This is a genomic window from Shewanella sp. 125m-1 (genome assembly GCF_052977065.1).
Window position 1 is genome coordinate 1 of sequence record NZ_JBRILT010000014.1, and the last position, 57,671, is coordinate 57,671.

General features: G+C 42.4%; 46 protein-coding genes, 1 tRNA gene and 1 pseudogene (1 of these 48 running past the window's edge). 7 read left to right on the plus strand and 41 right to left on the minus strand.

From position 1 onward, the window contains the following. The first annotated feature begins 369 nt into the window (after positions 1-369). Positions 370-708 carry a hypothetical protein gene (locus ACVBIK_RS08415; RefSeq protein ID WP_447169467.1) on the plus strand — a complete coding sequence of 113 codons (339 nt, stop codon included), beginning with the start codon at positions 370-372 and terminating at the stop codon, positions 706-708. 254 nt (positions 709-962) lie between these two features. Here ACVBIK_RS08415 and ACVBIK_RS08420 read toward each other — a convergent pair whose 3' ends face one another. The 6 genes from ACVBIK_RS08420 to ACVBIK_RS08445 all read right to left on the minus strand — a co-directional run bounded on the left by ACVBIK_RS08420 (position 963) and on the right by ACVBIK_RS08445 (position 12,475). Next, positions 963-3,059, minus strand: a complete 2,097-nt coding sequence (locus ACVBIK_RS08420) for a dynamin family protein (RefSeq protein WP_447169468.1) — start codon at positions 3,057-3,059, stop codon at positions 963-965. Positions 3,060-3,144: 85 nt separating this feature from the next. Then, positions 3,145-6,966, minus strand: coding sequence for a dynamin family protein (locus tag ACVBIK_RS08425; RefSeq protein ID WP_447169469.1), 3,822 nt, complete (start codon positions 6,964-6,966; stop codon positions 3,145-3,147). Then, positions 6,953-8,638, minus strand: coding sequence for a dynamin family protein (locus tag ACVBIK_RS08430; RefSeq protein ID WP_447169470.1), 1,686 nt, complete (start codon positions 8,636-8,638; stop codon positions 6,953-6,955). Before ACVBIK_RS08430 ends, ACVBIK_RS08425 begins: the two co-directional genes overlap by 14 nt. Then, positions 8,635-9,597 carry a helix-turn-helix transcriptional regulator gene (locus ACVBIK_RS08435; RefSeq protein ID WP_447169471.1) on the minus strand — a complete coding sequence of 321 codons (963 nt, stop codon included), beginning with the start codon at positions 9,595-9,597 and terminating at the stop codon, positions 8,635-8,637. Before ACVBIK_RS08435 ends, ACVBIK_RS08430 begins: the two co-directional genes overlap by 4 nt. A 438-nt stretch (positions 9,598-10,035) precedes the next feature. Beyond that, positions 10,036-12,105 carry a hypothetical protein gene (locus tag ACVBIK_RS08440; RefSeq protein ID WP_447169472.1) on the minus strand — a complete coding sequence of 690 codons (2,070 nt, stop codon included), beginning with the start codon at positions 12,103-12,105 and terminating at the stop codon, positions 10,036-10,038. Next, entirely contained in the window at positions 12,095-12,475 is a 381-nt protein-coding gene (locus tag ACVBIK_RS08445; protein ID WP_447169473.1) for a hypothetical protein, read from the minus strand. The genes ACVBIK_RS08440 and ACVBIK_RS08445 overlap by 11 nt, the downstream gene beginning before the upstream one ends. 278 nt (positions 12,476-12,753) lie before the next feature. Between ACVBIK_RS08445 and ACVBIK_RS08450 the strand changes: the two genes are divergently transcribed. Continuing rightward, a complete protein-coding gene (locus ACVBIK_RS08450) occupies positions 12,754-14,361 on the plus strand; it encodes a DUF3987 domain-containing protein (protein ID WP_447169474.1) in 1,608 nt (535 codons plus the stop codon). 223 nt (positions 14,362-14,584) lie between these two features. Here the strand turns inward: ACVBIK_RS08450 and ACVBIK_RS08455 are convergent, their stop codons facing one another. From ACVBIK_RS08455 to tyrP, 6 genes are all read right to left on the minus strand, one after another. Next, positions 14,585-15,400, minus strand: coding sequence for a hypothetical protein (locus ACVBIK_RS08455; RefSeq protein WP_447169475.1), 816 nt, complete (start codon positions 15,398-15,400; stop codon positions 14,585-14,587). Further along, positions 15,393-15,644, minus strand: a complete 252-nt coding sequence (locus ACVBIK_RS08460) for a hypothetical protein (protein ID WP_447169476.1) — start codon at positions 15,642-15,644, stop codon at positions 15,393-15,395. Before ACVBIK_RS08460 ends, ACVBIK_RS08455 begins: the two co-directional genes overlap by 8 nt. Position 15,645: 1 nt before the next feature. Continuing rightward, positions 15,646-16,074 carry a hypothetical protein gene (locus ACVBIK_RS08465; protein WP_447169477.1) on the minus strand — a complete coding sequence of 143 codons (429 nt, stop codon included), beginning with the start codon at positions 16,072-16,074 and terminating at the stop codon, positions 15,646-15,648. Positions 16,075-16,461: 387 nt separating this feature from the next. Then, complete coding sequence (locus ACVBIK_RS08470) at positions 16,462-17,787, minus strand: site-specific integrase (protein WP_447169478.1); 1,326 nt, start codon at positions 17,785-17,787, stop codon at positions 16,462-16,464. Positions 17,788-17,877: 90 nt separating this feature from the next. Beyond that, positions 17,878-17,968 (minus strand) — tRNA-Ser (locus ACVBIK_RS08475). 217 nt (positions 17,969-18,185) lie between these two features. Continuing rightward, on the minus strand, positions 18,186-19,388 hold the full coding sequence (gene tyrP / locus ACVBIK_RS08480; RefSeq protein WP_447169479.1) for a tyrosine transporter TyrP: 1,203 nt from the start codon (positions 19,386-19,388) through the stop codon (positions 18,186-18,188). A gap of 473 nt (positions 19,389-19,861) precedes the next feature. Here tyrP and ACVBIK_RS08485 point away from each other — a divergent pair, with 473 nt between their 5' ends. Both ACVBIK_RS08485 and ACVBIK_RS08490 read left to right on the plus strand, forming a co-directional pair. Then, complete coding sequence (locus tag ACVBIK_RS08485) at positions 19,862-20,353, plus strand: TlpA family protein disulfide reductase (protein ID WP_447160881.1); 492 nt, start codon at positions 19,862-19,864, stop codon at positions 20,351-20,353. A gap of 36 nt (positions 20,354-20,389) precedes the next feature. After that, positions 20,390-20,914 (plus strand): GNAT family N-acetyltransferase, encoded by a 525-nt coding sequence (locus ACVBIK_RS08490; protein WP_447163895.1) that lies wholly within the window; start codon positions 20,390-20,392, stop codon positions 20,912-20,914. Positions 20,915-21,069: 155 nt separating this feature from the next. Here the strand turns inward: ACVBIK_RS08490 and ACVBIK_RS08495 are convergent, their stop codons facing one another. Together ACVBIK_RS08495 and ACVBIK_RS08500 are read right to left on the minus strand one after the other, a co-directional pair. Then, positions 21,070-21,660, minus strand: a complete 591-nt coding sequence (locus ACVBIK_RS08495; RefSeq protein WP_447160879.1) for a hypothetical protein — start codon at positions 21,658-21,660, stop codon at positions 21,070-21,072. Positions 21,661-21,738: 78 nt separating this feature from the next. Next, entirely contained in the window at positions 21,739-22,293 is a 555-nt protein-coding gene (locus ACVBIK_RS08500; protein ID WP_447169480.1) for a hypothetical protein, read from the minus strand. A 231-nt stretch (positions 22,294-22,524) separates the two neighbouring features. Here ACVBIK_RS08500 and ubiD point away from each other — a divergent pair, with 231 nt between their 5' ends. Beyond that, positions 22,525-24,006, plus strand: coding sequence for a 4-hydroxy-3-polyprenylbenzoate decarboxylase (gene ubiD, locus ACVBIK_RS08505; RefSeq protein ID WP_447160877.1), 1,482 nt, complete (start codon positions 22,525-22,527; stop codon positions 24,004-24,006). Between the two features lie 108 nt (positions 24,007-24,114). Beyond that, positions 24,115-24,825: an NAD(P)H-flavin reductase gene (fre, locus tag ACVBIK_RS08510; protein ID WP_447160876.1), complete on the plus strand. Its 711-nt coding sequence runs from the start codon at positions 24,115-24,117 to the stop codon at positions 24,823-24,825. Positions 24,826-24,964: 139 nt separating this feature from the next. On the opposite strand, the gene ACVBIK_RS08515 is transcribed toward fre, so the two are convergent. The 22 genes and pseudogenes from ACVBIK_RS08515 to ACVBIK_RS08620 form a co-directional block, all read right to left on the minus strand. Beyond that, the gene (locus ACVBIK_RS08515; RefSeq protein ID WP_447160875.1) at positions 24,965-25,969 is read right to left on the minus strand and encodes a substrate-binding domain-containing protein; all 1,005 of its coding nucleotides are present in this window, start codon (positions 25,967-25,969) and stop codon (positions 24,965-24,967) included. Positions 25,970-26,022: 53 nt separating this feature from the next. Beyond that, a complete protein-coding gene (gene rbsK, locus ACVBIK_RS08520) occupies positions 26,023-26,940 on the minus strand; it encodes a ribokinase (protein ID WP_447160874.1) in 918 nt (305 codons plus the stop codon). Between the two features lie 121 nt (positions 26,941-27,061). Next, positions 27,062-27,961, minus strand: a complete 900-nt coding sequence (gene rbsB, locus ACVBIK_RS08525) for a ribose ABC transporter substrate-binding protein RbsB (RefSeq protein ID WP_447160873.1) — start codon at positions 27,959-27,961, stop codon at positions 27,062-27,064. A 92-nt stretch (positions 27,962-28,053) separates the two neighbouring features. After that, a complete protein-coding gene (rbsC, locus tag ACVBIK_RS08530) occupies positions 28,054-29,031 on the minus strand; it encodes a ribose ABC transporter permease (RefSeq protein WP_447163890.1) in 978 nt (325 codons plus the stop codon). Then, positions 29,028-30,533 (minus strand): ribose ABC transporter ATP-binding protein RbsA, encoded by a 1,506-nt coding sequence (gene rbsA, locus ACVBIK_RS08535; protein WP_447169481.1) that lies wholly within the window; start codon positions 30,531-30,533, stop codon positions 29,028-29,030. The genes rbsC and rbsA overlap by 4 nt, the downstream gene beginning before the upstream one ends. A gap of 18 nt (positions 30,534-30,551) precedes the next feature. Further along, a complete protein-coding gene (rbsD, locus tag ACVBIK_RS08540; protein WP_447160870.1) occupies positions 30,552-30,971 on the minus strand; it encodes a D-ribose pyranase in 420 nt (139 codons plus the stop codon). Positions 30,972-31,505: 534 nt separating this feature from the next. Further along, positions 31,506-32,789 carry a winged helix-turn-helix domain-containing protein gene (locus ACVBIK_RS08545; RefSeq protein ID WP_447160869.1) on the minus strand — a complete coding sequence of 428 codons (1,284 nt, stop codon included), beginning with the start codon at positions 32,787-32,789 and terminating at the stop codon, positions 31,506-31,508. 357 nt (positions 32,790-33,146) lie between these two features. Beyond that, a complete protein-coding gene (locus ACVBIK_RS08550; protein ID WP_447169482.1) occupies positions 33,147-33,971 on the minus strand; it encodes an ABC transporter permease in 825 nt (274 codons plus the stop codon). Between the two features lie 4 nt (positions 33,972-33,975). Beyond that, entirely contained in the window at positions 33,976-34,884 is a 909-nt protein-coding gene (locus ACVBIK_RS08555; RefSeq protein ID WP_447163888.1) for an ABC transporter ATP-binding protein, read from the minus strand. A gap of 51 nt (positions 34,885-34,935) precedes the next feature. After that, the gene (gene nosD / locus ACVBIK_RS08560) at positions 34,936-36,252 is read right to left on the minus strand and encodes a nitrous oxide reductase family maturation protein NosD (RefSeq protein ID WP_447160866.1); all 1,317 of its coding nucleotides are present in this window, start codon (positions 36,250-36,252) and stop codon (positions 34,936-34,938) included. 89 nt (positions 36,253-36,341) lie between these two features. Then, positions 36,342-36,806 carry a nitrous oxide reductase accessory protein NosL gene (locus ACVBIK_RS08565; RefSeq protein ID WP_447160885.1) on the minus strand — a complete coding sequence of 155 codons (465 nt, stop codon included), beginning with the start codon at positions 36,804-36,806 and terminating at the stop codon, positions 36,342-36,344. A 189-nt stretch (positions 36,807-36,995) separates the two neighbouring features. Further along, the gene (gene nrfD, locus ACVBIK_RS08570; RefSeq protein ID WP_447169483.1) at positions 36,996-37,943 is read right to left on the minus strand and encodes an NrfD/PsrC family molybdoenzyme membrane anchor subunit; all 948 of its coding nucleotides are present in this window, start codon (positions 37,941-37,943) and stop codon (positions 36,996-36,998) included. A 2-nt stretch (positions 37,944-37,945) separates the two neighbouring features. After that, positions 37,946-38,656 carry a 4Fe-4S dicluster domain-containing protein gene (locus tag ACVBIK_RS08575; protein ID WP_447169484.1) on the minus strand — a complete coding sequence of 237 codons (711 nt, stop codon included), beginning with the start codon at positions 38,654-38,656 and terminating at the stop codon, positions 37,946-37,948. A 62-nt stretch (positions 38,657-38,718) separates the two neighbouring features. Then, positions 38,719-39,432, minus strand: coding sequence for a tetratricopeptide repeat protein (locus ACVBIK_RS08580; RefSeq protein ID WP_447160863.1), 714 nt, complete (start codon positions 39,430-39,432; stop codon positions 38,719-38,721). Between the two features lie 72 nt (positions 39,433-39,504). Next, positions 39,505-40,290: an FKBP-type peptidyl-prolyl cis-trans isomerase gene (locus ACVBIK_RS08585; RefSeq protein WP_447169485.1), complete on the minus strand. Its 786-nt coding sequence runs from the start codon at positions 40,288-40,290 to the stop codon at positions 39,505-39,507. 60 nt (positions 40,291-40,350) lie between these two features. Continuing rightward, positions 40,351-40,779 carry a rhodanese-like domain-containing protein gene (locus ACVBIK_RS08590; protein ID WP_447160861.1) on the minus strand — a complete coding sequence of 143 codons (429 nt, stop codon included), beginning with the start codon at positions 40,777-40,779 and terminating at the stop codon, positions 40,351-40,353. A gap of 72 nt (positions 40,780-40,851) precedes the next feature. Further along, on the minus strand, positions 40,852-42,882 hold the full coding sequence (locus ACVBIK_RS08595) for a multiheme c-type cytochrome (RefSeq protein WP_447160860.1): 2,031 nt from the start codon (positions 42,880-42,882) through the stop codon (positions 40,852-40,854). A gap of 697 nt (positions 42,883-43,579) precedes the next feature. Next, positions 43,580-46,402, minus strand: a complete 2,823-nt coding sequence (locus ACVBIK_RS08600; RefSeq protein ID WP_447169486.1) for a hypothetical protein — start codon at positions 46,400-46,402, stop codon at positions 43,580-43,582. A 264-nt stretch (positions 46,403-46,666) separates the two neighbouring features. Next, positions 46,667-46,837, minus strand: coding sequence for a DUF6435 family protein (locus tag ACVBIK_RS08605; RefSeq protein WP_439267683.1), 171 nt, complete (start codon positions 46,835-46,837; stop codon positions 46,667-46,669). A 580-nt stretch (positions 46,838-47,417) separates the two neighbouring features. Then, the gene (locus tag ACVBIK_RS08610; RefSeq protein ID WP_447163884.1) at positions 47,418-48,395 is read right to left on the minus strand and encodes a transposase; all 978 of its coding nucleotides are present in this window, start codon (positions 48,393-48,395) and stop codon (positions 47,418-47,420) included. An 84-nt stretch (positions 48,396-48,479) separates the two neighbouring features. Beyond that, positions 48,480-49,007, minus strand: a pseudogene (locus tag ACVBIK_RS08615) (transposase); the annotation flags it as partial. A gap of 640 nt (positions 49,008-49,647) precedes the next feature. Continuing rightward, complete coding sequence (locus ACVBIK_RS08620; protein WP_447169487.1) at positions 49,648-50,457, minus strand: hypothetical protein; 810 nt, start codon at positions 50,455-50,457, stop codon at positions 49,648-49,650. 1,044 nt (positions 50,458-51,501) lie between these two features. Here ACVBIK_RS08620 and ACVBIK_RS08625 point away from each other — a divergent pair. Further along, a complete protein-coding gene (locus ACVBIK_RS08625) occupies positions 51,502-52,047 on the plus strand; it encodes a DUF4189 domain-containing protein (RefSeq protein ID WP_447169488.1) in 546 nt (181 codons plus the stop codon). A gap of 395 nt (positions 52,048-52,442) precedes the next feature. Here the strand turns inward: ACVBIK_RS08625 and ACVBIK_RS08630 are convergent, their stop codons facing one another. The 5 genes from ACVBIK_RS08630 to ACVBIK_RS08650 form a co-directional block, all read right to left on the minus strand. Next, entirely contained in the window at positions 52,443-53,726 is a 1,284-nt protein-coding gene (locus tag ACVBIK_RS08630; protein ID WP_447169489.1) for a winged helix-turn-helix domain-containing protein, read from the minus strand. 278 nt (positions 53,727-54,004) lie between these two features. Next, a complete protein-coding gene (locus ACVBIK_RS08635) occupies positions 54,005-54,850 on the minus strand; it encodes an ABC transporter permease (protein ID WP_447169490.1) in 846 nt (281 codons plus the stop codon). A gap of 1 nt (position 54,851) precedes the next feature. After that, positions 54,852-55,760 (minus strand): ABC transporter ATP-binding protein, encoded by a 909-nt coding sequence (locus ACVBIK_RS08640; protein WP_447160884.1) that lies wholly within the window; start codon positions 55,758-55,760, stop codon positions 54,852-54,854. A 59-nt stretch (positions 55,761-55,819) separates the two neighbouring features. Further along, the gene (gene nosD, locus ACVBIK_RS08645; RefSeq protein WP_447169491.1) at positions 55,820-57,136 is read right to left on the minus strand and encodes a nitrous oxide reductase family maturation protein NosD; all 1,317 of its coding nucleotides are present in this window, start codon (positions 57,134-57,136) and stop codon (positions 55,820-55,822) included. A 57-nt stretch (positions 57,137-57,193) separates the two neighbouring features. Continuing rightward, positions 57,194-57,671, minus strand: partial view of a nitrous oxide reductase accessory protein NosL gene (locus ACVBIK_RS08650; RefSeq protein WP_447160850.1) — the 3' portion only. Its footprint extends 11 nt past the window's final position; 478 of the gene's 489 nt are visible here — the last part of the coding sequence; its start codon lies off the right edge, out of view — the gene reads right to left on this strand; the stop codon is at positions 57,194-57,196.

Here is a 57,671-nt window from a genome sequence, read left to right on the forward strand (position 1 = left end):
TTTTCCGCGCATGTAACACCTCATATTTTTGGTTAAGTATAACTCTATGAAGTGTCTACTGTTCTAGGGGCTTACCAAGCACTTAAGTGAAATCGAACGCATAACAAACAACTAGTTCATTAATTAAGCACGCATAACTTCATCGGCTAAGAAATACACCTACTTAATTAATTTAAGTTTTTTTGAAAATAATTTTGATGAATGCTCACGAGATGATGCTAAAGCGGAAATTTCTTCCTGATTTGCGATGTAAAAAACCTAATTCAACTAAAGCCCTGCCTAACCAGAAGCACTCTTGAATTATATTTATTAAAAATAGCTGGGATTTTGTAATTCTAAATTAAATGAGTACAATTAATAAAAAACATTATGAACATTTCATCTGTTTCACAAGCTATTGCTCTTGAAGAAAAGTTACACGCATACGAAAACATCAGCATCAAAGATGAAGTGATCCGACACTGTATGGATATAGAATTTTTAACGATTGATGATATAAACAAAAAAACAGAACGTTTTCTCTGGATTAACAATGTAATCACTTTGAAATATGAGTCTATAAATATGCTCCGCCTAAATGCTCACGAGGCAATCACCCTTGAGAATATGGATGAACATATAAGGCTCAAAAAACAACAAATAACCATTATTATAAAAAAAATTTCAGACCAATTAGCTGCGAGTATTCCGCTCTATTTCGGCAATTAACCATTACAGCCTTGTAACAGGTTAATGATTTAGATAATCGTCTATCCAAATAAAAAATGCAAGGTCTCAAACCTTGCATTTACATTATAGCGAAAGTCCACTAGTTCGTTCATCAGTCATAAGGTTATGTCGCACACTGTCTCAGGGCGGGAGCATGCTTTGAGTGTTTTTTAACCAGAGAACGACCAGCACAATATTCATTGTGCCAACTGAGTTTTAGAATAATAACTGTGGCTCATTAAACCGCTCTGAGATTAATGCAATGCAGCGAGTTTAGTTATGATCTCTTTTTTCTCTAACTCAACACTTTCAAGATAATTTAGATAACCAATCACTTCATTTTCTTTATCTGCAATCTGTTGCTTCACTTTCTCAAGCTCTTGAGTCAGCTCTGCCAATAACTCAGAAGAAAGCCCATCACCAGCAATATCGAGTTTAGTGATTACACCATCAAACTGCTTTTCAAACTCAGTTTGTAGTTTATCAAGTACGATTGACAACGCTTGGTTCAATTTAGAACGCAGCTGATCCATCTCACTAGAATTGGTGATTTCACCGCTAAAGCTATTCGCTATTAACGTTGTGGTATCCCCCAAATCAATCTTAAATACAGGTAAATCCAATTTAGAGATAAAATTCTCTAGCATTGCCTTGAATACCATAGGATCAAATTCATCACTACGTGTATCTAACTCATTTAATAATACTTGTTTTAGCCTTAACTTTAATGATTGAGGTGAAATAAGCTGACTAAACATGGATACAACTTGCTTTGCACTTTCTGCCCCATATTGGTTAACTTGTTCAATCGCATCATGAGCACAAAGATAGTCATAAGATACCGTTCGTGTGCGATACCTTGTCTCACTGCTAAAGTAAGTCCACGGTTTATACCAACGTGAAGTGCTAACTGTATAGCTCACAGCCTCTTCACGTGTGCCTTTACGCGTCGCTAGCTGTGAGAAACTAACTTGGTCTTGTTTTAGCTGATTAACCAATTCGGTTGCATTTTGCTTGGCTTCATTTTTGGCTTGCGTCAAAGTGTACGATAACGAAGATGCAATTGAGGCTGCTTTTTTCTCGCAGCCTTTTTGTGCTTTTTCAATATCAGTAACGTCTTTAGTTTGAATGAATTCAACACGCTGTTTAATGCTGTCTATTAGGCTCTCATACTGAGTTAGCATCGCTTGATAAGCATTAGGTAAGTAACTACGCTTTTGTTCATCTAACAACGATTGTCTATCACTTTTAGCCTGATGAAATGCTTGTTGCAAAGCATTAAAACTTGCAAGGTTTAACCAGTCTTGTTGAGAAAACTCATAGTCCCACTCATCTTCAGCCAGCTCTGTTAACTCACCATAGGTATGAAGCATAGATTTAGACCACGTTTCTTTTGGCCAATTAGCGTAACCATGAGCAAAGGTACTAGCAAAAACAGGCTCTGATAAGCTGTTAACTACCATTGCCAATTGTTGCTCATTAAGAGCTGCTTTGCTGTCTGCAATTTCTTGAGCTTTTTTCACTGCGTGGCGAATCAGTCTCTTTTTAAGGTTCTGAATGGTTTCTTCTAAAGAGCCTCTATCATAGCCATCATCAATAATCGTCGAATCAAACTGCCCTGCTACCACAACTAAACGTTTAACACCTTTGTTTGGCAACTGGTTACGCAGTAGTTCATCGTCCGCTTTATCCAAAAATTGGCTACAGCGAGATAAAAAGAACACGACATCACAACTTGCCATGTACTCTCGTGTTTTTTGAGTACGACTAGCAACAGGGTCATTCATTCCTGGTGTGTCTACCACTTCAAAGCCTTTTAGTTCATCGACTGGTAATGATATCTCTGTACTCTTTACCAGTGGTGTATGACTTCCATCATTGCCCGTGTATTGGTTCAGGATACCTTGTAAGCCATCTAAACTTTCTGCAACAATGCTTTCAGTGTTGATTGTAAGGCAGCGTTCAAGCTCACCTGCACCAATACCATTCGCCATATCAACGAGTTCTTTCGCTACTTTACCTTCAACACTTTGACTTTGCAGTGCTGCAAGTTCTTGTATCTCATTCCATTCTTGTTTGGTGTAATAATCCACTTTAAGAGTAAACTGCTCACCGTAGCTAATTTTAGTTAAGTTCGCCGTTTTTGGTGTTGCTGCTTCAGGAAGAATTGGTTTCCCATCAAAAAGTAGTGCGTTAACGAAGCTACTTTTACCTGCTTTAACTTGCCCCATAATACCGATACTGAGTTTTTGCTCACTCTCAGACCAACGAGCTTGTTGTTTTTTTAAATCTGAATTTAACGTTTTTAAAATGTCTATTTCATTAAATTGCTGTGAGCATATATTCACCATTAGTAAAGCCTTTTTTAAAGTCCACATTCATTGAATTCACTTATAAGTGATTGATATTATTTAACCTACTTTTAGGCTTCAAAGACTAAACATTGAGCGCTTCTTGCGTAGATTCAAGAACACCCAAATGAGGTGCCATAATTTCTACAAAATCCAAATTTACAGATGGATTTTTAGCCAAAACTTTACGGACTTCATAAGAACATGTAGCTATCAATTGCTCTTGAATTCCAAGTGCAATTGATGAATTCTTAGCTAAAGCTATTTTGATTTTTTCGCTCTCATCGTCCCACTCTTCAGTCTCAAGAAGCATTTGTTGGATTTCAGATGTAATCGATGGATTCAATGCTAAATGTTCGCGAACATCATTCGTCCACGACTTTTTAGCAAGTTCCTGTTGAATCTCTAGTGCAATTGACGGATTTTTTGCAAGATATTCATGAGTAGAATCAAACAAGCTCGCTTCTTTCAATAGAATCCTTTGAGTCTCTAGTGCGATAGATGGGTTTCTCGCAAGATGTTCACGCACAGGATTAAGCATTTTTCCATAACTAAAAAGTTGTGTTTGAACATCAATAATGATCGATGGGTTTTCTGCTAAAGCTGCGTGCATATCATTTGCACTCACTCCCATCCAACCTTCATCATTTAAGCTTGCTAAAAATCGTTGAATCTCTGGTGCAAGACTAGGATTTTTCGCTACTTGCTCTAAAGTACTCCAATCCCATTCTTCAGACCATTCTTCACGTTTTTTAGCTAGTAAACTCTGATAGTCAATTGTTAAAGATGGGTTCATCGCAAGTAACTTCACACTTTGCCAACTATTATTATCTAGAATGATTTTCTGGATATTAGATGGAATTGGATGTTGGCATTGCAAGTGAATTTGTGAGTACAATAAAGCTTCTTCTTGTGTATGTTGTTTATCAAATGCAATTTTTTTGAGTTGCTTTTTGATATTACTGTTTAAAGATTTATTGTTATACAATTCCGCTAAAACCAATGAATCTTTATCATTCGCTAAAATATGCTGAACACTCTCAATAATCGAAGTGTTTTCAGCTAAACATTCTCGAACTCGACTTTCTGAATCATTTGCTAAACATAATTGAATATCAGCGCTAATCAATGGGTTTTTAGCAAGCGCAGCACGAACATCGAGATCTTCATCTGCTGATAAAACCTGGTAAACATTAGCATTAACCACTAAGTTATTAGCTAAATATTTCTTCACGCGCCATGATTCATCTTGCAATAAAATATACTGAATTTGACAATTTAAAGATTCATTTTCAGCTAAAGAACTTCGTACCGAATCACTATTATCTTGGCTCAGTAATGTTTGTGCATCAAAAGTAAGCAACTTGTTTTCGGCTAAAGCACAGCGAACATAGTCTTCACTGTCTTTTGCTACAGTCTGCTGTACTGACGGCTGAATCGATAAATTCGCAGCTAAATATCTACGAACAGATTTTTCTGGATCATCTGCCAATATATTTTGCACTGAAATTTCTAATGCTATATTTTCAGCTAGCTCTTGACGAACATACTCTTCATGGTCTTGTGCAAGTTTGCTTTGAATCGATAGATGAATTGATGGATTCTTTGCTAGGCATCTACGAATACACTCTTCTGAATCATCTACCAGTATTTGTTGAGCATTCAATGTTAATGATAAGTTTTCAGCTAAATTTCTGCGAGTCCACTTATCTTCATCATTAGCAAGTAATTCTTGCAATTCTGGTATTAAAGATAGGTTCGTTGCTAAAGTACTACGATAACGCCCATCATTATATTCATAAATAATCTTCTGATTTGTATCTGTTAAAGACGAATTTTCAACCAATGCATAAACAGGAGGGTTTTCACAATTCATCAATTGATGTTGAATTTCCATGCTCAGTACAGGATTTTTTGCTAATGTTGATAACACAGCATCATCCTTAGCTAAAATATCTTGAATTTCAATACTTACAGATTTACTTCCTGCAAGTAGCTGTTTAATTTTTAGATCTTCATCTTTCGCTAAAATTGACTGCACTTTTAATGTAGTCGCTGGGTTTATCGCTAATAGCTGTCGAATTGTCCAGCTATGGCTTTTAACAAGTTTCATTTGAGATTCTTCGGCAAAAGCAGGTGATGAAATTATAAACTGCCAAGCCAACTCAAAATCTTTTTCTGTGAATTCTTTAATTCCATGAATCACTGCAAGCGTTAAGTATTGGCAACTTTCAAATATTTTTGATTCAAACCAAGCCCCTTTAAACCAACTTGCCGCTAGAGACAAACCGATAAAGCTCTCGAGTAACCCTTGATTTATCTTTAGTTGAGAAATAAATCCCTCAAGTTTACTTTCATTAATATCAATATTTAGTTCATTTAATGAACTCGCTGTATTTGTTAACCCAAATAAATGTTTAACAAATACTTGTTGAGGTGGAGTTAATTGAATACCACTAGAAATAACAGTAACAAGTATTTCCAAGAATAACTCTTTATCTTGTTCATTTAAGTGATTGATACATTCAAGATGCTTATTTAAGGATAATTCATCCCCACTCTCAGTAAATAACAAAAAGTCAAGTGATTTTGTTGGATAAGTTTGCTCTAAATCTGTCACACCAAAACGAACTGCAATTTGTTTTTTTAGCATCTCAATCAATTGATTACTATATTGTTCGGCAAACTCTTGTTGTTCTGTGGTCGTTAGTTCTATTCCTGCAATATCGCCCGATAACTTGAGTTGTGAAAAAAACTGGTCAGTTAATTGATTAAGAGAATCTAAGAGTTCAGTTTGCAAAGCTAATTCTTGCTTTTCCTTAACTAAAAATGAATTTGCTGATTCAGTGATTTGAGCATCTTCTGACAAAGCTAAAATTTTATTCGCGTAATTTAAACAAACTAAAGTATTTTTCTTACTCTCAGCAATAAAATTTTTAAAAGACGTAAATTGCTTTCTAAAATTTTTAGCAAATTGTAGTGGTTTAGGTTCCTTGTTCCATATCTCAAATTGATTAATTATTTTATCTAGGCTAAATTCACTTTTACTACGACGTGAAAAAGGTACGACATCACTGATTGTGATGCCTCGATTATCTAATGTAGTTTTGATTAGCGCGGTGATATTTTCAATATCTTCTATTGGTTTTTTATCTGCTTTTGTCAATACGACCAACTTTGGAATATCTCTATTTAATGAGCTTAAAAACGTAATATCTTGCTCTGAGATCGTTCCATTATCTGCTGGTACTGCCCATAAAATGTAATCTGCCGTATTGAGTTGATAACGGGCTAGGTTTTCATCGGTTCTCTCATTCCAATTAGAGTCTTCTGGTTTTGAATACCCAGGAGTATCTAATATGGCTAGATTGTTCCAACGAAATTCTGGCGTTGATATAAATGCAACTTTTAGCAACAACCCTACCTGAGAGCCATACAACTCTTTTTCTTCGTGAGTTAACGTCGATAGCTGTTCTTGTGTTAGGTCAATGGCACAATCGTGCATATTGATTGCTTTTATTGACTCCTCAACGCCATGTAACACATAAGCAGGCATAGATGTGGTTGGATCAACTTCAACAGCCAGGCATTTTTTTCCAATCAGTTTGTTAATAAAGCTTGACTTACCCGCACTAAAGCCACCACCAATACCAATGACAGATTTTGTAGCAAGTTGAGGAAATTCACAGAACTGTCTAAAGTGAATCAATTCATGCTCAAAACTTCTTAGGATATCAGTAATATTATCAGGACAGCCCTGTCGAGTAAGTGCGATTAGATCACGCTTAATAAGCGATTCAAGCTTCTGTAATTCTTGCTGAAGCTGAACATCCATAGAACTATTTGGTTGACTTGCTTTACACAATAAATCATAACGACTTATTAACTCTGGATTAGTTAGATTCATCGTTATGCTTACCTCTTTGTAACTGTACTTCAAAATCAATAAGTTGATTTAAGGCATCTTTATATTGCTGTTTTTGCTTCGCGTCTTCTTCTTTTGCTTGTGAAAGCGTTCGTTGTAATTCTAATAGCGCTTGTTTTTTATCTGCCGCCTTACGTTCACTTTCTTCCGTGACCTCTTTTTTTACTTTTAAAACCATCTCATTGAAATTTGACAAGAGCGCAGGTTCAACTTGCGCAATAACTTGAGGAATTAAAGTGTTTAATACATATTGTTTTGCTTCTTCTTTTTGTTCTTCTCGTTGTTTTTCTTTATCTAATTTATTAGTGAAGATACTCGCTAAAGCATAAACAATAGGCGCAAACGGTTTTAGTACAGGGACTAACATTATGACTTTTGTCAGTACTGCTGAGATAACCTGCGTAAACACAAACTGTCCGCCTTCACTTTCAGATACAGAAAACGAATTGACAATATTGACATTTGATGGGGCAATGTCGCTTATGTTTTGTAGGGACTTCAATTGACGAGATACTTTTGGTTTAAAATCTTGCTCTACCGTTGTTAGGTAAGCATTTCGTAATGCATTAGTCACTTGGCTTTGAAAATTACCACCATTTATCGCACTGCTTGCAATACTATCAAGCTGACTTTTAAGGTTATTACGCAAATTAGCCTTTGCAGATTCAACGCAAGAGGGGATGATTTCATCAATTTGATGTTCAAGCTCAGTTAATTGCTGTTTAAGCTCTGCTAACGCTTCTGGAATTGCATCGCATGCGGATTGGGCTTGCTCTACGGTCAAATTATCTTCATTTAACACAATGGTGAGCTTTGCTTTCATTCGGTTGAACAATGCGTAAAAATCAGTCAACACCATATTTCTGTATATGTTGTCTGATTGCTCAACTATTTTAGTTAACGCTTCTTCAAACCCATTAATACGCTTCTTTCTGGCTGCAGTCGTAACAACAGCAAGTGGTGATACATCTAGGTATTGAGTTACTGTTTTTGTAATATGCTCAACGACATTAGGTAACTCATCTGAACTTATTTTATCTGCTTTCGTTATAATTAGCACAACAGGTTTATTAAACAACTTTAACTCAATTAAAGCTTGTTGAATGCTTTCTCTAATCGTGCCATCAGTTGCCTCAACGACGATACAATATGCACCGCTACTTTGAATATAATTATCAATGGCTAGCGAATGTTCAGAAATACCAGAACCCCAACCAGGCATATCAACTAATACTAAATCTTTATTCTGTTCTAATCTTGGGTGAGAAAATCCCATTTCTATCCAAAAACATGCAGCTTCTTCATTTGTATTTCCCTGCAAAGATAAAAGATATTCTTGGTCTTTTAATTGTGCCCTTGTGAGATCTAAAACTTTTTCATTCTTATTCATTAAGTGAATGTATTCTTGCTTTGAATAAATTAACTCTGTGGGTAAGCAGGTTTCAGGAGTCACTTCTACACTTAAAAGTTTTTCACCAAGCAAGGTGTTAATTAAGGTTGATTTTCCAGCACTAAACGCACCAACTAACGGTGCTCTAAGTTTGAATTGGTTGTGCTTCTGAATTGCATCGTCAAATTCATTATCGAAACCATGCACACTGGATAACACTCTGATTTTAGGCAGTAAATCTTCAATTTTTTGTTTTAGTTTCATGACTTAATCTCATTAAATTCGATATCGAAAATCTGTTCTTCAAAGCCGCTCAACCACCTTTCAAGCTGTTTAGATTGAGTGACAGTTGCACTTACTTGATACATATCGCCTTCTAAAATTATTTGTTGATCGTGCGATAACGGAGTCTCTGTAAGATGAAAACCCGCTTGTTTTGTTATTTTAAACGTTAAATGGTGTTGAACACCTTCTCCAAATCCAAATCTTCCGTCAGCATCATATTGGCTCAAATTAAACTCTTTAGGACGCTCAAAGCTAAACGTTGAAACTATCGCTTTAGTGACCCTATGTATAGCAACACTTCGTTCATTATTGTACCCCTCGAAGCGGCAAACCAAATATAATCGTTGGGCTTGTTGCACAATGCCTAAAGGCATAACAAAGGCGGATTTGCTTTCTTGTTTGACGTTATAATAATCGATGCTTAGTAAACGATTCTGATATAAAGCTTCACTGATTGAGCTGAATATTTCTGAGCAAATTCGTGGTGGTAAAAGTGGTTGATTTTCACTCGCAACCTTTACTTTTTTCAGCCATTCTTTGTCTTTCGAGTTGCTATTTGTCGAACGGAGGCTATTTTTTGCCTCTTGGAAAAAATCATTTAAAGACGCTGTAATGTTGGCAGGCAAAAGCTTGATTAGGTATTGTTCAGCTAAGCTTAATAGCAAGGCTTCTTGTGTTGATAGTTTGAGTAATGTCATACCTGTACTTTTTTTGTTCCATTTATAGCCATAGGGTTTACTACGCTCATCACGGATAACCTCGAAATGCTCACAGAGCATTCCTAAAGAACGCTGAATAGTGCGAAGATCACGTTCTATACCTACTTGATGCAGTTGTAAATGGAGTTCTTTTGCTGTTATTTTGTGCGACGTAGGGATCCGCTTTAAGATCTCAAACGCTAATGCCAGAGATTCTTGTGTACTCGATTTTTTTGGCATATGAACTTAACTCTTAAAAGTTATTTATCACTTGGGGCTTGAACCCCAGTTCATGATTATTACTACTACACCTATATAACCTTACGCATTGAAAAGAAAGAAATATATCAACCAAAGTGTGAGCTGTATAAATAAAAACCATATATTCATGGAGCATTAAAGGTACAGAGCTATTGGCTGACACTCGCACATATCATCATATAGAGCACTTAATGCCCCTAGGCTTGAAGCAATAACAATATAACTTGATGTATGACAAGTTGTGTCGCATGCGCGTTAGAGTAATGATTATTTTGATATACCCGCTAACAATAACGCCCCGAACGCTATTGATGTTGATGCAAAAGATGCTCTTGTTTCTTCTGTAAGATTCTCTGATTGTCCTTACCGTCTATCTCATTCAGAGCCAACACAGTTCGTCAAAGAGCATATTTACGATTATTGATGAAACTGTAACTTATCACCGTAGTGCAAATAAGGTTTGCTAGCCACTTTGCTTTGACAATCTAAGCGCTTAACTCTTCTAACGTGCTCAGCAGCTCGCTCACAGCACTCTGTAAGTTGCTTCCATTGATCGCTAAGTTGTTCATATCCACGAGCAAGCTCTGCCGAGTGTTCTTCTCGCTCTCTAATGCTTGATAGAGGCTGTTGATGGTTTCTGCTTGCGCTGCTGATTGCTTTGAGAGCATTGCTATGCTGTGACTCAATTGCATCTGCTTTTGCTGCCATAGCTCTTGCTTGATCGCAAAATCGTCCAAGAACTGCATCATCAACTGTGTATTTTGCTGATTGTTCTGTGCCAATTGCATTTGATTGAGGTTGCTCTGCTGGAGTTTCTTCTCGTATTCGGCAAGTCGAAGCAGATACTGGCTTGGTCGTGTTATTGCTTTGTCTCCCATAATGGTGTTTTTGGATTATATCTTTTGATGGCGTTAAGCCTTTATTTTTATAGTATTGTAATATCGCAGCATCAAACGTTGCTTGTTCAGTAGCTGATGACTCTTCTATATTGGTCGTTAACCTTAGCGAGGTAACATTCCAACCTTTAGCTACAGCTGCTTCGATAGTAAGAAGATAGCCAAGTTTTTTGGCTTCAGGTGAGCTACAGATTGATACCGTAAATAACTCATCATACTCACGAATAACAGTATTGAGTCGCTGAGACACTATTGTTCGATTGGCACCAAAGCCTCCCTTGTCCAAAATAATGGCATCACACACCACATCTTGTGCTATTCCTTTTTTATACACGGCATACCACTGCCGCTGGGAACGAGTAAATTTTTTACCAAACATTAACTTTGTTTCGAGGCTTGCTGAGAAATCTAACCCACGGAAAGGTAGGTTACGGCGATTCCCAATAGAAAACCCACTACTGTCGAAATGCCTATGGCCACTAGAGTTTTGTCGAGCCTGATACTCCCCCATAACGCCAATTGATGAGCCTGCTTCACTTGATTTTTGATTTTCTCTTCTGCTTGTTGGTTGCAGGCTATCAGTCTGATGCTTGCTGATAGCATATTTTTGCTGAGTGAAATCAATGCTTGATTGTTTTTTTGAATCTGAAGCAGCTGTGCTCGATGTAGGCTTTCGACCTCGTTTGCGTTTTGCTTGCATAAGCTGCGCACGTTGTTGTGTGATTTGATAATTGAGCGCTCGCAGTTTTTCGATGTTTTGTTTAATTCGTTTATCGCGTTGCAGGTGATAGCCTCTAGCGTCGCTTGCTTGTCGCTCAATAAGGTCTGTAACGGACGTGAATTGATGTTTTTCATAGAGTGTGCCTTTTAGGCGTAAATTTTGTTTCGCTCCTTTTAGTTTTACTACAAGATAAGTATCTGGTTGGTTACCTCTCACTGACTCAATACCTGAGTGCAATTTCAAAGCTTCAATAATATCTCCGCGGTTACTGATACGTTCAGTTGCTATACCTTCTAAGATGAACTCTGTAAGCTGTTTTGCCACTCCTTTATATTCACTACCATAGTCAGCCAAATTGATTTGCCTATAGTGTGCTGGATCATCTGGTGATGATAGGTTGAACTTGTCGTTAATGATTTGCTTAGCGAGATTAATACGCAGCATGTCTCTTTTATGTAGGTATGGCGTTATCACCTTGTCTGTCACTAGATCTCGATTGATGATGTGATAGTTGAGTTCAAGCCTGCCACAGTCTCTTTCAGCATCAAAATCCTTATCTGTGTGGCGGATCCAGACGATGTCATAGTGATTTACTGGAAATCCTGCCATCAGCGTTTCTTCAAACAGATTCATCGCAAAATCTTGCGCCGATTGTGGGACATCCAACGCATTTTCCTCAAAGCTCAAAACCCCATGGGTATAAGCGTTCGAATTTTTTTCTTGAGCTAAAATTTGGCGTGTTATATCAATATTTCCACGCAGCAATTCAGGCTTTACCATGCGCCATTTATAGCCCATCAGGTAATTGATCCCACCATAAACGCCTTTAGCCTTGACCTTGAGATTTTTGGCTATCGCTTTATGCAGCATGACGCTCAAGATTTATTTTGATTAATTTAGACAGTTTGCTATTGAATAGCTCAACCTTGAAGATAATCACCTCAGAAGAAAGCGGCTCGCCATAAAGCGAACAAGTATGAGCGAGTTTTAAAAACTGATTAATTAGGTTACCTAATGCCGATAATTGACGAATGAATTCTGGATCTTGCTTAATGACTTTGACCTGTTCCAGAACAGCGCCATCTATAAGATGACGGATTAGCCCTACGCGTGTATTTATTGTGGGATGTGCGGCAATAAGTGCGTCTAGCTTTATTTGATGCTGTTCTGACAGCAACAGCTCACAGCGAATGTGTTTTGTTAAATCGCTGGGTCTATTGGTTAGTGCCTCCTTCTTCATGCTTAGTGTTTTGCTTTTTGGGTCTTAGGGTGGAACCATAACCAGTGAGAAATTTTAGGGTAGGTGAAACCGTCAATCCGTATTTCTCTATGCTGGCTAGAAATCTACCTTCACTTAATTATTAATCTTTTTTTTGGAGGATTACAAATACCAGAAAGAAGTATTTTTGATGAGATAAAATGGTTTCACATTTTATTGTTCTTGAGAGATTAAAAAGTTTTTTAATCGGTGTTGACAAACACGAATTGAGTTACTAATTTTTTGAAAAAATAAAACTCATGAACAAAAACATTAGTCGCGAGACTTTAAATCCACCGTTGTTAAATGTTGAACTAAAAAAAGATGCAGCCGATGCAGGTAATGCAGGTACACCTCCCGACTCTAATGATGTACTTAATTTTGGGGTAAATTGGGATACACCCATGCCGATAAAAGCTAATAAGCTCAAGCCTGTCATGCCATTACATTCCATGATGCTACCAACAGCGTTTCGTGAGTGTGTATTTCAGTATGCAAAGAGTCTTAACAATACCAGTCCAGACTTCACTGCGGTATCATTGGTCATGGCTGTAGCCGCCTTAGCGGGTGGTAATGTTGAGATTAAACCTAAACAGAATGACACATGGAGTGTCACCCCCGTCATGTGGGGAATGCTCATTGGTAATGCTTCTAGTATGAAAACACCTTCATCTCAATTGGCTTTAAGCAATCTTCAAAAAATCCAAGATGATGTGTTTAAAAACAATACAGAGAGACAGCTTAAACAATATGCAATTCAAAAGCGGGTTTTTGATAAAAAGCATGCTGCGATAGAGACTAAAATTGAAAACGCTTATGAAAATAACAACACTATTGAAGCAGAAAGGTTGTTTACGCAGCTTGAACTACTCACTGAACCTGAGCCTCCGCTTGCGAGAAACATAGTTATTAATGACTCAACTATGGAAGCCTTGTGTCTTCGATTAAAAAGCAACCCAGCTGGTGTTTTGCAATTTAGAGATGAGTTGTCCGGCTGGATAGCGTCATTAAATCAACTAGGAAGGGAACATGAGCGCGCTTTTTATCTTGAAGCATTTAACGCGTCAAAATCTACATACACACAAGAACGGATAAGCCGAGAAAATATTAAACTAGAGCGGGTAGCCGTATCAATCCAAGGCGGTATACAACCTTCATTAATTGCTCCTCTCGTCAAAGAAAAATTAACAGGTTCAAAAGACGATGGATTGCTTGAACGCCTATTACAAATGTCGGTATATCCAGATACCAAATTAAGTAAAATTACTGATATTCGAGTACCGCAATTCTTAAAAGACAATGTGTATCAGATTTTTATGGTTATCTCTCAGTTAGATAATTACAAAACACCACTGCAATTTTCTTTTGATAAAAAAGCGCAAGTGATTTGGGACAAATGGTCAAATGAAACTTTGAAAGAACAACTCGAAATGCCAGATGAACTGCAATCAATGTGGGCTAAAAGACCTGCTCACGGCGCTAAACTCGCGCTTGTCTTGCACTTGATTGATGAAGCAACTAAACATCAAAGTTCATCTAAATTTGAACCTAATTTACGTATTAATCAATATAGTCTTTACCGTGCCATTTTTTGGATGAAATACCTCAAATCACATACTCTTCGTATTATTGATCTAGGTGAGAAAGATGATTCGACATTAAGTGTTGAGTCTCTCATTCACAACCTCCCAAAACTCTATCCTTCGTTCACGAAACATACTTTATCGCAAAAAGGCTGGCGCGGGTTAAAAAGCTCAGCAGAGCGTGACACAGCACTTCGTGTGCTGGAGTTATTTGGGCATATAAGACCAAGTGAAAGTGGAGTAAAGTGTTATCAGGTCAATCCTGTCTACGCTCCATCCTTGTAAAATATTGACGTTAGCTAGTTAAGCTAGCCTGAATCCTGTCAGTCATTAGGAATAATGTCTGGCAGGATTATGCCCAAAAGTTTGTTGGCGGTAGAGATTAGCTATCTAATGTTACATAGATATAGTCTTGTATTTTCTATTACGCTCAAAATTATAATTAGCTACGACCCCTTTGTTGCTGGTAGGGCAAACTTGATAGTGCGAAATATTTTTATTTAAAGTCTCAAAATAAAGTAGTGATAATCGCGGCTGGAATTATCAACATTACTGCAAACATACTCAGGCAACCAGAACCTTTGACTGAAGTGTATGGCTTAACGTGGGAATACCATTTACCCACCGTTAGTTCATTAGCTTGTTCAGTAATGCGAACCTCAACGCTGTGCTTGCCAACCTCAACAGTATGTGAAAAGTAGTTCGAAGTATCAGACCATTCATTGTGATAGTGGCTCAAGAGTTCTGTAATCTGGTGTGGTAACATTGCTGTAATCAACTTACCCTCTTGCTCCACAATATAACTGAGCAGCTTTTGGTACGTTGTCGAATCTTCTCCGGCCAACCAATCAAAACGATTAGATAAGTTCTCTGGGATTTCCCAATCGGTATCAATACGATTAACCTCACTTTGCAGCAAGGCGACAAGCTCGTTGATCTCTGTTTCTCTATTGGTTCGTATTAAAAGTTTGTTACTTACTGTGGTAAATTTCCAGAGTGAATCAACCAGTTTGAATTTGTCTTCAATTGGCATATGCTTTGGGATCAGGTTAAATAACCGTTCTGCAACCATGCCACTCATTTTCCTTTGTCCTGACTTCCAACTAGGCATTGTCTGCAATGCGTAATCGTAGGCCTTAACTCCATGCAACTCTTTATACTCTCGCATGATGTTATTGAACGTAATCCCGGTCAGGTTAAAAAACCAGACTTTAACATCTTGGTCAGTCCCGCCTAACTGCTTGGTTAATTCTTTAGCTTCCTCGATGTGGCGCAGAGCTTGGGAACTTTGATAGTTTCCCCGTTTGTATTGTCGTCTAGCCACCGAACAACCTCTTGAATAAAGGCAGCTTATTCACCGTGCCGCGAATAGTGATAACTTTACCACTACACATCACAGTACTAGAAGAACTGAAGTGATTAAATCCATCAAGTAAGTTATTGCGCATGGTTTGTTTCGCAGTCTTACAAAGAGCAAGTATCTTTTCTTTATCCGCATTACCAAGAGATTTTAGTTTTGGTTCAATCTCACTAGGAAGGTCAGTTTCTGCATGAATAAAAAGTTTCATCTTAGCTACCCAGAACCATAGCAATTATAATACCTGCTACACAAACCATGGCGGCAATACCCATAACTCCACCACTACCTTCTCCTGTTCCCGTACGAGACATTTTACCTTTAGCAGCTCGTTCAGTATTACCCATTACGATCTCGGTGCGACCAAGTGATGTAGTTTGGCTGTGAGTGATAGTGACTGACGTACCATCAGTGGTTGCATCGCGAACCGTAGACGAAAGATCGCCCAGATTAGTTCGCGTAGCGCTCAAATCAATGTTCATCTGTTGAGCTTTCTTAGCTAGCTCTACCTTTGATTCTGTAAACTTTGACACGATATGTGAACGCTGCGATTCATCCAAGGTTGATAGGTCAAGATTACCCATATCTGTCAGATTTATACTATTGGTGTTTACTTTTACAGGTAGCTTTTCATTATTCATCTTTTCTTTCTTCTTTTTAGTGAAGTGCTTTCCGGTCTTAGCTTCGATTTTTATAGCAACTCAAACTTACACAAACTTTGTTGCTCAAAGGGTTTTAGCTTATTCATGCTTATCTTATCTAAATATTTAAATTTAGAATTAAGTAACCTCATATTTCCAGGGGCTTACCATAGTGATAGCGTTAAGCAGTTATTATCCAATAATTAGTTAGAGCGCTAGTTGATTGATCGATTTATGTGAACTAGATCGTTACGACCAGTTTGCGAACGATTCAAAGGTAAACGACTTATTCAATCTAAATGCACCCTATCCCTGCATTACCTGCATTACCTGCATTACCTGCAATCGGTGCGCAATCTCTGTCTATTCGTGATTGCGCTTTTTTGATTATCGTTTTGATAAGGCAAAAAAATCACGAACTCGTTCGATACTATCTTTCAGACTAACTATATTTAGTTGCTTAGCATAGCGTCCATAAGTCATGCTTTTCTTTGAATGACCTACCAATTCATTTGCGACAAATTCCTCTATCCCGATTTGCTGTAACTCGTCGATAAACGTGTGACGGAAGCTGTGTAGTGTAGGACGCTGAGCGCCCGTCATATTGCACTCACGCAACACTCGTACAAATTGCCTAGCAAACCCTACCCCCCAATCATTATCAGCACCAGTCGGCTTTAAGTGAAACAGATTGGTTTGATTAGCACATTGACGTCCCTTAACATATTCAATAAAGCCATGAGCGATGAGGGTTGAATGAATTGGCACTATTCGATGCGAATAATTCGTTTTTAGGTGCCTTTTATCCCCTTTGTCATTGATATCAATGCACCAAATATGATCCTTTTGGTATATATCACAGGTTTTTAGCTGACATATTTCCCCAGTTCTTGCCCCAGTATAAAGAAGTAAAAGTGGGATCCAGTAATGCTGTTTTTGCTCCTGAGTGCTTGCCTCATTCAGACCTGCAAAATTAGGGTGCTTAAACAACCGAGCAAGCTGTTCCGGTTGCCAGCGTTGCCGTTGTTCACTGACTTTTTTACGCTCATGACGCTGCGCTTTTAGGCCAATTAACTCAAGATGATTCGCTTTCAGTCTGCCATGCTTTTTAAGCCACCCATAAAACTGCTTGGCGGCTGCCAAGTATTCTTTTTTAGTTTTGAAACTCTTATCCATCGATATCAATATGGATTCATAACGCAGTACATCTTGATGAGATAGTGCAATGATGGGTTTATCGAGCGTAGTGAGAAAAAACGATATGCGAGTCTTCAACAGCGACACACTGCTGTGTCTAATCTGCTGAGCCTGTTTCCCTATTAGAAACTCATTAAGCAATACGCGATTGGATTTAACATACTCATTTTTTGCCTTGCGGATCCCCATTGGTTTATCTTTTGAGTCCAAATTTTTTTTGGGGATAGTTGCGCCAGCATCACCTTCAAAATCATTAACTTGTAAATCATTAATGACCTGTTTCATATCAGAGATAACAACTGATACGCCAGTGAGGTTTTGTGCAAGTTGAGTCTGTAGGTGCTTAAGCCAAGGTCTAATAATGCTCTGAACAGCAATAGCGCGATCAACAGCGTCACTTCGGCACTTGGTTTTTAGGGAAAAACGAATTTCGGCAGGATAGCCTAGGTGAATTAAATTTTGGGAAAAATAGACTCTGGTATAGTAATTTGCGTTTCTATTTTTTAAGATAAACATATTCGTGACACTCGGTAGAAACATGCAAATCGTATTTCTAACGAAAAAAGCCCAAACCCTTGTGTACCAAGGGCTTGGACCTTCCGAATTTGGCGGAGGGATAGGGATTTGAACCCTAGATGGGCTATAAACCCATGCCGGTTTTCAAGACCGGTGCATTCGACCACTCTGCCATCCCTCCGAACGCCGCAGATAATAGGGGGAGTCCGCGGTAATGTAAAGAGCATTTTGATTTAAGTGACCAAAAAACAGACCAAACATTGAAAATAGCGCTGTTTTAGCTATTTTTTAGTCACCTTTAAGCTGCTCACTACATCTAATTCACTAACTTCCCGCAGCTACTCTGCTTTAAATTAAACCAGAGCAAGCTCTTTAAATAATCCTAATCTTTGGATAACTTAACCAACTGCAGGAAGTAAATTAAACATCTGCAGTAATTGCACGCTGATAATCAACACGCCCGCTAAAGTCGCAACAGCCAACCCCAGCTTACCGCCTTTTACTTGGTAACCGTCTATCCCCTGTTGCTTACGCTGCGCGTTTACCATTGCCACAGGTAGGAAGATAGCCAAAATAACCAAGGCAAATGCTGCGTAGCCTAGAGCAGTGATAAAGCCTTGTGGGTAGAACAATGCAAAACCCAGTGGCGGCATAAAGGTGACTAGACCAACTTGAATTCTATGGCTAGGCGTTGAACCACGTTTAAGTAAGTCAGCAATAAAGTCGTATAACCCTAAGCTCACCCCCAAAAATGACGTAGCCAATGCAAGATCAGCAAATATCGATACCGCATTGGCTATCATAGGGTTATGCAACATGCGGCTTAATGAATCAATAAAGCCGTTAAGACTTTGGCTCCCCATCAAATCTGATTGCGATAATACGCCCTGGCTCGCCAGCATCCAAAGCACATAAACCATAAGGGGTAATGATGAACCCACAATCATAATCCAGCGTAACGCTTTGGTGTCCTTACCTAAATAACGCACAATCGACGGAATGGAGCCGTGAAAACCGAAAGAAGTAAAGATAACAGGCAAAGAAGCTAACACTAAGCCCTGGTGCACAGGTAAAGCGATTAAGTTTTCAACCGATACATGAGGCAGCAATAAAAACAGCATGACCACCAGCGCAATAAGCTTCAAGGTAAACAAGCTACGGTTAATCATATCGACAGAACGTGTTCCAATGGCGACTACAGTACCGATTAGCAAGGTGAAGATGATTGCCCCCGCTTGCATAGGCAACTGCAAATCAAACCAGTTGGTTAACTTACTATTGATTTGCTCGCCCCCTCCAGCAATGTAAGCCGAACAGAGCGCGTAGAAAAGAAACATCATTGCAAAGCTCGCAATCACCTGCCCTTTTCTTCCCAATAGCTTGTGCGCCAGTGTGTGCAGTGTGGCATCGACAGGTGCAAACTGATGCACTTCAATCATGAGTAAGGCGGTATAGGTCATCAAAGACCAAATCAATAGCATGATAATACTGGCCACGCCAAAGCCAAGCCCAGACGCCGCGAGGGGTAATGCCAACATCCCAGCACCAATAGTGGTACCCGCAATAATTAGCATGCTGCCGAAGATTTTACTGTTATTCATTTATGGTGTTCCAAATTAAAGAGAAAGGCTTCGGAACGGGCATAGATAGTGGCCAGCTTCCGAAAGATGGAATTGCCACAATGGAGTGATTTAAAACATGAGGGGGAGTTTATAACCTCTATCTACGCCATTGTGGCTATAGATAGTAATAAGCCTCGATCGGTGTTAATAACACGTAAAAATCCTTGGTAGTCACTGTTAATCAATGAGTTAGCTAACAGCTTAATAGGTAAGCCTCCACGATAGGGTGTCCTCGTTCGGCTGTCAACAAACATAAGTGATTTATTGTTAAAAGCAGGCGCTATAAGCTTTACTCGTCTATCACTCGCTAGCCCCTAAATAGAGCATGTTCAGTCACATGCTGTTGCAAGCCAAGCTTATACATTCGATTACACGTCTGTTAGATTAACAAGTCAGCATGTTCAATCGCACTAAAACCACTATAAGAAACCAATTAAAAAGAATGGATGCTAATGAAAACGCTTAAACGACTTTTTGCCAGTTTACTCATACTAACCATAACAGGCTGCGCCACAACCGAAAGCCAACCCGAATACCTTACCTATGTAAAAGCGGGCGAAAATGTTCCCGTCACACAGTTCGTCGATACTCAGGGCAATACCATTGATCTTGCAGAATCAAACAACAATAAGCTGATAATTCTATTTGCAACTTGGTGCCACGACTCACAACGCACTATGAAGCATCTTGTTAACTCTAACCTTCATCTCAGTCCAAATGTCGACATCATAGGCATTGGCCGTGAAGAAACACCTGCCTCACTCGATAAATTTGCAGATGAGTATGAATTAAATTTCCCCTTAGTCGCCGATACTGACAGAGCGATCTACTCACAGTTTGCCAATAGTGGCATTCCAAGATTGATCTTGTTAGATGCTGGTAATAAAGTGGTTAAAACCATTATTGGTGAGACTGAGAACGCGATCACTGCAGTAGTGTGGTAATAGCGATTGCCGCAAAAGATTAGACAAGGAAAGCCAATGAGCAAACTCATTACCGAAACACCAAGGTTAATTATTAGAGAGTTTAACCTCGATGACGTACAAGCCGTCTACGACTTCAACGCAGATGAGAGAGTCAATCTCTATACTGGCGATGCAGGCGTTGTTAAATCACTTGCCGATGCAGAGCGCATCATCCGCGACATTTGGTTGAACGAATACCTGCAGTTTGGTTATGCTCGCTGGGCAGTAGTATTAAAAGAGTCCGATAACGTCATTGGGTTTTGTGGCTTTAAAAATGATTACCGCATTGATGAGACAGATATTGGTTATCGCTTTGCGCCTGAGCACTGGGGTAAAGGTTATGCCACCGAAGCCAACCAAGCCTGTATTGAATACGCTAAAAACCATATGGATTTAGATTATATTGTCGGCGATGTCGTTGAGAGAAATCACGCCTCAATTAATGTACTCAAAAAGCTCGGTATGACGTTCAACAAAAAGTTTCAAGATCTAGGGTTTATCATTCAACGCTACGACATGTACCTAAAAGCCAAGAATTAGCCCTAATAAAAATTGAGTTACAATCTCAACTTGAGCCGTTAAATCGAGCCAAAAGCCACGAATAAAGCCCCGTTAGTCTGCACGATTAACTGGGCTTTGTAGACTTTGCGCTTTGCAGATTAGCTTTCAACAAGCAACATACTATACTGACAACCCTAACTCGCGACCTCTTGAATGCCGGCATTACAGCTGCGAATAGCAGATGGGGTTAAACCGTGTAAATGCTCAATAAGCTTAAAACATAGTTCGATATATTGAATCGCTTCCGCTTTACCCACCTCATAGCTCACCGCATGGGCAACCTTATTACGTAACTGGCGTAATTCACTAAACAGCTTTCCTTGTTTAGTATTAATTAGCTGCTCGCTTATCAAGATATTCTCAATATGTTTATAACGAGTATTCTTATCTAAGGTAATGTTATCGCAGTGAGATTTAATCAGCAGCTCGGCGGCCAGGTCCACCTGTTCCCAAGCTTCAATAATGGCTGAATTGGGTAAGTGATTCGCAGAGGCTATGAGTCGCGTCTTTTTATCGGTCTTTAACTCAGGAAATACACCTTCTGCTTGCTGAGTCACAGCTTTTAATCCTTGACCAAACTCCACCTCTAAATCTTTAAACTTCAGTTTTTTGGCTAAAGGGATCAAGGTCGATATCGGCCGCTTTAAACTCACCACAGCAAATACCAGCACGGTAGGCCAAATCAGTTTGTCGATTAACTCAATGGTAAATTGCATCCAACTCATTGCGCTTGCTTCCATGTTGCCGCCACTTTTTGTGGCAACAGAGTAACAAGATCCGCAAGCAGAATAAAACCGCCAACACTACTTAACCTTCTGATAGGTATTGGTGTTCCAATCAAACACATACTCCACACCTTGCCATTCATACACAGTGCGTCCCTCTTTTTGAATCACCCGCGCATTATCCGGTAACCGACTTAGCCCTGTTGAATAGCTTACGCTGGTCGTCACTCGCTCTGGAGGCCTAACGACTTTTGGCTTTGGAGCTTGGTAAGTTTGCCTGTCATAACGATAAGGCGAGTAATAGCGATTGTTGTAGCTGTATGGGTAGCGCCAGCGAGAGCCGACTCCCCAGTTATAACCAGGACGCCAACCGGATCTGTAATAACCATTGCGATAAGGGTAGCCGTACCAACTGTTAGATACCCCCACGTTCCAGCGCCAAGGATCGCGGTAATCAACATTACTCCACCCAAGGCCAACGCTAACATTACTCAACACTTGTGATGCCGCCACCGGTGCCAAAACCACAGCCCTTGCAGCAACAGGGGTTATCGATACCGCCCCATCTGCCATCGCGATAGTTATCGACCCAGTAAATAAGCCAAGCAAGGCTGTAAACTTAAGTGCCTTCATCCCTCCTCCTCTGTTGTAACAAGCCAACAAACGTAGCATTACTTAGTTAAGTTTACGCTCAAATATGCCTTAAACCAATCTCGCTGACTAAGCACTTACCTACAAAGGGAATTGTATCAGTAAAGCCTGAAATATATTGAGGCCACGCATTGACGAACAAGCGTTTAACGCACGTTGGAATAGTGCTATAGTGCGCGCCATATCACAGTTTATAGCGATGAGAATTCCCCTATGAGTTTTAAGGATTTACGCAGCTTTATAGACCACTTAGAAGCCAATGGTGAGCTTAAGCGTATTAGTCATCCCGTTGATCCTCATTTGGAAATGACAGAGATTGCCGATCGCGTGTTACGCACCAAAGGCCCGGCTCTGTTGTTTGAAAATCCAGTCGGCAACGACATGCCCGTTTTAGTTAACTTGTTTGGTACGCCCAAACGAGTCGCCATGGCATTAGGTAAAGAAGATCCGCTCGCGCTGCGCGATGTAGGTGAACTGCTGGCATTTCTAAAAGAGCCAGAACCTCCTCGTGGCTTTAAAGACGCCATTTCAAAGATCCCCATGTTTAAGCAAGCGCTAAACATGCCGCCTAAAACCGTGCGTAACCCGCCTTGCCAACAAGTGGTTAAAACCGGCGAAGAGGTCGATTTAACTAAGTTACCGATCCAGCACTGCTGGCCAGGCGATGTTGCGCCGCTAGTGACTTGGGGACTCACTATCACCAAAGGCCCACGTCAAAAGCGCCAAAATCTTGGTATTTACCGCCAGCAATTACTGGGTAGAGACAAGTTAATCATGCGCTGGCTAGACCATCGCGGCGGCGCATTAGACTTTAAAGATTTTAAAGAAAAACACCCAGGTGAGCGTTACCCAGTCGTGGTTGCATTAGGTGCCGATCCGGTGACCATTTTAGGTGCTGTTACCCCCGTGCCCGACGCTATGAGCGAATATGCCTTCGCAGGACTATTGCGCGGTGAACGAACTGAAGTGTGTAAAGCCCTAAGCTGTGATTTAGAAGTGCCAGCCACCAGCGAAATCATCTTAGAAGGTTATATAGACCCCGATGAGATGGCAGAAGAAGGCCCTTACGGCGATCACACAGGTTACTATAATGAGACCGACTCATTCCCAGTGTTTACGGTGACGCACATTACCCACAGAAAAGATGCGATTTACCACAGCACCTATACCGGCCGTCCACCAGATGAGCCAGCGATGCTAGGTGTGGCATTGAACGAAGTCTTCGTGCCTATTTTACGTAAACAGTATCCTGAAATTATCGATTTTTACCTGCCGCCAGAAGGCTGTTCGTATCGAATGGCGGTGATCTCAATTCGTAAGCAATACCCAGGACATGCCAAACGTGTGATGATGGGAGCATGGTCGTTCCTACGTCAGTTTATGTACACCAAGTTTATTGTCGTGGTCGATGAAGATGTAAACTGCCGTGACTGGAACGATGTGATCTGGGCAATTACCACTCGCATGGATCCAAAGCGCGATACGGTTATGATTGAAAACACCCCAATTGATTACCTCGACTTTGCCTCTCCGGTGGCGGGTCTTGGCTCAAAAATGGGAATGGATGCAACCAATAAGTGGCAAGGTGAAACCGACCGCGAATGGGGCACTCCTATCGTGATGGATGAAGCCGTTAAGCAGAAAGTAGATGCTATCTGGGATGAGCTCGGTATCGATGATGCACCGACGCTGTAATCACTGTGCCACACAATTAGCTAGACTTTATATTGCCTGCAGAGCTTCTGCAGGCGCGTAAATTTATATCGAATAAGCTTCCAAAGAGAGGCGCATCAAGGAATAAAGATGAACACTATTAGCTGTACGATTGAAAAAGTAGCGCCGTTTAATAATGCCGTATATCAGGTCATTTTAAAGCCTAGTACTCCATTTGATTTTAAAGCAGGTCAATACCTTTGTGTGGTGATGGGTGAGAAAGACAAACGTCCATTCTCCATTGCCTCTGCACCCGATGCTGAACATATTGAGCTACATATCGGTGCAGCTGTTAGCGAAAGCTACCCTATGCAAGTAGTAGAGCGTTTAAAAGAATGCTTAGCCACAGGTAACAGCATTGACATCGAAGTGCCTGGCGGCGACGCGCATCTACGTGCAGACAGTCAACGCCCACGTTTACTGATTGCTGGCGGTACGGGTTTTTCTTACATCAAGAGTATCGTTGAACAAAAGATTGCTTTAGGCCAGGAAGTTGAAACCACGTTTTATTGGGGCTGCCGTAACCAGGAAGCCATGTACTTTGAGACCATTGCTCGCCAGTGGCATGAAGCGCATCCGTGGCTCAACTTTGTTCCAGTCATTGAAGAAGCCAATGCTGACTGGAAAGGTAAAGAAGCCAATCTGCTAGAGCAGATTAAAAACGACTTTGACAGCCTAAGCGGTTACGACATTTATATAGCGGGTCGTTTCGACATGGTTGGCGCAGCACGTGAAGTGTTCCGTACCATGGGCGTTGAAGAAGATCACCTTTACGGTGACGCATTCGCGTTTATTAAGTAAACCGAATACCACTGGCATAGCCCAGTACCAACTTGTCAGTAAAGCGCTTAAATAAAAGCGCTTAAGTAAAAACGATCAAAGGCGAATGAAAGCTAATTCATTCGCCTTTTTATTTATGCTGTTACTTTTTACCCACGCTTTATCTTTGGCTCACGCTAGCGCGCACTGTCACTCTTGGCTCAATATCCATAAATTGCTGTGGCAAGCTTGGGTCTTGTAATCTAGCGATTAACGCATGCACCGCCGCGGCGCCTAAACGTGCTTTAGACTGATGAATACTGGTTAGCGCGGGCGTCATAAATTTTGCCAATTGAATATTGTCGTAGCCGATAACGGATAACTGCTCAGGGATCTTCACCCCTGTCCGCTGGGCTTCATGCAATACACCAATGGCCATCATGTCATTACACACAAATAGTGCGCTAGGCAATTCACCCGTCGCTTGCAGCTTGGCAAACGCCGCCTTGCCACCTTCGGTTTCAAAGTTGCCCTCGACCACCCATTTAGGATTAATCGGTAAGTTTGCCGCTTGCATGGCATCGACAAACCCCTGATAACGTAAGTCAGCCTGCTGGCGGTTACGCGGGCCAGTAATACAGCCTATTTCAGTGTGGCCGTTATCAATTAAATACTGAGTTGCCAATATGCCACCTTGACGAGAATGCCCCTGAATTTTATCGCAAGGAAAATCCACCAGGCCCCAATCCATGACCACTACAGGTAACGCTTCTAAGCGGCGATAAATCAGTGCATCATCACCCTCGAGCATAGCGCACATCATAATTAGGCCATCGACACGGCGCTCAATTAACGTGGTTAAGGAGCGCTTTAGGCGCTGGGCGTCACCCTCGGTATTACACAAAATAAGGTTGTAACCCTGCTGATAACAGGCTTGCTCAACACTGCGTACCACTTCAGCATAAAACGGGTTAGTAGAGGTCGTCACCAACATGCCAATGGTTTTAGTGCAGTTTTGCTTAAGGCTGCGAGCCACCGCAGAAGGACCGTGATAATTGAGCTGTTGCGCTGCATCTTGCACCCGCTTAGCAATGTCTTCACTCACAAAGCGGGTACCATTCATCACATGGCTCACTGTTGAAGTGGAAACGCTCGCAAGTTTAGCGACATCTTTCATGGTGGCCATCTGGGTTAACTTCCTATCTAAATAACGATGTTATTAACTGTTTTTATAACAAATTAGTGCGTAGCTAAAAACTGCTCAACTTCAGCACGGCTTGGAATCGAGGTTTGTGCGCCAAAGCGGGTCACTGAAATCGCCGCAGCACCGTGAGCAAACACCACCGCCTGCTCAATAGTTTGACCTTCAAGTATTGCCGTAACAAAGGCACCATTAAAGGTGTCGCCTGCAGCGGTAGTATCGGTCACTTGTACTTTAAAGCCAGCAATAATTTTACCTTTACCCTGCTCACTTAGATACACGCCTTTTGCACCTAAGGTGATCATCACAGTCGCAATCCCTTTATCATGCAGTACGTTGGCAGCCTTGGCAGCGCTGTTAGCATCATCAACCTTAATACCAGTTAGGAGCTCAGCTTCGGTTTCATTTGGGGTAATAATATCAAGCATCGACAATAGCGAGTCAGGTAAGCTGCGTGCTGGAGCGGGATTTAATATCACCTTGGTGTGTTGCGCTTTAGCGATGCTCGCCGCCAGTTCAATACCTGCTAGCGGGGTTTCAAGTTGCATTAGTAGATATTCAGCAGCGGCTATTTGGCCGCTATGTTGCTCAACGATCTCTGCTGTCAGCGCATCATTTGCCGCAGCCGCAATACAGATGCTGTTTTCACCGCTGTCGCTCACCTGGATCATCGCAATGCCCGTAGGGGTATTTGTCATCATGTGTACAGCAGATACATCCATGCCATCTTGCTCAAAACTATGACGGATATTTTTACCAAAACCGTCATCACCCACACAAGCGATAAATCCGGTATCAGCACCTAATCGCGCAGCAGCAACCGCTTGGTTAGCGCCTTTACCACCAGGGATAATTTGATAATTGTAGCCATGCAAGGTTTCTCCTGGTCGCGGAAAAGAAGCGACTTGAAGTACATGGTCGGCATTGACACTGCCTAAAACGATTAACTGAGACATTTACCTATTCCTTGATGTTCTCTGAGTCGCTGCCAACCTCTTTAATGTTGGGCTCAGAGTGAAACGCGCCTTGAATCAAGCTCAAAAACGCAGCACACTAGTGTGACAAATTATGAATAAATTACTGTGTTGCAGTAATGATTTTTAACGCAACAGGTATCGATTTTTCGACCTGATTGCCTTTTAAGATCTTGTCGGCCATCACAATAGCCGTAGCACCGAGCAACTCAGGCTGCTGAGCAATGGTCGCCGATAACTGGTTTCGTCTTACCGCGGCAATGCCTTCGTCGGTGCCATCAAAACCAATCACCATGATATCTTTACCAGCCGCTTCAATGGCGCGTAATGCACCTAAGGCCATTTCATCATTTTGAGCAAATACCGCCTGCACATCACCGTTTGCCGCTAACATATTTTCCATCACGTTTAAACCTTTTGAGCGGTCAAAATCCGCGGGCTGACTCGATAACAGGTTTAAGCCGTGAGCCTTAATGGCATTGCTAAAACCTTCACCCCGCTCACGGGCAGCTGACGTACCCGCAATACCCTCAAGCTGAATGACCTTGGCATTAGCGCCGAGGGTATCAGCAATAAACTGCCCAGCTAATTCGCCACCCGCAATATTATCAGAGGCAATATGGCTGACGATATCGCCGCGCTCTGCTGTTCTATCTAGTGTCAGCACCGGAATGTTAGCGCGATTAGCCGTGCCGATAGCATTGGTCACAGCTAACGCATCGGTTGGATTAATCAAAATCGCTTTTACGCCGCGCATGGTTAAGTCTTCAACGTTAGCGAGCTCTTTGCTTGGGTCGTTCTGCGAGTCCAGTGCAATCAGCTTATAACCTAGCTCTTTTGCCTTAGCTTCGGCGCCATCTTTCATGCTGACAAAGAATGGATTGTTCATTGTCGACAGCACGATAGCAATCGCATCCTGGGCACTAGCGCTAAAAGGCGCACTCGCTGACAACAATGCTACTGACAACAGAACTGACACTTTTTGATTAGCAAGTCGCTTCATGGTAAACCTTTTTAATACAGGGAATGTACACAAGCAGCACGCTGGGCGCACAGCTTATCAATACTTACGCTTTTTCCTATCTAGACCTTTGCCTATCTCGACTTCTGCTTAGTATCGATTAATACCGCCAGCAAAATCACGCTGGCTTTGGCGATCATCTGGTAGTAAGACGACACATCGAGCAGGTTTAAGGCGTTGTTCAAAAAGCCAATAATTAATGCCCCAATTAAGGTGCCCATAATGCGGCCTTTACCACCCATCAAACTCGTGCCACCTAACACTACCGCGGCAATCGCATCAAGCTCGTAACCCATACCTGCCGTAGGTTGCGCCGAAGATAAACGTGCGGTCACGATAATACCAGCGAGCGCCGCCATTGAGCCACAAATGGCATAGGCCGCGATCTTGACCTTATCAACCGCAATACCTGATAAACGCGCCGCTGACTCATTACCACCCACAGCGTAAATATAACGGCCAAAGCGTGTGTGATTTAACAAATACCAAGCGCCAGCAAACACCACCGCCATCAACCACACCGGCACAGGAATGCCCAGCACATAGCCAGTTCCTAGCCAGGTAAAGCTATCGGCGGTGTCAGTAAAACCTGTAGGTACAGGGCGACCATCGGTGTACACCATAGTCACACCGCGTAGCAGTGTCATGGTCACCAAGGTGGCGATAAAGGCTTGCACCTTACCTTTGGCAACAATAATGCCACTGATAGCCCCAAGCGCCGCGCCCGCGATTAATGCCACAGGCAAAGCAACCATCACAGGCACATCCATACCGATTAAAGTCGCCACGATTGCGCCACTTAAGGCTAAAACCGACCCGACACTCAAATCGATACCCGCTGTCAGAATAACGATTGTCATCCCTACCGCAATAATCGCGTTAACCGAGGTCTGGCGTAAAATATTAAGTAAGTTATCTACCGTTAAAAAGTTTGGGCTCAGTAGCGACACCACAAAAATTAGGCTAAACAGGGCGATAAGCGATTTTTGCTCAATCAACCACTCTTTATTAATTCTCTTATAGAATGGCTGGACTGTAATTAACGGGCTCATGCAATATCCTTGTTTAATGTTTTACCAACGGCGCAAGCAAGAATGGTTTCTTGATCTGCTATCGCGGCATCAAATTCGCCACTGATCTGGCCTTGGTGCATCACTAAAATACGATCAGACATCCCCAGTAACTCAGGCATATCCGATGACACTAAAATAATACTCATACCTTGCGCCTTGAAGCGGTTGATAAGATCGTAGATCTCTTTCTTCGCGCCCACATCTACACCACGAGTTGGCTCATCTAAAATAAGCACCTGCGGCAGAGTCATTAAGCCTTTGGCGATTGACACTTTTTGCTGATTACCACCCGACAAATTACCAATACGGGCATCACGGTTAGGTGTTTTGATATTAAAGGCATCAATAAAACGGTCGACTTCGGCCATTTCATCATTGTGGCGCAGTTGTAGCCCAGTACTTAGCTTGGCTAATGCGCAAATAGACATGTTTTCTTTAACCGACAAGTCTAGCAATAAGCCATCGCCTTTACGGTCTTCTGAAATATAAGCAATACCGGCATCAAGTGCTTGCTGCGGATTATTAATCTTAATATCACAGCCATTCAGGGTTAGCTGCCCCTGGGTTTTAGCACTTGCGCCAAAGATCATCTTCATCAGTTCGGTGCGCCCGGCACCCATTAACCCCGAAAAACCTAAAATTTCTCCTTGGTTAAGGTTAAAGCTCACGTTTTCAACCCCAGGGCCTGATAGTTGATTTACTGCCAATCTGCAGCCTTGATGAGTAATCGCAATGCGTGGATATTGGTCGGCAAGCTTACGGCCCACCATGCGCTCAATGAGTTGATCTTCGTTAATGTCGCTAATCGCACACTCATGAATAAAACCGCCATCTCTAAGCACTGTTACCGCATCACAAATGGCAAAGATCTCTTGCATGCGGTGAGAGATATAAACGATACCGCAGCCTTGGTCACGCAACTCATTAATGACTTTAAACAGCGATTGAGTTTCAACGTCGGTGAGGGCGTCGGTAGGCTCATCCATGATGATGACTTTTGAGTTAAACGAAATGGCTTTGGCTATTTCCACCATCTGCTGCTCGCCTAAACTCAGCTTACCGACCAAGGTTTGCGGCGCATGGGTTACCGATAGGCGTGTTAGTAGTGCCGCTGCTCGGGAGTTCATTTCATCCCAAAGTATGCGGCCAAAACTAGAGGTGATTTCACGTCCCAAAAAGATGTTTTCAGCAATGGTGAGCTCAGGTAGTAAATTCAGCTCCTGATGGATAATGCTAATGCCAGCTTGCTGTGAATCACGCGGGCCATCGAAACTGCGCGCCTTACCTTGGTAAACAATACGGCCTGCATCTAAGTTGTAGATCCCGGTGAGCACTTTCATTAATGTCGATTTGCCCGCGCCGTTTTCTCCCATCAATGCCATCACTTGGCCAGGGTAAACATTTAAGCTAGCTTTATCGAGCGCCTTTACCCCGGGAAAAGACTTTTCTATCGCTTGTAACTGTAATATTGCTTGGGTCATAACGTGACTCCGGTAAGCTTAAAATACAACACCAGTTTTAAAAATCACATTGGCATAAGGCGTGCACTCACCGGTGCGGATCACCGCACGACTATGTTGAGTTCGTTGCTTAAACGCTTCATGGCTAATGTACTCAATCGAAAAAACACGCCCTGTTGCTTGCTGCTCAAGCTCAATCTCAGCCAATAGTGCTTGATGGCACTCGGGGCTGACATCGGCAAACTCTTGCGCTAATACCACACCCTCGATTTGCGAGCTCGCTAGCCAGACCTTAACGGTGGCAATAAAGCTAGGTACCCCATGAGTCAAAGCCAGATCTATGCGCTGTACTGCCGCTGGGATCGGTAGTCCGGCATCACAAATAGTCACTTCATCGGTATGCCCCAGCGTGGCTGCAAGGTAATTCATATCTGCATTGAGCAAAGCGTGCTTGTTCATCTATCAACCTAAATGATTATGGCGACAACATCGAAACGTTTCGATAGCAATGCAGCGAGCATAATCGAAACGTTTCGATAATACTTGAAGCAGCATTAAGATCTGTGAAGGATCTAACAGAAATATCTGCGATCAGTGGAGAGAGTGATGAGTAAAGGAGTGACTAGAAGCGGAAGTTCTGAGTTTAGCACTCGGTCAAACAATACAAAAAAAGGCAAAACAGGGTAAAAAGAAGGGGCTAGATCCTAGGGCGCTTCGCTGCGAGGACGGGCTACTAGGAACAGCAAAAGACAAAAGCACCGCCTTTTCCGCTTGTTAGCTTTTGCTAGAACCTGCTCTTCCTAGAACCTAGAACCTAGAACCTAGATTCTAGAACCTAGAACGCTGCGCGGCTAGAGCGGACTACGTCCTGCTATACAATCAAAAGAAGGCACACCGTTATCTTTTGTTTTCCGTCTTAGCTTATACCGTCTTAGCTCTAACCTGCTTTTCCTAGAACCTTCTCTTAATCCTAGGACCTGCTTTTAACAGCTATTAAAGCTTCACCTTGTCATATTCAAACCAGGCGACCAAGTTACCTAAAATAGGCACTATCCACACAGCGGTGTCTGCATCTTTGTATATGCGGTAGAAATACAGGTCACTATCGATGATCTCGTGCTTACGGATCTCACGATAAAAGTGCATCGCTGATGGGCTGACTTGATCCGGCTTGATTAGCTCTTTTTGCGACACTTTGACATGGAATACATCCACATCTAAGTCATTAATTTTTTCCTGATACTGAGTAAAATCACCTTTGATCTTATATTTTATCGGAGTGGTCTTACACTCTTCATCGGTTACGCACGCCGCAGAATAAAACTTACCTGTGTTTTCATCATCATAGATAAGTGACAGACTGATGTCTGAGCGCACCAACATATTACCTTGAACAGGAAAATACACATCAGCGTGATAATGATGCTCAATAAAGCCACTGGTGCCGGGCTCATCATGAGGGATGATGACGCGATTATAACGAATGCGCTGTTCCATCATATGAGTTAACTCGGTAAAGGTTTTCATATTCAAACCCGCTGGCGTTAAGTCAATCGCGGTAATATTAATTAAACCTTTACCCGAACAGCCATAGGTATCTGCCTCGGGGCATGCCGCCATCGAATAGTAGTTACCATCGGTGACAGCGTAACCTTTAAACTTGCTGATATCACTTAAGTGGTTCGATTCCGGCGCCAGATGTTTTTGCCACATAGAGGGGTGCAGATGAGCGACATTATCTTTATGGATAAGCGCAACATCTTGCTTAACGCCACCAATATTTAACTGAATATTTTTCTCTGCATCCCAACTGTTCTTAGCTTTTACTACGCCGTGATAATCACTGAAGTACCAAACAGACAAAGCGATCAGCGCGACAATAATAATACCGCTTATTTTGACCAATAATGACACATCAACAATGGCAGCGCGCACCGATTCTGGGTCATTCACTGCCAGCATTTTGATGTGAGAACGTGTTGAGACATTAAGCTGATACCCGCGGCCAGCTATGGTGCGCAACATGACTTCGGGATAAGCTTCTAGCTTCTTTCTGAGGGTACTAACGCATTGAGTTAGCGAGGTTGCAGCCACAACCCGATCGGGCCAACCAGCCGCTAATAGATCTTCTTTAGTGCATACCGAACTCATTGAGAGTATTAATTGATGCAAAACCGCCGACTCCGATACAGTCAGAGTTATGGTTTTATTATTTGCATGATCGACTAATTGTTTAGCCTCTTCATCCAGCTCCAAATATGGAGTAACTTTTAGCACCCGAAACCTCTACAAATCAATTCACTGCAACTCGAACATTAATACGACTTAATGCAAGTTTACTAAAAAATGGTTTTAAAAACGTGACTTTACCCTGAAATCAAATCAGCCATCGAAGAACAGGGTGTTAATGCTCACATATCTAACATTTTAACGGTTGAAGACATTTAAATTGTGCTGAATCACTTTAAACGCTTTATTCAACATAGCTTTATTATCAAGCCTTCAATATCAATCATCGAATATCAATCATCGAATATCAATCATCGAATATCAATCATCGAATATCAGTTCTGTAATATCGAGGACACATCTTTACCACTTAATTCATTTAAACCACTAAAACCCACTTTTACATTATAAAGCTCGGCATTTAAACAATTGGTTAGCGATAAACACTAACATTGCAACCCACAACAACATCACGCCATAAAGCGCCAACTTTCCCCATGTAACAGAAGAGATCATCGCTAAACTTCCACCGCTAACATCTGTACCGATTAAATTTATCGCTCGATAGAGATCGGTTGGATTAAGTGCAATTAAGAGGTTGATTATATACTGATTAAAAAAGGCGAGATCTGCAACTAATATTGTTAATAACAGTAAGTCATAAATGAGAACGAACACAAACCAAACGAATAAAATACTGGCAACGGCTTTAGCTTTCTCTGTTGATTTAAGACTGACGATATAACCCAATAAAATAAAAGCGATGGCGAGCAAAATGCTGCTCACTATAAATTGGCCAAACTGAGTTAAGGTCTTAGCAACCTCATAATCACCACATACAAGCAATAATAATGCGGTCAAACTAAAAGCGCTGCCAATGGTGACACTCATAATCAGGCTATGGCCTAACAGCTTGCCCATTAGAATTTGTAAACGAGTGATTGGGTAAGACAATAACAGCAATAAAGTACCGGATTCATCCTCCCCCACAAACGCATCGTAACTCACCAGCATCGCCGCGAGCGGAATGATAAACACCGAAATCGTCGACAGGCTTGATATCAACGCATCCAATTGAGGCAAAGCCAAATGCCCGGCTACGGCGCTGCCCGCAAAGGTTACGCTCAACGATAAGATTAAAAATATTAATGAGATAAACAACACCCAGCGATTACGTAGGCTATCTTGGATCTCTTTTTTAGCAATAACACACACAGGAGATGTCAGCATAACCTTAATTTACCTCTGCAACTTGAGAGCATTGACCCATATAAAAATGATAGATATCAGCCAATGCAGGCTCTTTAAGACTAAAATCAAACACTTGGCACTCAGATGTTAATAACTGCAATACCCCAGCCTTAGACTGCTCATCTAACAGCAAGGCATTGTCAGCATAAAGTGCAGCTAATTTCGGTTGCCCGCAGATGACACTTGCAAGCTGGGGCGAGGTCAGTCGAGTTTTAAGACCGCTAGCCTGGCTTAACTGCGCTACGCTGCCCGATGCCAGCGCCTGCCCTTTGGCTAAGATAAGCGCGATATCGATATTATGCTCAATTAGTGATAGTTCATGGGTGCACACAATCACCCCGCAGCCTTGCAATTTAAGCTCATCAATTTTGCCGTACAGAAATTTAGAGGCCACAGGATCGAGCCCAACCGTTGGCTCATCAAGTAGCAACAACTCAGGTTCACTCAAAATAGCTTGAGCAAAACCCAGGCGCTGCTTCATGCCTTTAGAGTAGGTTTTTAACGCTCTATTTTGGGCATATTCTAAGCCAAACTCTTCAAGCAACTGGCTGACTCGCGCCTGGCCGACGCCCTTTAAAGCGGCAAAGTAACTTAAAATTTCTTTACCCGTTAATTTGTCATAAAAGCTCACACTTTCAGGTAAATATCCAATTTTTAAGTCTGCACTGCGCGTTAGACATGACAGATCTTGCCCAAGAATACAGACATTACCCGCTGTGGGTTTTATCAAGCCTAGGAGAATTTTAATCAGAGTCGATTTACCCGCGCCATTATGGCCAAGTAACGCCATAGTTTGGCCGCGTTCAACTGTAAAACTCACATCATTAACTGCAGTAAAATCGGCAAACTGGTGTCGAATATGGTTAGCTGATACCGCTAAAGCAGGGTTCATCGATTCTCCGAAAGGCGGTTATTTGCTGACTAAAAACATCATCTCGTCCGCCTAAAAACTAAAAGCTGGGTTCATCTCTAATAACGGGTAACTGTCGACAATCCCGCTAGGGGCAGTGATCTCAAACTGACGTTGAACCCAGCGCAGCACGACAACAATTGGACTACCCATCAAGAAGTTAGCTTCAGGATAAAGCCAGAATAATTTATCAATCTTATCATTGGGCTGATAGGCCGTATTGCCCACACCATCTAAATTGTGATCCCAGCCGAGGTATCCACTCCAGTAGTTCCCTCGGCCAGCATGGCTCCACTCCAATAATGCATCACCGACATACTTAACCTGAGAAAAGTTATCAATAAACTGGTTGCCATAAACATGATTCCCCTCTCCTCCCATGGCCATATAAAAGCCAATATCATTATGAGCAAAGTGGTTATGGATAATGGTGTTATCTCGAGCACCGTAAACGAATATGCCTTTACCCTCTTGGCCTTGTACTTGGTTTTCACTGCGGTTAACGATCTGTTCGACTCGATTAAATTCCACCAGCGAGTCTTTGGTCATGTTCAGCAAAATACCGAAATCGATGGCCTCCCATACCTGATTACGGTGGAGGTGAATGCGTTTCGAGTCCATCAAGGCATAACCACCATCGACCTGATAGCTCTGGTTATTAAAGGCTTCATCGTCTTGGGTGTACATGTAATGAATACCGTACTGCTGGTCAAATAATCGATTAGCGTACACTCTACTTTTACTGCCAGATTCAAGGTAAACCCCGTCTCTGACCTGCGAGATAGTATTGCCCCAGATCTCGGCGCCAACAACGTGCTGCAAATGAATGCCATCACCGCGGTCCAAGGTATATAAGGTGTTGTTACCCACAATCACGTTATCGTGGATTTTGATATCGTTTAGCTCATCGGCGCGAATACCAAAACCGTTACCTTGCAAACTGTTGTTATGGATTTTTACGCCATCACTGCCTGGCTCAACTAAAATACCGGCATCGCGCTCATAATGATCATTGCCCCAGTTTTCAATTCTCAGCCCTGAGATCTCAACATTAGCAGCAAACACCGTTATTGCGCTGCCCACGCTATTAGCATCAATAATGCTGTCGCCAAGGCTTGATAATATAATCGATTGATGGATTTTTAGTGGGCCTTGATAACGCCCAGCATCGAGAACAATTCTGTCGCCAGCCTTAGCATGAGTTAACGCCAGCTGTAGCTCCTGGCTGTTAGATACGGCTAAATGGGCGCCATTACAGCCAGTGGCATAGAAGGTTGCATATACCACTAGCAGCCAACGTAATATGCTGACGTTCTGCGCCAGCACTTTTCGTAAAGGTGAGCGACTCATAAGATACCGTTCCAGCAAATTCTAACGCCAATATTAAGAAGGTGGCTCGTATTAGCCAGCGAGCATTAGCTAAGCCTTAAATGACTCACTTACTCGCCAGCGAGCAGTTCAATCGTGATCTGCTCATAAGTCAGTACCGCGCCACCAAATTCTTGGGCAAACTGGGTTGCACTTTCTTTACTCGAAAATGAGGCAACAGCAGGCCCCATCACCGCTTGTTTACTAGTGCCATAAACATACCAAGCAGAGGTCGCATCAATAAAGCTCTGATCATCAGGTTGCTGCCAATCAGTCTGCGCCATATCATGCACTTTTAGCTGGGTGATCTGGCGCTTATTCTCTGGTTGTAGCGCAAAATTAAACATGTCTCGTGTCGAGCAAAACTTTGGCACTATGGATTCATTCTTTAATCTCAACTGCCCTTTAGGCCCTGGGTATTTAGTGATCATCATGCCGCACAAGTGGCAACGGTCGTGATCATGAATCGGTTCAGCTTGTGTCGACTGCACAGCGGCATCACCTTGACTACAAGCAAACATAAATGGGACTAACATCAAGATGAACATCAATTTTTTCATTCGACTTCCAACTACAACAGAAAGATAGGAAAACTCACCGCTTGTTTTTACAGATGAGGTAACAAGATGTGAGTGTTGAACCAATTGTTGCTCAACTCCTAGCACTCACCTTGCAGGGACGAAGCATTAGGAGCGAACAACTCACTTAACTAGCTTGCCTTATGGCTAGATAGCAAAGGTTTGACCAGCATATAGGATGAACATACGCAGACACATCATGCCAGCAACGGCGCACACACCCGATAAATAGAACGCTTTAGCCGAATGACTAAACGACTTACCAGTAGCAAAGTTAAGTAATAGCGGGCCACCAAAACCTAGGCCAACCACACCAAACCAGAACACCGCTGCCCATTCACCGGTATGGAACGCTTCAAATGCACTTTGTGCCCCAGCATTACCCGTCATAAGTGAAGTCACGATCATGAAGATAAATAGCATTTCAGCAATCATGATTGGCCACTCAGCACCATGAAGCACTTTCATATCTTGGCTGTGTAAGTCTTCTTTAAACATCGACACGGCAAGCATTTTGGCTGCTGCTGCGCCCGCTGAAATACCAGAGGCAATAAAGAGTGCTGGTAAAACAGAGGTGTTGATGATAGGAAAACGAACCAGTGCCGAGATAAGGAAACCAGTATAAGCACAGACAGCAAGTGCCAATACTAATACGGTGACTTCACATGGGCGGCGAATGCCTTTTAGCTTTTCAACCACAGGTACTAGTACCTTAAGTGCGGGTACTGAGCGGATCTCTTCTTCAAAGGCAAATAGTGCAATCAAAGCCACTAACGGGATATACACCGATAGTGCGATAACACCAATCGACATGACTGAATTTAGGTTATAGAAAACCAGAATTCGCCAGAAAAACAGCGGGTTGGTTAAGTCTAAAACCAGACATAACATACCTAAGCTAATCGTCACAAACGCGATCAATGCTGCCGCTTTATAAAATGGCGTGTTGGTTGTCTGCTTTTTGTAGAATCGCAGGAATAATGCAGTGGCTAGCGCACCACCGGAGATCCCCGCAAAAAACAAGTACACAGCAATAGGCCAGGGCCATGCTAGGCCCTCAGATAACCCCATTGTAAACTCAATATTACCGTCCATATCTATACTCCTAGCTTTACAATAGGGATGTAACGCAAGCTTGGCTCAGTTCCAAATCCTGGCTTAATTCGCACAGAATCTTTTACTCTTAAAAGCTTGCTGATATAGGATGTCGGATCGTTGATATCACCAAAAATCAGTGCATCATAACGGCATTTCTGCACACAAGCAGGTAGCTCACCAATGGCAAGTTTGCTATTAAGGCAGAAGTCACAGTTATCAGCGACATCGGTTTCTTTATTAATAAAGCGCGCATCATATGGGCAAGCTGCAATGCAGTACTTACAACCTGCACACTTAGACGTGTCCATAGTGACAATGCCGGTTTTCTCATCTCGGTGCGCTGCGCCAGTTGGGCAAACGGTCACACAAGGGGCATTCTTACACTGCTGACAAGAGACGCGTACAAACTTACGCTCACAGCCACATTCGGTTGTTTTGCCGCAATGTGGGCAAGGTTGTCCCTCTAATCCACCAGAGTGCTGTTCTAACAACAATCTAGACTTACCTGCTGGTAAGTTATTGGCTAGATTACAGGCCTCTTTGCACTCGCCGCAGCCGGTACATTTATTTTGATCAAACACCATCGCATAATGGGGCTTGCTTGCATCTGACTCACCCTCTTTGACAGAGCTACACCCTAAGGGCGCTATTATCAAAGAGCTGGCTCCTAAGCACTTAAGGAACCTCCGTCTCTCTATATTTTCACTCACAGCATCCTCCAGCTATCAGCTATTTTGCTGATATATTTATACTTATTAGGTTTTACGTGACTTTACTCAGATGCAGCCACTGAACGATTAGCTATTTTTTGCTCTGCTCTTAAAATTGCATTATTAATTGAGGCTCGGTTAACGTTTTGCTTATCGCTTTTAAGTAGAGTCAGCCATTGCTCGATGGCTTTGTCGTACTGACCATTAAGGTAAGCGTGGGTCGCAAGTAACAGGCGAGATTGAGGCTCATATTCGTCGAGCGCTAAGGCTCTGGCGATAACCAAATCAATGTCTAGACTCATTTCACGGTTATCGCGGTAATACATGGCATTGGCTTTCATCCCTAAAATACCTGCATCATCGCCCGACAGTTTGAGTAGCTCATCGAAAGTTTGCACCGACTCGCTATACAGGCCGCCATCAACGTAGGATTGAGCCAGATTTAATAATGCAATTTCATTACTAGGTTGCTCATTGACTTTTTTTGCATTTTTATTGATTTCTGCGGTGATCAGGTAATCAATATTTTCGTCTACCACTCCTTTATTCCAATCATTGAAATGGCCTAATTGTGAGTACATAAGTAAGGTCACACTGACAAGTACAACAACCATCCCAGTCGCAACCTTAAAATCCCCCTCTTTATTGCTGCTATCATCATTAAAAGAGTTAGCTATCGGCGTAACACCTTGCTTTTGACAAGAGTGATGATGACGCCAAATTAAAGTGATAACTGCACATAAAGTGACAGTAATGCCGATAGCTAAACTATTCATAGTGACTCTCTACAAACCAAACTAACTAAAACAATAAACTTAAAACCTTGGCAATAACGCCATCAACTAAAACTAGTGACCGCCGCCCATCATGCCACCCATGCCCATACCACTGAGCCCCATGCCGTGTGCGTTATCACCAGGTGCTTCAACTTTCACCAGCTCGACTTCAAACACCAATGTCGATTGCGGTGGGATAATGCCAACTTGCTTGTCGCCATAGGCTAGTGCTGCAGGAATAGCAAACTTGTAAGTTGAGCCTTCGTTCATTAACGGAATGCCTTCTTGCCAGCCGTCAATCACGCTCATTAGTGCAAAGCGATTTGGCTCGTTACGCTTGTGAGAGTCGTCAAATTCAGTGCCATCGATTAAGAAACCTTTGTAGTGCACTGTGACGACATCTTGTGGGTTTGGCTTACGGCCTTCTCCCTCACTAATGACTTCATATTGCAGACCAGACTTAGTCTCTGTTACGCCATTTTTGTTTTTATTGTCAGCCAGGTATTCATTGCCTGCTGTCACGTTCGCGAGTGCAAGCTTTGCTTCAACGGCTTCACGTGCGGTATTGAGCGTCTCTGCGCGCTGATTTAGGAAAGTCAGGATTTCTTCATCTGAAAACTGTGGGTTATTTTTCAGCGCATCAACAACGCCTTCAATGACAAGGTCGACATCCACTTCAGCACCCAGCTCAGTTTGACTATAAATTTGGCCTGAAATGTACTTACCTAATGATGCACCAATACTGTAAGACTCTTTTTCAACATCAGATGTCAGCTCAGTATTAGCCATTGAATTTGCAGACATAAACAGGGTCAAACCTGTCACAACAGCTAGGGTAGTTTTTGTGAATTTTTTCATAATAATCATCTCTTTAAATAAACTAGTTGCGTTTAACTTCTGTTACCCAACATCCTGCTGTTATGGCTTTTCTGTGACTCTATTTGAAAGTCGCCATCCATAAATTCCATCTGGCATCTGTAAAACATTGCTGTAGCCCATCTTCATCGCCTCATGTGCCGCTATCTCGCTGGCATTACATAGGCGGTTGGCGCAATAAAACACCATCACTGCATCTTTCTTAGCTGGCAGTAATTTTTTCCAATCTTTAACGTTGAAGTAAATAGCACCTGGAATGAACCCTTCAGCCCAAAGTTCAAGCGTATTCACATCGAAAAAGTAAACACCTTCCTTACCGATTAAGGTCTCAGCTTCCATCATGCTGATGGTGTTGAGCTGGTGTTCGTAACGATGAGCAGGTGCCATCGCAGAACCACCACCAGCGAAACAGCTAGCTGAACTTGCAATTAACGTGAGGCTTACCAGAATTTGACCCAGTGCTTTTTTCATAATCTTTCTCTTTATTGCCTCGGCAATTATTGCGCTGCAATGCATGCCGAGGCGGTTAACGAGTTAGGCGGCTTATTTAGCTGCGTAACCTGTTCCATCTAAGATGTTTTGCGCTTGTGTAACATAAGTAAGTGCAGCATCTAGACGCTTCTGGCTATAACGGAAGCCATGCACACCCCAAGAACCGTCTTTCTTGATTAGATCAACAGTCTCTGCAGCCTTCTCAGCTAGCATTAGTACTTGAGTCTTGTCTTCAGTAGACAACTTAGTGACTTCTAATAGCTGGTCGATGCGTACAAGAGCTTGCTCAACTTTCGCGAACACTTCTTTAACAGGTGTTTGCATCTTCATTACTTCACCGTAGATCTCTAACTGGTCTTCGTAATGTAAGCCTGTTTCAAGCTCAGACTGGAACTGGCTGTGACAACCCTTGTTCTCCACCACGTCGTGGTCAGAGATAGAGGTACGAGCACAAGACCACATTAAGTCTAGGTATGAGCGGCCTTCTTCGTTCTTAGCAACAGTCCAACCTTTACCCGCTTTAGGACCTTGAGTACGTGGCTCACCTTCAGGTGGGTTTAGCGTCTTCATCGTTGGGTCGACTTGAATCTTCCACATATGAGACTTACGTACTGCGTCGAAACCAGCTTGGTCAGGGAACTGCAGTGCCTTGAAGTTTTCACAGCTACCCATGTTAGGCATGTGACAGCTTTGACATGTTTGCTTATTGTGTGTATCTGAGTTTTCAGCAATCAAAGTCTGCGCTTCGTGACAGTCTTTACAGTCTTTCTTCAGCTTTGGTGTAGTGAAACCAGACTGCCAAGAACCATCAGTCACTTCGTGCGGATCGTGACAAGTCGTACAGCGCATGCCCTTCTCGTAGTGCTCAGAGTTATACATCTGAGAACCTTCAGTACCACATGATGGACAGAGTGACTTCATCTTCACACCGAAAGCGTACTCACGCTTTTCTTGTGCTTGAGGCGTGTCAGCAAGAGTAGGGTCATACTGGAAACGCTGGTGACAACGTTCACAGTTAGACTGCATACCGCCAGTACCACCATCTAAGTGACCACCCGCGCCATGACACTCTTCACAAGCGATACCACGAGAAATCGTGTGCTCTTGAAGCTTCTTAGGATCGCCTAATGCATCGAAGAACTCTTGCTTGTTTTGGAAGTCAAACTTAAACGTATGGCACACTTCACAGTAAGAACTTGCTGGTTGGAACAACATCTCTTTTTCGTACTTAGCACCGTATGAGCTCATACCTTGCTGGTGCGAACCTGAACCACCAAAACCTTCAAGGGTTGTTGGGAACTCAGGAATAACATCGTTAATTTTCTTTGACATTTCAGGCGTTAACCATTCAGCCCAACCACGAGAGAACTGGTTAGCACCCGCTACCATTTTACCGGTACCGTCACGTAATAAACCGTCTCTGATGTGGTAAGTACCACGTACAAGCCACGCATCGATGAAACCGTATTTAGTACGAGGCGTACCAACAGTTGCATAGATCATGTCAGGGGTAATACCGTCTGGTAAGATTGAGGTATCTTTAGTGTTGTACATGGTTTTTTCAATATCGTTATCCACTTCTGGGTGTTCACCAGGGAAACGAATTGTTTTAGCATGACGCGAACGCTGCCACTTCTCATATTGAGTCGCATGACATTCAGCACACTTTTCAGGGCCAACGAAGTTGTTTGGATAATCTAGAATTGATTTAGCACCTAGACGGTATTGAACTGCGCGAGGCGCGCCAACACGTTCACTATAATCTGGGCTCTTACCTGTATCTAAATACTCTTCACCACGGTCACTAATATGGTAATCACCAATTAAATTACCGGCTTGCTGATATTTGAATACTGGGTGGTTTTCGAATAGATAATCAAATAACTCTTCTTCTTGAACAATATAGTCTTGCAGCGTTTTTACGCCGTTGACTTGTTGCATACCGTTGTATTCAGCTATTGCCCCTTTAGCGGTTTTACCCATTTGGGGAATACTGTCATATTTTCCAGCAGCGTTCGCATTGGCAATGGCACCAAAACAAAACAGCATGCTTAATGCTACCTTGTGTTTCCACCGTCTCATCATTCACTCCTACTTATCATTATTTTATTTTTTATCACTGTTTTTGCATGCTTTTATAAGCACACTTTTTTAAAAACTAACCGTTCACCGATTGAGCTAAACAACTGAGCGATGTCTATTTTCCATATAAAAAACAGTAAAAACCTGAGCTACAGCACACTAAAAAAAGCATTAGAAGCGATTAGATGTGAAAACAACATTTACGTTAAAAAACAGAAAGATAAATACAGCCAGAGAGATGTTTTTAGATATAAAAATGCACGTTAAACGTTTCTTAAAGCGCAAAAAAGTTACAAAGCAGCGATTAAAAACCAAGCAGCGATTAATAAGGAAGTCTCGCAAGCTTAGGCGGTATAAGGCCTAGCGCAGTTATAATCATAAAGGGAGTAGGTTGATGTTGGTGTATTGCAGCAAAATGATAAACGGATCTCCCTCTAGCGCCCAAGTCCAGGGTAAAGGGCTTTAAAACGTGTTTTAAGGGACTATTTTTAAGGGGCTATTTTTAAGAATTGGAATCTAGACTAATTGGCTTAGATACGACGTGTAAAACCGTTATGAGCAATGAGCAATGAGCTTCTATTTTGAAAAATGTTTTCTATTTTGAGCTTGTACTTTGAACTTGCACTTTAAACTTGCACTTTTACTTTGCAAAAAGGAGTAAGGGTGGCAGCAACACAGCCACCCAGTTCTATTGCTGTTAAGTTCGGTTACCAAACAGCTTATTAGCCAACTGCTTCACAGCGCTGGAGCAATCTTGCAAAAAACCTTCTGTGGTGGCCTGTGGCAATGTTCCAGCCCCTTGCAGCATCGCAAGTAATTGTCCCCGCTCATTAGCCGTCAACCAATTCTGCATATCCGGCAAGCGGTTTTCTGCAGCTAATCTGCATACAAACGCCTGTTGCTCATAGCCTTCATGCACGGCGAAATACACCAAAGATGTCTCTGGTACGCCGGCGTTATCAAGCCAGTTGAGTGCCCAGCTTTGTTTGGCGATATCGAGCGCATCGCCCATCTCACTGTCTCGGTGACGCTCATTGCCAACTTCACAATGGCTCCAGCGCTCTGCCATTTGCAGCTCACCACGTTGAATAAGACAGGCAACATAGGCGCTCTCTACTGAACTCCTTCCTAGCCAATGTAAGCCACGCTTACCTAGTTGCGCTAAAAACAGCGCTAGGCGCTGCGCCATTTCGCTTGGTAGCATCCAGATAAAATCAGCTGGCCCGAGTTTACTGCGGTGCATTGGGTATGGGTTCCAGCCCTGCAGTTTTGGCATTTTAAGCGCCTGTGGGCTCAAGGCCTCTAGCCCTTCACCGCAGGCAAGATAGGCCATCAGTTTGTCATACAGAGTTTGCGCACTCGCGTCATCGAAATCCTCTTTTAAGGTATTGAGCAAGGCGGTCTCAAACATGGGGACTATCGGCAGCGGCATATCTGGGTTGATAGCATTAATATGCTGTAAAAACTCCAGCACTTGATCTTCACGGCAGTACTCAAGCTGCTGCAATAAGGCCTCGAATTGCAGCCACTGCTGACGCCCTATCATAGAGGTATCAGCTGGTTCTAACTCTGCATATTGCGCTACCTTGCTAGCATAACGCAGGGCAAAGCGGGGATCGGCAGGACGATAGTCAGCGACTTGTTGATCTACCATTAAAGTAAAGGCTTCAAGCATGGCATCTGTTACACCGTGTTGCTGCAATAAATCGAATAAACCGGCCTCGGCATCTTGAGCATCAATCGCCGCGTAAAGCGAATAATCGGCCTTAAACTTCACAATGCGATTTATCACTCGCTGGGGCGCTAGCGACAGCCAGAGTTGCCAATGTCTTTTAGCTAACAGCACAACCTTACTAGAGGGATCGAGCTGACTCGTTTCAGCCTGATTTTGCTTACTTGCGCTTTGTAAAAACAAGGTGGTTAACATGCAGCGCTGACCCGCATCATGGGTAAACAGGGTCCAATAAGCCGCTTGTTTAGCGCTGATTTCAGGCCCTGACTTACCCCCATCTTTTGCCATACCTGCGCGCACAATCTCGATCATTTCTGCGTCAATACTCTCTGTATTGTCAGCTTGAGAGTCAGCTCCAGAAACTGCTTCAAACTCAGCACAGCAAAGCCACTGATGCAGTGCCTCGCTAGCCTCTTCTGGTACTTCGCAATACTTAAGGACAAAGTCAGTGAGTAGCTTACTTAAGTGCTGCTCAAGCCATTGCTCAATTGCTGTACGCTCGGCAAGACTGGGGTTATTAAGCAACCGTAGCGCAAGATAAGTACTACTCCCCAGATGCAACGGCATATAAGGTAAGGCTTCAATGATTTCTTGGCCGTCACGATAGCCAAGCTCATCACTGAGACGTTCAAGTCGATTTTGGCTGATTAAATCTGTTCTTGGGTTCAAGCAGGTAAAGAATCTACGCCCAGTTGCTTCATCCCACTCGATTGCTTCAACTTCTGGCTCTGCTGCAGTATCAATCTCTTGCTCAGCCTCAGCGGGCTGCATCCAAGCTTGATAAACGTTATCAACGCCATTGCGCTGCGCTTCGGCTATAGCAAAAAAATCCGATTCGCTGCGGGTTTCAGTAAGGCTTGCCGCTAAGGCGATAATCTCATCTTCAACCTTAGCGCCACAAATAAGCTGTTGTTTAACCTTGTCTTGCCATTCCTCTTTTGAGAATTCAGCCTCGTCTTCAAGCTGCCAGCGATCGCATCCCACAGGCCAAGCGCCCATGCTGTCGTAATACTCAAACAGCATCTGCGTCAGCGAGTTCGTTGCGTCCGCAAGCGCTAAAATAGGACTGGTTTGCAGTCGCGCTAAAAGCTCGTTTTTAAAATAGCGATAATCGTCAGGATTGGATTGTAGGTGCGACAATAAGTCTGGTTGCACCGCATCCGCTTCTTCAGACGACGTCTCTGCATAAAAATAACGGCGTACCTCAGCACTATCGCACCAGACATAAGCCTTGATCAGGTCTTGCGTCCAGCCATGCTTAGCAACTAAACCAGCAAGCAAGTACAGCGGTGCCGCCATGGTTTGCGTATCCCAGTAAGGCACCAGAAAACGAGCGAGCATCGGGCTATAACTAACCTCGGTTGCAATCAGCATATACAAGGCTTCGATACCGAATGCGTTGTAATCATCTATCCAAAGATCGTTAGAGTCATTGCGACTGCGGGAAAACGCCACCAAAGCTGTAACCGTTTCAACCACCGCAGGCATAAGTTCTGGGAAATTCAATGCCGCGCCAAACAGCACAGGTTCACTGATGTAGGCCTGTTTTTCCTCAAAACGACAGGTATTAATGGCCTGCTCTACCAAGGCGCGTTTATCTCCTGCATCCTCGATAGTCAGTGCACTGCCATCAGGCTTAACAAACTGCACATTGAGCAACAGATTCATGGTTAAGCGAAACGCCGAACCGTCTGCTAAACGCTGACGATACTCGGCTAATGCAGTGGTAATACTCTCGGGGGAACTTGGATCGACAACAATAGAAACAGACTTATCAAACTGGGCCATACTGCATCCTTGGCGGTGGAATCAAATTAGAAAACAAATAGATAAAGCGACAGCAGGTTATCTTGCATAGCAAGAAAATGCGAATCAAGTTGTAAAGAGGTGCGGCGGCGTCACATATCAGCGCGCCTGAAGCCTAAATTAGTCTAGGTATAACAACTAACGTCTTGAGTCTCCTGATCATATTAGGCAGTTCAGATTAGCATTAGCATTAGCATTAGCATTAGCATTAGCATTTTACTGCCGATATTGAGGAATGGTCGAGCTCTATGAAATTTTGAGATTTGATAGTTGTTTATCTATTTCACCCGCTTCTGCCGTCAGTAGCGAGTAAGTTCTAATATCGCCTTTCCTCTGCGCAAGCATCGCTTGCTCAAGCTTAGCAAAATACAGCTTTTTAAGTTTCTTGGCAGGATCTCGTTTAAATATTGAAAACATTGGTTACCCCATTAACTCTCGTGTTTGGTCTGCAGCTTAGACAGGCAATTGCTTTAGCACTTACCGGACGATTTTCTTTGTCAAAAGCTATACGTCAAAGAGGTAAGAAAGGATTAACTTAGCAGTTAAAATAAACATTTAGATTACGGTGTTTACCACATAGCTAAAACAAGCTGCGCTTGAGCTTATAAACAATCAAGCTACGCTTGATAAAAGTCGTGAACTTGCTACTCACCTAAGGCTACCTCGGCTTCCATGAGTCACTATCTTCCTCTACCCGCACTTTTACTTTGATATGCCTTGTGATGATTTTAAGCTAAGCCACCCATTATTAATCTGATTTTAAGCTAAGCCACCCATTGATTTTAAGCTAAGCCACCCATTATTAATCAACAATATAACCGTTATAACGAAATCTTTCTCAAACTATAAACATGAGGTGTAGCGTTATTTGATGGCAGGCAAATAATTTAGTGATTAACTGAATAAAACTGAGGGGTTTAGAGTCAATAAGCTAAAAAACGAGCGTGGAAAGCCAACCGAACTAGAACGGTATAACGAGTAATTTGTTTAGAAGTTCTTAGCCGACTTGTAGATGGTGACAGCTATTAGCGAAGTGCCGTCGTCGCTTATCTAAATGTTCGCAATAATGAGTTAGCTCCTGCAACGAGCCAACAGGGCCATGAAACAGCTTGCCAAACTCGGTGGTGACTTTTATCCAGTTATCGCTTGGAATATTGAGTCTATTCAATATCTTTTCTGCACTATGAGAAATGGCTCCTCGCTTGTCATCACGAATGATTCGGCCTGTTTCATCTACAAGTGTTAGATAATCTTGAAGAGAGAAGTTGATACCTTTGGTTTGGTGTTGTCTCTCGTTACCGATAAACGGCAGTAACTTAGCAGACTGCTTACCTTTTAGAGCCGCATTAACTCTTAATTGTAAGCTGGTGTAGTCCGACTTTTCAGGTGTTTTGACCATCTTAGCTCTAATAGGATTAAGCTCTACATAAGCCATACAGGCGAGCACTGCAGCTTCATCCAGTAATGCTTGGCTCTTGAATCGCCCCTCCCAGAAATGACCTGTACAGTTGTCTTCATAATTAGCTTGCCTTGCAATTGGTTCATTAAGGCACCTCATAAACCAGCTGATATCACAGAGACGTGAGCGGTATGTCGCTATCAGGTGCTTGAGTGTAGCAACCATACATTCTTCTATCACATCACCTTTAGCAAACTTCTGAGTTAAATCAGTACCATTAAACAGTTTGTGCCACTGTTCAACTACTTCTCTATCTGACCAACGATTAACGGATTCTAAGTCGATATAAAGCACTACATGCAGATGGTTACTCATCACAGCATAGGCTGCTACATCAATTGCAAATACTTCTGTTAACTTGAGTATTTGTTCCTCTACCCAACCACGCCGATGATCATAGTTTTTGCCTGTGTACTTATCATCACCACATAAGAAAGCCCGTCGAACCACCCGACTGCAGCAATGATAATAAGGCGTGTCTTCAAGACTAATTAGCGTACTTCTAGCGCGGGGCATAATCACCTCCTACTTCAGCAATAACTAAAGCTTAGTAAGAGGTCTACAAACATGCCATTAACGATGGGTGTCTATGATGGGTCTTGCAGCTTCATCCAGTAATGCTTGGCTCTTGAATCGCCCCTCCCAGAAATGACCTGTACAGTTGTCTTCATAATTAGCTTGCCTTGCAATTGGTTCATTAAGGCACCTCATAAACCAGCTGATATCACAGAGGCGTGAGCGGTATGTCGCTATCAGGTGCTTGAGTGTAGCAACCATACATTCTTCTATCACATCACCTTTAGCAAACTTCTGAGTTAAATCAGTACCATTAAACAGTTTGTGCCACTGTTCAACTACTTCTCTATCTGACCAACGATTAGCGGATTCTAAGTCGATATAAAGCACTACATGCAGATGGTTACTCATCACAGCATAGGCTGCTACATCAATTGCAAATACTTCTGTTAACTTGAATATTTGTTCCTCTACCCAACCACGCCGATGATCATAGTTTTTGCCTGTGTACTTATCATCACCACATAAGAAAGCCCGTCGAACCACCCGACTGCAGCAATGATAATAAGGCGTGTCTTCAAGACTAATTAGCGTACTTCTAGCGCGGGGCATAATCACCTCCTACTTCAGCAATAACTAAAGCTTAGTAAGAGGTCTACAAACATGCCATTAACGATGAGTGTCTATGATGAGGCTCTTGGCTAATTAACGTACTTCTGGCGCGGGGCATAATCACCTCCTACTTCAGCAATAACTAAAGCTTAGTAAGAGGTCTACAAACATGCCATTAACGATGGGTGTCTATGGTTGGGCTAGCAATAACTAAAGCTTAGTAAGAGGCAACAAAACATGCCATTAACGATGGGTGTCTATGATGGGTCCTAACTGGAGCCAAGGATAAATAGAAACTAAGGCAAAAAAGCCTCGGTTAGCGAAGTACTGCCTTGACTAACCGGGAGCGTCCATATATGTCTATGATGGGGCTTGTTTATCATCACCACACAAGAAAGCCCGCCGCACTAGACGACAGCAAAGCTAGTAAGGACTGCTTGTTAAATAGAGGGTTCTAAGCTAATTAATGTACTTCTACTCTTGGCTTACAAGGAAAAGCATAACCACCTCTTACTTCAGCAATAACCAAAGCTTAGTAAGAGGTATAAAACATGCCATCTACCATGACGGTCTAGGGGTAGGCTTGCGCCTTAGCCAACCGAGAACGCCTATATAGCTCGTTGATTTATTAATCTTAAAATCAAAAAATGATGAAAAGGGTTAGCACTAACACGACTCCAAACAACACTATTTTTACCTGCTCACGTTTAAAGTTTGGCTGTTGCTTGCAAATAATATCAGTTCCTTTATCTAGAAAGGTATTAACCAATGGGTTAACTATCTGATATACAAATTTAATCAATGCTATTATTTTTGAAATCACTAAACTCAAAGTACTTTTAATATTGACTATTAGTGAAGATGTTTTATCCGTCTGTTCTACTGTTGAACGGGTTTCATCCCCATCAATTACCTGACCTAGAATTGCCGCTTTAAATTGCTTATTTTCTTTATAACGAGGCGAGAATATGCATGCAAAAATACCAATAAAAGCAAGAGATAGACAAATACTCGCAGGAGAAACTAGATCTCTCCCCCTAATCGGTAATGCCTCAATCATTTCTTCAAATGAGCGTGCGAAGTATTTCCACTCGAAATCACGACCACGAATCTCTGTAGCAGTTTTTGCCAGATCATAAATATCGTATAATTGTGAGAATAACCAAACAAAAACAAGTGCAATAAATAAAAAGGAGATCACCCTACCTACTAAACGACTTATACCGGTTAAATAAATCAAAGAACCACTTACTGCAAGTATGATTAAAATCAGTGGTTCAGCAAGAGTATAAAGGTTAATATTCTCACTAGACCAACCACCTAAATTAACTAATGGTAAAAAGGCACCGACTAAGAACAGAATAAAAAAAGCAGCTCCAAGTTTATTCATCACTTTAAAGTAATTAAAAGCATCGCCTCTGTTATAATTGATTCGTTGTTGACTTTCCATATATGTAAACTCCACTTTATAAATCATTGATGATTTTCACACTAGCATTAAACTAATAGTTAACAGTTTGACGAAGTAATATGTAACTTAGGTTGATGGTGTCTTCAGTCATTTTCATGAAAGAAAAATCATATTAACTAACACAGAGCGACCACATAGCGTTTCAATAGCAATGGCTTGAGTGAATCCATTATCAACATCACTTTTAATTGTTACCATTTTACCTGCTGATTTTATTTCGAAACTCATTTTATTAGTATTTTGGGTATAACTTAAAAATCGATCCTTTCCGGTAAGGTCGATCACAGCCCGCCCACTTATCAGAAACATACATATTAACAACGCTCGTTTATGCCGGCTAAATCGACGTAATATATGGACCTTGTAACTGAACAAAGCCAGAGGTTGCTGTCACTTGTTGGGCATTTGCAAGAGAAGTAGTGATTAATAATGTCAGTGCGAGCTGTTTTTTCATCTTAAATCTCTATAGCTATCTATCCATAAACGTATAGATAGCGTTTTAGTAAAAAGATTATAAATTGATAAAAAAAATAGAGAAGACACGTATTTAATTCAAAAATACGTAAAAAAATTAATTTTTTTAGAAGTTATTTAGCAACAGCGTTAGTTCCCACTATAAGTCGAACTTCCCAACCTATATTGAAATGAGTGGTGCACTTCTACTTTGAACAAGAGAGGCCTACAGACATGCGATTAACGATGGCTGTCAATGCCTGGGCTTTTTTGTCATCACCACATAAGAAAGTCCAACGTACTAGACGACAGCAATAACTAAAGCTTAGTAAGATGTCTACAAACATACCATTAGCGATGGATCTCTATGGTTGGGGGCTTTAAAGATGAGACGCTATGGTTGGGCTTACATAAAATTGTGACAGGTTTTGCAATTGTTAATTAAAGGCAATTTACCACTAATTAAGACCTAAAAAGCAATATACACTTCTGATAAAAGCGTTTTATCAAAAGCTTAAACAATCGTTCAGAAATGCACTCTGAACGAATAACATTTAAGAATTTTTAAAAATGAAACTAAAGATATTCCTATCGACTTTACTTACTTCATTGCTTTCAGGATGTGTAACTCCAACAACAAATATAAAAGACTACGATATTGCAGTTCTAAATAAAGCTTTTGCAGTTAGTACTAATGGGGTGCTTGGCGCTGCATGGGGGCAACTATCAACCCATGTAGCTATAGATTTAGCCATTAAAGCATGTAACGAACAAGGAGGCACAGAATGCAAAGTCATAGATATAAACGGCAGAGATGCGAACTCCTTTCTAACTTACAAATCTGACAATCGTGTTATAGATGCTGCACAACGCATTATTCCCTCGGTAACGGATAAGGGCATAGCAATTCAATATCGATGTTCCGATTTAACAAGAAGTTTTGCATTTAAACTTCTTTCACATGGCCATTCTTATTTAGATAAAGATGGAGATGGAATCCCATGCGAATTCGGACTTAATTCTTATAATATAAAATCTAGAAACAACTGCCACTGGGTTAATGGTTATACACGAAAAAACGGCTCCTACGTCAAAGGGCACATGAGGTGTAGGTAATAAGACTTCCTATACCATAAACCTCACAGAAAACACCATTTTCCCATCGAAGTTGCCGAAGTGCAGTGAAGAAATAGTCGTGATGCCCACATGGATGTGGGCATAGCTTTCGCGGGGCAGGATGCCCCATCGGAAGCGTTAGACTATTTTGAATAAGCACGAGGAAGACAACTTCGTCTGGGGCGGCTCGGGTGATGCAAGAGGGGGAAGCTGTTGTCCCCCTTTTGCCCGAGTGTGAGCTGGAAGCTCACGACCTTTATCAAGCGCAGCTTGATTATCTCAAGTGGGACGCAGCCCCATAATGCTAACGGTTAGACGCAGTCTAACTTAAAGGTCAGGCGCAGCCTGATAGGTGGCGAAGCCACGACCTTTATCAAGCTCAGCTCGATATGAGCCTAAATATCGAACCTCTCATAATGGTACCAAGCCGTCACCTGCCCAAACAGCGGGATAATCCAAACCGCCGTTTTGTGATCCTGATGAATTCGAATGAAATACAACTCTTCATCCTTAATATCGCGCTTTCTCAAATCGCGATAAAAACGCACCGCCGAGTCATTAAGTTTATCTGGCTTAATCAAGTCTTTCTGCTCGACCTTAACCTGGAATATATCAGCCTTAAGGCCGCCAATCATGCCTGAATATTGCTTAAACTTGCCTCGCACCTTGTACTTGATTGGTGTGGTTAAGCAATCTTGGTCGGTAATACAGGTCGAAGAGTAAAACTCACCAGTATCAGCTGAATCATAGATCAGTGACATATTAATATCGGCGCGGATTAGCAGCTCATCTTTAACCGGAAAATATACATCCGCTTGGTAGTTATGCTCTAAAAAAGCGCCGCTAGTATCAGTGCTCTCAGGCAACATAACCCGGTTATAGCGAATACGTTGCTCCATGGCGCTCGACAGATCTACAAATTTTTGCAGGTTTAATTCTGCAGGTTCGGAGTCGACCGACGTGATGTTAATTAGGCCCTTACCCGCGCATTGTTCTTTATCATTACCCGGACAAAGTGCCATCGAATAGTTGGCACCATCGGTGGCTGCGAAAGCATTAAAATCATCATGACAAGTTAAAAAACTGGTGTCTGGCAGTAAGTGCTTTTCCCACATAAATGGATGCAGATGCGGCGCATTATCTTTATATAACAGCTGAGCACTGCCCTTTAAGCCGCCCACCTGCAACTCAAATTGCTCATCGCTACTCCAGCGTGACAGGTTCTGCTTTACCTTGTGATAATCACTGAAGTACCAGGCAAGAATAATTAACAGCAACGCGATTACGATGCCTGAAATTTTAACCAGTAAAGACACATCGAAAAATGCGGCGCGCATCGATTCAGCATCATTGACTGCTAGCATCTTCACATGGGATTGGGTCGAGATATGCAGCTGATATCCGCGCCGAGCAATGGTTTTTAACTGAACTTCACGATAACCATCAAGCTTTTTACGCAAAGTACTAATGCATTGAGTTAAAGAAGTCACGGCCACTACGCGATCGGGCCAGCCAGCGCTAAGAAGCTCTTCTTTTGAGCAAACGGGATTTGAAGACAATAACAGGCGGTGTAGTACAGCAGATTCTGAGAAAGTTAAACCGACCGTCTTACCGCTCACATGATCAACTAACTGGTTCGCTTCTGTATCTAACTCCAAATAAGGAGTAATTTTCAACACAATGTACCTCTACTACTTATCAGGAGTAATTGATAGATATAAATATTTCGACTCGCGAAGTTTACAGTTAACTACTTAAGCGGAATGTGATTATTGGCTCAAATTAGTCGAGGTAAGTAAGCTAATAGTCGCTAACGCTCACAAATTTAGCGCTTAGCTAACTTACCTCTTTAGATATATACCCAAGTAACTTCAAGATGCTCGATTCAGCAAGTCGAGAAGTGACAGAGTTCAAGGCATGAAATTGATGGGCTAGTTATTCAGAGGCTTTAATCCCATTAAAGCGGCTTACGCTTAAATATTTGATGCGAAATACCCGTCAACGATAAAATCCACAGCAGCATTAATCCATACATTCCCGGCAGGCCCCAATCTGTAGTCGCTATCATGGCTAAACTGCCGCTGGCACTGCTTCCATCAATCGCGACTAAGTTAATTGCGCGATAAAGGTCAGTGGGACTCATGGCGATCAAGGCGTTGATGACATACTGATTGGCGAAAGAGAAATCCGATACCAATATGGTTAATAGCAACAGGTCGTAGATAAGTACAAACAAAAACCAGATAAGCAGTAAACCGCCAATCGCCTTGGCTTTTTCGGTGCTTTTAAGGCTGACAATATAGCTGATTAAAATAAAGGTCAGTGCTAACAGGTTGCTACTTATTAAGAACTGCACAAAGGCGCTGATTAGCTCCCCCTTGTGGTAATGGTCGCCTAACAGCATTAATAGTACCGCCGTTAAACCAAAAGCAGCGCCAGTGGCAACAAACATCACCGTCACATGGCCGAGCAACTTACCAAATAGAATTTGCATCCGCGTGAGTGGGTAGGAAAGTAGCAACAATAAGGTACCGGACTCGTCCTCACCAACAAAGCTGTCATAGCTGAGCAATATCGCTGCCAATGGAATAATAAAGACCGAAATGGTCGATAAGCTGGTCATCAAACTATTGAGCTCTGGAAGATACAAACTTCCCGTCACCGCACTACCAGCAAAGCTGACACTTAAAGACAAGACTAAAAACATGCTGCCCATAAAAGCAAGCCAACGATTGCGCGAACTGTCGCAGATCTCTTTATAGGCGATAATGAGGATCGGCGAGGTAAGTTTATTGATATACATGTTATGACTGCTCTGCTGCGGAGCGTAAAGACTGCCCCATTAAATCGTGATAAATGTCTTCAAGCCGTGGCTCTTTAATTTCAAAATTAAATATTTGGCATTGCGAGACTAAGTGCTTAATGATGTCGGCTTTGTGCTCAGCGTTAAAACGCAGTAAACCGTCTTGATAATATTGCTGCAGATAAGCATTGCTCTTCACTCTGTCATTCAGCTCACTGAAGTTGATACTGCTTTTTAAGCCGCTATTCATACTCAGCTGGGCACATGTCCCTATCGCTTGACACTTGCCCTTGGCCATGATCAATGCGGTATCAAGATGAGATTCCACTAACGACAGTTCGTGGGTCGAAATCACCACCGCGCAACCCGTTTGCTTTAACTGATTTATTTTGCCGTATAGGAACTGCGACGCTTGCGGGTCTAACCCCACCGTTGGCTCATCAAGTAATAATATTTTAGGCTCTGATAAAATGGCCTGCGCCACACCTAGGCGCTGTTTCATACCTTTTGAGTAAGTTTTTAGCTGGCGGTGCTGGGCATATTCAAGGCCAAATTCTTCAATCAACGACTCGACGCGAGCCATGCCAATGCCCTTTAGTGCCGCAAAGTAACATAGGACTTCACGGCCGCTGAGTTTGTCATAGAAGCTAACATCCTCAGGCAGGTAACCTAAGTTAACGTTATGCTTTCGATGGTTTGACTGAGCTGCTTGGCCCATGATACTAACCGCGCCACTGGTAGGGGGAATCAAACCAAGAATGATTTTTATCAGACTCGATTTACCCGCACCGTTATGGCCTAACAGCGCCATAGTTTGCCCGGCCTTAACGTCAAAGCTGACATGACTTAATGCGGTGAACTCATGATATTTTAGGCTAACATCGGTTAGTTTTATCGAAGGGGGAAGCATTATGCTCTCTGTCTTATCTTGTTCAATTGGCAAATTAACTGCGCTGCAATGACCCATGATTATTGCTCCATGTGAGGCGTTAATAATGGAAAGCTGTCTACGATGCCTGTTGCTGGGCCAAACTCAAATTGACCTTGTACCCAGCGAAGCACTGCAACAACAGGGCTATTCATTAAGAATCGCGCTTCAGGATAGAGCCAAAACAGTTTGTCGAGATTGTCGTTAGGGCGGTACGGTTTATCGGCAATGCCATCATGGTTAGTATCCCAGCCCATATGGCCACTCCAATAGTTACCCTGCCCTTCATGGCTCCACTCTAACAGCGAGTCGCCGACATATTTAACTTGTATATTATTATTCACAAACTGGTTGCCATAGACTTTATTGCCTTCGCCGCCCATGGCCATATAGATGCCGATATCGTTGTTTGCAAACAGGTTATGGGTCACTTCGTTGTCGCGAGCACCGTAAATAAAGATCCCTTTACCTTCGTTACCTAGCTCAGGCGTTCCTTGTGGGTTGTGAGCTAACGACGCGCGGTTATTAGTCACAATGCAGTAATTGCTGATATTGAGCAGCACACCAAAATCAATCGCATTGGAGACCTGGTTTTGATGCAGATTAACAAACTTTGAACTCATGATGGCGTAACCACCGTCAACGTTATTAACCTCGTTGCCATAGGCCTCATCATGTTGGGTATACATGTAGTGAATACCGTATTGCTGCGAGTGAAAACGGTTATCGAACACTAGGCTATTGGTACTGGTTTCGAGGTAAACTCCGTCTCTCACATAGGAAATTTTGTTGTCATGTACCACTGGTGAGTCAACCCCTTTTAGGTAAACACCGTCACCTCGGTCGAGTTTGTACAACTCTGGGTTGCCTGAAATCATATTATTTGCCACCGTAATATGATTTGAGTTTTCTGAGTAAATGCCAAAGCCATCGCCATTGAGACGGCTTGATTCGATTCGTACATGATTAGCGTTATCTTGCACAAAAATACCAGAGTCACGTTCATACAGATCGGCGCCCCAATTTTGGATCTGCACATTAGAGATGTGTACATTTGAGCTAAAGATCCCCAGAGCCGTGCCACGGTGCTCTGCATCAATAATCGCGCCCAGCTCACCCGTAAGATGAATAGGCTGATGGATCTCAAACTGGCCTAGGTAAGTGCCCGCTTTAAGTAAAACGGTGTCACCCGCAGCCACGCTTTTTAGTCGCTGAGTTAGCATTTCAGCATTGGCGACCGAATACGTGGCAGCAACACTGGCAGGGCTAGCAAGTGCTGCAAACCATACGTTTATCAGGAGGCATTTAGCACAGCGATGTAATCGCTTTAACATTCGCTTTTGGGTGACTGCTTTCATAATTAACTTCAAAAAGTAAGTAAGCACTTACCTGTGACTTTAAGTAAAGCGGATGATTTACTCGCCCGCTAATAACTGGATATCAATCTTGTCGTAAGGCAATACAGCCCCACCAAACTCTTTGGCAAAGTTGACCGCATCTGCCTGGTGCTTAAAGCTGGCTACAGCTGGACCCATCACGGCTTTTTTTATCGTACCGTATACATACCAGGCCGTTTTCGCGTCGGTAAAGCTGCTATCTTGTGGTTTTTCCCAGTCGGTATTGCCAGCATCATGGACAAATAGCGCTTCAATTTGACGTTTATTTTCGCTCTGTAAGGCAAAGTTAAACATGTCGCGAGTCGAGCAGAACTTAGGCACGATTGTTTGGCCTTTAAGGTGGACTTGGCCTTTGGGTCCTGGGTATTTGGTGATCATCATGCCGCACAGGTGGCAGCGGTCATGTTCATGGATCGCCTCTGCAGTATATTGGGTTGCATCCGCGCTACTTTCGCTGCACGCACTGAGTAGAGGTAAAAGAAATAGTAAACAGATT

Coding starts and splice junctions, on each gene's coding strand:
- ACVBIK_RS08635 (WP_447169490.1), bottom strand. CDS start 54,850: ATGTATATCAATAAACTTACCTCGCCGATCCTCATTATCGCCTATAAA.
- ACVBIK_RS08490 (WP_447163895.1), top strand. CDS start 20,390: ATGAGCAAACTCATTACCGAAACACCAAGGTTAATTATTAGAGAGTTT.
- ACVBIK_RS08495 (WP_447160879.1), bottom strand. CDS start 21,660: ATGAGTTGGATGCAATTTACCATTGAGTTAATCGACAAACTGATTTGG.
- ACVBIK_RS08640 (WP_447160884.1), bottom strand. CDS start 55,760: ATGCTTCCCCCTTCGATAAAACTAACCGATGTTAGCCTAAAATATCAT.
- ACVBIK_RS08600 (WP_447169486.1), bottom strand. CDS start 46,402: ATGGCCCAGTTTGATAAGTCTGTTTCTATTGTTGTCGATCCAAGTTCC.
- ACVBIK_RS08515 (WP_447160875.1), bottom strand. CDS start 25,969: ATGGCCACCATGAAAGATGTCGCTAAACTTGCGAGCGTTTCCACTTCA.
- ACVBIK_RS08625 (WP_447169488.1), top strand. CDS start 51,502: ATGAAACTAAAGATATTCCTATCGACTTTACTTACTTCATTGCTTTCA.
- nosD (WP_447169491.1), bottom strand. CDS start 57,136: ATGAAAGCAGTCACCCAAAAGCGAATGTTAAAGCGATTACATCGCTGT.
- ACVBIK_RS08605 (WP_439267683.1), bottom strand. CDS start 46,837: ATGTTTTCAATATTTAAACGAGATCCTGCCAAGAAACTTAAAAAGCTG.
- ACVBIK_RS08430 (WP_447169470.1), bottom strand. CDS start 8,638: ATGAAACTAAAACAAAAAATTGAAGATTTACTGCCTAAAATCAGAGTG.
- nosD (WP_447160866.1), bottom strand. CDS start 36,252: ATGAGTCGCTCACCTTTACGAAAAGTGCTGGCGCAGAACGTCAGCATA.
- ACVBIK_RS08415 (WP_447169467.1), top strand. CDS start 370: ATGAACATTTCATCTGTTTCACAAGCTATTGCTCTTGAAGAAAAGTTA.
- rbsC (WP_447163890.1), bottom strand. CDS start 29,031: ATGAGCCCGTTAATTACAGTCCAGCCATTCTATAAGAGAATTAATAAA.
- ACVBIK_RS08450 (WP_447169474.1), top strand. CDS start 12,754: ATGAACAAAAACATTAGTCGCGAGACTTTAAATCCACCGTTGTTAAAT.
- ACVBIK_RS08555 (WP_447163888.1), bottom strand. CDS start 34,884: ATGAACCCTGCTTTAGCGGTATCAGCTAACCATATTCGACACCAGTTT.
- ubiD (WP_447160877.1), top strand. CDS start 22,525: ATGAGTTTTAAGGATTTACGCAGCTTTATAGACCACTTAGAAGCCAAT.
- nrfD (WP_447169483.1), bottom strand. CDS start 37,943: ATGGACGGTAATATTGAGTTTACAATGGGGTTATCTGAGGGCCTAGCA.
- ACVBIK_RS08420 (WP_447169468.1), bottom strand. CDS start 3,059: ATGGTGAATATATGCTCACAGCAATTTAATGAAATAGACATTTTAAAA.
- ACVBIK_RS08585 (WP_447169485.1), bottom strand. CDS start 40,290: ATGAAAAAATTCACAAAAACTACCCTAGCTGTTGTGACAGGTTTGACC.
- rbsA (WP_447169481.1), bottom strand. CDS start 30,533: ATGACCCAAGCAATATTACAGTTACAAGCGATAGAAAAGTCTTTTCCC.
- ACVBIK_RS08565 (WP_447160885.1), bottom strand. CDS start 36,806: ATGTTAGTCCCATTTATGTTTGCTTGTAGTCAAGGTGATGCCGCTGTG.
- ACVBIK_RS08470 (WP_447169478.1), bottom strand. CDS start 17,787: ATGTTTATCTTAAAAAATAGAAACGCAAATTACTATACCAGAGTCTAT.
- ACVBIK_RS08550 (WP_447169482.1), bottom strand. CDS start 33,971: ATGCTGACATCTCCTGTGTGTGTTATTGCTAAAAAAGAGATCCAAGAT.
- ACVBIK_RS08425 (WP_447169469.1), bottom strand. CDS start 6,966: ATGAATCTAACTAATCCAGAGTTAATAAGTCGTTATGATTTATTGTGT.
- ACVBIK_RS08580 (WP_447160863.1), bottom strand. CDS start 39,432: ATGAATAGTTTAGCTATCGGCATTACTGTCACTTTATGTGCAGTTATC.
- ACVBIK_RS08590 (WP_447160861.1), bottom strand. CDS start 40,779: ATGAAAAAAGCACTGGGTCAAATTCTGGTAAGCCTCACGTTAATTGCA.
- ACVBIK_RS08445 (WP_447169473.1), bottom strand. CDS start 12,475: ATGAAGAAGGAGGCACTAACCAATAGACCCAGCGATTTAACAAAACAC.
- ACVBIK_RS08435 (WP_447169471.1), bottom strand. CDS start 9,597: ATGCCAAAAAAATCGAGTACACAAGAATCTCTGGCATTAGCGTTTGAG.
- ACVBIK_RS08440 (WP_447169472.1), bottom strand. CDS start 12,105: ATGCTGCATAAAGCGATAGCCAAAAATCTCAAGGTCAAGGCTAAAGGC.
- ACVBIK_RS08460 (WP_447169476.1), bottom strand. CDS start 15,644: ATGAAACTTTTTATTCATGCAGAAACTGACCTTCCTAGTGAGATTGAA.
- ACVBIK_RS08465 (WP_447169477.1), bottom strand. CDS start 16,074: ATGAATAATGAAAAGCTACCTGTAAAAGTAAACACCAATAGTATAAAT.
- ACVBIK_RS08500 (WP_447169480.1), bottom strand. CDS start 22,293: ATGAAGGCACTTAAGTTTACAGCCTTGCTTGGCTTATTTACTGGGTCG.
- ACVBIK_RS08595 (WP_447160860.1), bottom strand. CDS start 42,882: ATGAGACGGTGGAAACACAAGGTAGCATTAAGCATGCTGTTTTGTTTT.
- rbsK (WP_447160874.1), bottom strand. CDS start 26,940: ATGTCTCAGTTAATCGTTTTAGGCAGTGTCAATGCCGACCATGTACTT.
- ACVBIK_RS08610 (WP_447163884.1), bottom strand. CDS start 48,395: ATGCCCCGCGCTAGAAGTACGCTAATTAGTCTTGAAGACACGCCTTAT.
- rbsB (WP_447160873.1), bottom strand. CDS start 27,961: ATGAAGCGACTTGCTAATCAAAAAGTGTCAGTTCTGTTGTCAGTAGCA.
- tyrP (WP_447169479.1), bottom strand. CDS start 19,388: ATGAATAACAGTAAAATCTTCGGCAGCATGCTAATTATTGCGGGTACC.
- rbsD (WP_447160870.1), bottom strand. CDS start 30,971: ATGAACAAGCACGCTTTGCTCAATGCAGATATGAATTACCTTGCAGCC.
- ACVBIK_RS08485 (WP_447160881.1), top strand. CDS start 19,862: ATGAAAACGCTTAAACGACTTTTTGCCAGTTTACTCATACTAACCATA.
- ACVBIK_RS08620 (WP_447169487.1), bottom strand. CDS start 50,457: ATGGAAAGTCAACAACGAATCAATTATAACAGAGGCGATGCTTTTAAT.
- fre (WP_447160876.1), top strand. CDS start 24,115: ATGAACACTATTAGCTGTACGATTGAAAAAGTAGCGCCGTTTAATAAT.